This window comes from Pseudorhodobacter aquimaris, from assembly GCF_001202025.1.
Lineage (GTDB): Bacteria > Pseudomonadota > Alphaproteobacteria > Rhodobacterales > Rhodobacteraceae > Pseudorhodobacter > Pseudorhodobacter aquimaris.
On record NZ_LGHS01000010.1, the window covers coordinates 1 to 55148 of the forward strand.

The 55148-nt window shown below is 59.6% G+C and carries 61 protein-coding genes, 1 tRNA gene and 1 pseudogene (1 of these 63 running past the window's edge); 29 read left to right on the forward strand and 34 right to left on the reverse strand.

The annotated features are described in order from the left end of the window. From AKU94_RS18840 to AKU94_RS01195, 5 genes and pseudogenes are all read right to left on the reverse strand, one after another. Positions 1-656, reverse strand: a pseudogene (locus tag AKU94_RS18840) (transposase); the annotation flags it as partial. A gap of 77 nt (positions 657-733) precedes the next feature. Beyond that, positions 734-1141 (reverse strand): hypothetical protein, encoded by a 408-nt coding sequence (locus AKU94_RS01180; protein ID WP_050525531.1) that lies wholly within the window; start codon positions 1139-1141, stop codon positions 734-736. Beyond that, positions 1138-1551 carry a phage holin family protein gene (locus tag AKU94_RS01185; protein WP_083444873.1) on the reverse strand — a complete coding sequence of 138 codons (414 nt, stop codon included), beginning with the start codon at positions 1549-1551 and terminating at the stop codon, positions 1138-1140. The genes AKU94_RS01180 and AKU94_RS01185 overlap by 4 nt, the downstream gene beginning before the upstream one ends. Continuing rightward, positions 1548-1916 carry a hypothetical protein gene (locus AKU94_RS01190; protein WP_050525533.1) on the reverse strand — a complete coding sequence of 123 codons (369 nt, stop codon included), beginning with the start codon at positions 1914-1916 and terminating at the stop codon, positions 1548-1550. Before AKU94_RS01190 ends, AKU94_RS01185 begins: the two co-directional genes overlap by 4 nt. A 57-nt stretch (positions 1917-1973) precedes the next feature. After that, positions 1974-2171, reverse strand: a complete 198-nt coding sequence (locus tag AKU94_RS01195) for a PLD nuclease N-terminal domain-containing protein (protein WP_232295642.1) — start codon at positions 2169-2171, stop codon at positions 1974-1976. Between the two features lie 168 nt (positions 2172-2339). Between AKU94_RS01195 and AKU94_RS18845 the strand changes: the two genes are divergently transcribed. Beyond that, the gene (locus AKU94_RS18845) at positions 2340-2513 is read left to right on the forward strand and encodes a DUF1328 domain-containing protein (RefSeq protein WP_083444874.1); all 174 of its coding nucleotides are present in this window, start codon (positions 2340-2342) and stop codon (positions 2511-2513) included. Between the two features lie 148 nt (positions 2514-2661). Further along, positions 2662-3975, forward strand: coding sequence for a DUF2793 domain-containing protein (locus AKU94_RS01200; protein WP_050525535.1), 1314 nt, complete (start codon positions 2662-2664; stop codon positions 3973-3975). Between the two features lie 95 nt (positions 3976-4070). On the opposite strand, the gene AKU94_RS01205 is transcribed toward AKU94_RS01200, so the two are convergent. Next, a complete protein-coding gene (locus AKU94_RS01205) occupies positions 4071-6965 on the reverse strand; it encodes a hypothetical protein (RefSeq protein WP_050525536.1) in 2895 nt (964 codons plus the stop codon). Positions 6966-7159: 194 nt separating this feature from the next. Here AKU94_RS01205 and AKU94_RS01210 point away from each other — a divergent pair, with 194 nt between their 5' ends. Then, on the forward strand, positions 7160-7879 hold the full coding sequence (locus AKU94_RS01210; protein ID WP_050525537.1) for an SIMPL domain-containing protein: 720 nt from the start codon (positions 7160-7162) through the stop codon (positions 7877-7879). Positions 7880-7943: 64 nt separating this feature from the next. Here the strand turns inward: AKU94_RS01210 and AKU94_RS01215 are convergent, their stop codons facing one another. Further along, positions 7944-9230, reverse strand: a complete 1287-nt coding sequence (locus AKU94_RS01215; protein WP_050525538.1) for an O-acetylhomoserine aminocarboxypropyltransferase/cysteine synthase family protein — start codon at positions 9228-9230, stop codon at positions 7944-7946. A 190-nt stretch (positions 9231-9420) separates the two neighbouring features. Between AKU94_RS01215 and AKU94_RS01220 the strand changes: the two genes are divergently transcribed. From AKU94_RS01220 to hisH, 3 genes are all read left to right on the forward strand, one after another. After that, the gene (locus tag AKU94_RS01220; protein WP_050525539.1) at positions 9421-9885 is read left to right on the forward strand and encodes a lytic transglycosylase domain-containing protein; all 465 of its coding nucleotides are present in this window, start codon (positions 9421-9423) and stop codon (positions 9883-9885) included. Between the two features lie 69 nt (positions 9886-9954). Further along, positions 9955-10542, forward strand: a complete 588-nt coding sequence (gene hisB / locus AKU94_RS01225) for an imidazoleglycerol-phosphate dehydratase HisB (RefSeq protein ID WP_050525540.1) — start codon at positions 9955-9957, stop codon at positions 10540-10542. Beyond that, positions 10543-11181 (forward strand): imidazole glycerol phosphate synthase subunit HisH, encoded by a 639-nt coding sequence (gene hisH, locus AKU94_RS01230; RefSeq protein WP_050525541.1) that lies wholly within the window; start codon positions 10543-10545, stop codon positions 11179-11181. Here hisH and AKU94_RS01235 read toward each other — a convergent pair. After that, positions 11153-12079 carry a DMT family transporter gene (locus AKU94_RS01235; protein WP_050525542.1) on the reverse strand — a complete coding sequence of 309 codons (927 nt, stop codon included), beginning with the start codon at positions 12077-12079 and terminating at the stop codon, positions 11153-11155. The two genes, hisH and AKU94_RS01235, sit on opposite strands and share 29 nt — an antisense overlap. A 62-nt stretch (positions 12080-12141) precedes the next feature. Continuing rightward, complete coding sequence (locus AKU94_RS01240; RefSeq protein WP_050525543.1) at positions 12142-12522, reverse strand: DUF2147 domain-containing protein; 381 nt, start codon at positions 12520-12522, stop codon at positions 12142-12144. A gap of 152 nt (positions 12523-12674) precedes the next feature. On the opposite strand from AKU94_RS01240, the gene hisA reads away from it, so the two are divergent. From hisA to AKU94_RS01255, 3 genes are read left to right on the forward strand one after another with little or no spacing between them, the layout of a single operon-like run. After that, complete coding sequence (gene hisA / locus AKU94_RS01245; RefSeq protein WP_050525544.1) at positions 12675-13394, forward strand: 1-(5-phosphoribosyl)-5-[(5-phosphoribosylamino)methylideneamino]imidazole-4-carboxamide isomerase; 720 nt, start codon at positions 12675-12677, stop codon at positions 13392-13394. Positions 13395-13413: 19 nt separating this feature from the next. Continuing rightward, a complete protein-coding gene (hisF, locus tag AKU94_RS01250) occupies positions 13414-14175 on the forward strand; it encodes an imidazole glycerol phosphate synthase subunit HisF (RefSeq protein ID WP_050525545.1) in 762 nt (253 codons plus the stop codon). 13 nt (positions 14176-14188) lie between these two features. Beyond that, a complete protein-coding gene (locus AKU94_RS01255; protein ID WP_050525546.1) occupies positions 14189-14497 on the forward strand; it encodes a phosphoribosyl-ATP diphosphatase in 309 nt (102 codons plus the stop codon). On the opposite strand, the gene AKU94_RS01260 is transcribed toward AKU94_RS01255, so the two are convergent. Then, the gene (locus AKU94_RS01260) at positions 14494-14916 is read right to left on the reverse strand and encodes a CoA-binding protein (RefSeq protein WP_050525547.1); all 423 of its coding nucleotides are present in this window, start codon (positions 14914-14916) and stop codon (positions 14494-14496) included. The genes AKU94_RS01255 and AKU94_RS01260 overlap by 4 nt on opposite strands. Positions 14917-15075: 159 nt before the next feature. After that, positions 15076-15864 (reverse strand): 23S rRNA (guanosine(2251)-2'-O)-methyltransferase RlmB, encoded by a 789-nt coding sequence (gene rlmB, locus AKU94_RS01265; RefSeq protein ID WP_050525548.1) that lies wholly within the window; start codon positions 15862-15864, stop codon positions 15076-15078. A gap of 161 nt (positions 15865-16025) precedes the next feature. On the opposite strand from rlmB, the gene AKU94_RS01270 reads away from it, so the two are divergent. From AKU94_RS01270 to AKU94_RS01290, 5 genes are all read left to right on the forward strand, one after another. Next, positions 16026-16109 (forward strand) — tRNA-Tyr (locus AKU94_RS01270). Between the two features lie 194 nt (positions 16110-16303). Continuing rightward, a complete protein-coding gene (locus AKU94_RS01275; protein ID WP_050525628.1) occupies positions 16304-17416 on the forward strand; it encodes an S-(hydroxymethyl)glutathione dehydrogenase/class III alcohol dehydrogenase in 1113 nt (370 codons plus the stop codon). Positions 17417-17459: 43 nt separating this feature from the next. Further along, positions 17460-18839 carry an oligosaccharide flippase family protein gene (locus AKU94_RS01280; RefSeq protein WP_050525549.1) on the forward strand — a complete coding sequence of 460 codons (1380 nt, stop codon included), beginning with the start codon at positions 17460-17462 and terminating at the stop codon, positions 18837-18839. Between the two features lie 88 nt (positions 18840-18927). Then, on the forward strand, positions 18928-19572 hold the full coding sequence (locus tag AKU94_RS01285) for a GntR family transcriptional regulator (RefSeq protein ID WP_232295643.1): 645 nt from the start codon (positions 18928-18930) through the stop codon (positions 19570-19572). Between the two features lie 93 nt (positions 19573-19665). Next, the gene (locus AKU94_RS01290) at positions 19666-21063 is read left to right on the forward strand and encodes an aspartate aminotransferase family protein (protein ID WP_050525629.1); all 1398 of its coding nucleotides are present in this window, start codon (positions 19666-19668) and stop codon (positions 21061-21063) included. Positions 21064-21540: 477 nt separating this feature from the next. Here AKU94_RS01290 and AKU94_RS01295 read toward each other — a convergent pair whose 3' ends face one another. The 4 genes from AKU94_RS01295 to AKU94_RS19455 all read right to left on the reverse strand — a co-directional run bounded on the left by AKU94_RS01295 (position 21541) and on the right by AKU94_RS19455 (position 23455). Then, positions 21541-21765, reverse strand: coding sequence for a hypothetical protein (locus AKU94_RS01295; protein WP_050525551.1), 225 nt, complete (start codon positions 21763-21765; stop codon positions 21541-21543). A gap of 61 nt (positions 21766-21826) precedes the next feature. Then, positions 21827-22246 carry a hypothetical protein gene (locus tag AKU94_RS01300; RefSeq protein WP_050525552.1) on the reverse strand — a complete coding sequence of 140 codons (420 nt, stop codon included), beginning with the start codon at positions 22244-22246 and terminating at the stop codon, positions 21827-21829. Positions 22247-22352: 106 nt separating this feature from the next. After that, positions 22353-22820 (reverse strand): hypothetical protein, encoded by a 468-nt coding sequence (locus AKU94_RS01305; RefSeq protein ID WP_050525553.1) that lies wholly within the window; start codon positions 22818-22820, stop codon positions 22353-22355. A gap of 476 nt (positions 22821-23296) precedes the next feature. Beyond that, positions 23297-23455, reverse strand: coding sequence for a hypothetical protein (locus AKU94_RS19455; protein WP_157056349.1), 159 nt, complete (start codon positions 23453-23455; stop codon positions 23297-23299). A 293-nt stretch (positions 23456-23748) separates the two neighbouring features. Here AKU94_RS19455 and rpe point away from each other — a divergent pair, with 293 nt between their 5' ends. From rpe to AKU94_RS01340, 6 genes are all read left to right on the forward strand, one after another. Beyond that, the gene (rpe, locus tag AKU94_RS01315) at positions 23749-24438 is read left to right on the forward strand and encodes a ribulose-phosphate 3-epimerase (RefSeq protein WP_050525555.1); all 690 of its coding nucleotides are present in this window, start codon (positions 23749-23751) and stop codon (positions 24436-24438) included. Further along, positions 24435-25091, forward strand: a complete 657-nt coding sequence (gene gph / locus AKU94_RS01320) for a phosphoglycolate phosphatase (protein WP_050525556.1) — start codon at positions 24435-24437, stop codon at positions 25089-25091. Before rpe ends, gph begins: the two co-directional genes overlap by 4 nt. Positions 25092-25169: 78 nt before the next feature. After that, entirely contained in the window at positions 25170-25973 is an 804-nt protein-coding gene (gene proC, locus AKU94_RS01325) for a pyrroline-5-carboxylate reductase (RefSeq protein WP_050525557.1), read from the forward strand. Further along, positions 25970-26302, forward strand: coding sequence for a tRNA-binding protein (locus tag AKU94_RS01330; protein WP_050525558.1), 333 nt, complete (start codon positions 25970-25972; stop codon positions 26300-26302). Before proC ends, AKU94_RS01330 begins: the two co-directional genes overlap by 4 nt. A 26-nt stretch (positions 26303-26328) precedes the next feature. Further along, the gene (locus AKU94_RS01335; RefSeq protein ID WP_050525630.1) at positions 26329-27252 is read left to right on the forward strand and encodes a 2-hydroxyacid dehydrogenase; all 924 of its coding nucleotides are present in this window, start codon (positions 26329-26331) and stop codon (positions 27250-27252) included. Between the two features lie 22 nt (positions 27253-27274). Continuing rightward, entirely contained in the window at positions 27275-27946 is a 672-nt protein-coding gene (locus AKU94_RS01340) for a sulfotransferase family protein (RefSeq protein ID WP_050525559.1), read from the forward strand. 22 nt (positions 27947-27968) lie between these two features. Here AKU94_RS01340 and AKU94_RS01345 read toward each other — a convergent pair whose 3' ends face one another. The 7 genes from AKU94_RS01345 to AKU94_RS01375 form a co-directional block, all read right to left on the reverse strand. Next, positions 27969-30170 (reverse strand): 3-hydroxyacyl-CoA dehydrogenase NAD-binding domain-containing protein, encoded by a 2202-nt coding sequence (locus AKU94_RS01345; protein WP_050525560.1) that lies wholly within the window; start codon positions 30168-30170, stop codon positions 27969-27971. A gap of 41 nt (positions 30171-30211) precedes the next feature. Beyond that, a complete protein-coding gene (locus AKU94_RS01350) occupies positions 30212-31423 on the reverse strand; it encodes an acetyl-CoA C-acetyltransferase (protein WP_050525561.1) in 1212 nt (403 codons plus the stop codon). 60 nt (positions 31424-31483) lie between these two features. Further along, positions 31484-32119 carry a glutathione S-transferase family protein gene (locus tag AKU94_RS01355; protein ID WP_050525562.1) on the reverse strand — a complete coding sequence of 212 codons (636 nt, stop codon included), beginning with the start codon at positions 32117-32119 and terminating at the stop codon, positions 31484-31486. Positions 32120-32191: 72 nt separating this feature from the next. Then, on the reverse strand, positions 32192-32404 hold the full coding sequence (locus AKU94_RS01360; RefSeq protein ID WP_050525563.1) for a hypothetical protein: 213 nt from the start codon (positions 32402-32404) through the stop codon (positions 32192-32194). A 69-nt stretch (positions 32405-32473) separates the two neighbouring features. Further along, entirely contained in the window at positions 32474-34249 is a 1776-nt protein-coding gene (locus AKU94_RS01365; RefSeq protein WP_050525564.1) for an acyl-CoA dehydrogenase C-terminal domain-containing protein, read from the reverse strand. Positions 34250-34275: 26 nt separating this feature from the next. Continuing rightward, a complete protein-coding gene (locus tag AKU94_RS01370; RefSeq protein ID WP_050525631.1) occupies positions 34276-34680 on the reverse strand; it encodes a MerR family transcriptional regulator in 405 nt (134 codons plus the stop codon). Between the two features lie 153 nt (positions 34681-34833). Continuing rightward, entirely contained in the window at positions 34834-35199 is a 366-nt protein-coding gene (locus tag AKU94_RS01375) for a MerR family transcriptional regulator (protein ID WP_050525565.1), read from the reverse strand. A gap of 115 nt (positions 35200-35314) precedes the next feature. Here AKU94_RS01375 and AKU94_RS01380 point away from each other — a divergent pair, with 115 nt between their 5' ends. The 4 genes from AKU94_RS01380 to AKU94_RS01395 all read left to right on the forward strand — a co-directional run bounded on the left by AKU94_RS01380 (position 35315) and on the right by AKU94_RS01395 (position 39357). Then, positions 35315-35749, forward strand: a complete 435-nt coding sequence (locus AKU94_RS01380; RefSeq protein WP_050525566.1) for a PaaI family thioesterase — start codon at positions 35315-35317, stop codon at positions 35747-35749. Then, on the forward strand, positions 35746-36261 hold the full coding sequence (locus tag AKU94_RS01385) for a PaaI family thioesterase (protein WP_050525567.1): 516 nt from the start codon (positions 35746-35748) through the stop codon (positions 36259-36261). The genes AKU94_RS01380 and AKU94_RS01385 overlap by 4 nt, the downstream gene beginning before the upstream one ends. A 5-nt stretch (positions 36262-36266) precedes the next feature. Beyond that, the gene (locus AKU94_RS01390) at positions 36267-37577 is read left to right on the forward strand and encodes an MATE family efflux transporter (RefSeq protein ID WP_050525568.1); all 1311 of its coding nucleotides are present in this window, start codon (positions 36267-36269) and stop codon (positions 37575-37577) included. Between the two features lie 121 nt (positions 37578-37698). Continuing rightward, positions 37699-39357 carry a BCCT family transporter gene (locus AKU94_RS01395; protein ID WP_050525569.1) on the forward strand — a complete coding sequence of 553 codons (1659 nt, stop codon included), beginning with the start codon at positions 37699-37701 and terminating at the stop codon, positions 39355-39357. A gap of 60 nt (positions 39358-39417) precedes the next feature. Here AKU94_RS01395 and AKU94_RS01400 read toward each other — a convergent pair whose 3' ends face one another. The 10 genes from AKU94_RS01400 to uraH all read right to left on the reverse strand — a co-directional run bounded on the left by AKU94_RS01400 (position 39418) and on the right by uraH (position 48152). Then, complete coding sequence (locus AKU94_RS01400) at positions 39418-40200, reverse strand: TIGR02186 family protein (RefSeq protein ID WP_050525570.1); 783 nt, start codon at positions 40198-40200, stop codon at positions 39418-39420. After that, on the reverse strand, positions 40197-41117 hold the full coding sequence (locus tag AKU94_RS01405; RefSeq protein WP_050525571.1) for a sulfite exporter TauE/SafE family protein: 921 nt from the start codon (positions 41115-41117) through the stop codon (positions 40197-40199). Before AKU94_RS01405 ends, AKU94_RS01400 begins: the two co-directional genes overlap by 4 nt. A gap of 171 nt (positions 41118-41288) precedes the next feature. Further along, positions 41289-42254, reverse strand: a complete 966-nt coding sequence (locus AKU94_RS01410) for an ABC transporter permease (RefSeq protein ID WP_050525572.1) — start codon at positions 42252-42254, stop codon at positions 41289-41291. Beyond that, the gene (locus AKU94_RS01415; RefSeq protein ID WP_050525573.1) at positions 42254-43348 is read right to left on the reverse strand and encodes an ABC transporter permease; all 1095 of its coding nucleotides are present in this window, start codon (positions 43346-43348) and stop codon (positions 42254-42256) included. The genes AKU94_RS01410 and AKU94_RS01415 overlap by 1 nt, the downstream gene beginning before the upstream one ends. Then, positions 43345-44913, reverse strand: coding sequence for an ABC transporter ATP-binding protein (locus AKU94_RS01420; protein WP_050525574.1), 1569 nt, complete (start codon positions 44911-44913; stop codon positions 43345-43347). The genes AKU94_RS01415 and AKU94_RS01420 overlap by 4 nt, the downstream gene beginning before the upstream one ends. 2 nt (positions 44914-44915) lie before the next feature. Continuing rightward, the gene (locus AKU94_RS01425; protein ID WP_050525575.1) at positions 44916-45911 is read right to left on the reverse strand and encodes a BMP family lipoprotein; all 996 of its coding nucleotides are present in this window, start codon (positions 45909-45911) and stop codon (positions 44916-44918) included. Between the two features lie 169 nt (positions 45912-46080). Next, positions 46081-46500 (reverse strand): GNAT family N-acetyltransferase, encoded by a 420-nt coding sequence (locus AKU94_RS01430; protein ID WP_050525576.1) that lies wholly within the window; start codon positions 46498-46500, stop codon positions 46081-46083. Further along, complete coding sequence (gene tsaB / locus AKU94_RS01435) at positions 46501-47148, reverse strand: tRNA (adenosine(37)-N6)-threonylcarbamoyltransferase complex dimerization subunit type 1 TsaB (RefSeq protein WP_050525577.1); 648 nt, start codon at positions 47146-47148, stop codon at positions 46501-46503. After that, positions 47138-47698, reverse strand: a complete 561-nt coding sequence (locus AKU94_RS01440; RefSeq protein WP_050525578.1) for a NifU family protein — start codon at positions 47696-47698, stop codon at positions 47138-47140. The genes tsaB and AKU94_RS01440 overlap by 11 nt, the downstream gene beginning before the upstream one ends. Before the next feature lie 94 nt (positions 47699-47792). Beyond that, on the reverse strand, positions 47793-48152 hold the full coding sequence (gene uraH, locus AKU94_RS01445) for a hydroxyisourate hydrolase (RefSeq protein ID WP_050525579.1): 360 nt from the start codon (positions 48150-48152) through the stop codon (positions 47793-47795). Between the two features lie 156 nt (positions 48153-48308). Between uraH and puuE the strand changes: the two genes are divergently transcribed. The 4 genes from puuE to AKU94_RS01465 all read left to right on the forward strand — a co-directional run bounded on the left by puuE (position 48309) and on the right by AKU94_RS01465 (position 52700). Beyond that, positions 48309-49724 carry an allantoinase PuuE gene (puuE, locus tag AKU94_RS01450; protein ID WP_050525632.1) on the forward strand — a complete coding sequence of 472 codons (1416 nt, stop codon included), beginning with the start codon at positions 48309-48311 and terminating at the stop codon, positions 49722-49724. Further along, positions 49721-50554, forward strand: a complete 834-nt coding sequence (locus AKU94_RS01455; protein WP_050525580.1) for a bifunctional allantoicase/(S)-ureidoglycine aminohydrolase — start codon at positions 49721-49723, stop codon at positions 50552-50554. The genes puuE and AKU94_RS01455 overlap by 4 nt, the downstream gene beginning before the upstream one ends. A 58-nt stretch (positions 50555-50612) precedes the next feature. Next, a complete protein-coding gene (locus tag AKU94_RS01460; protein ID WP_050525581.1) occupies positions 50613-51122 on the forward strand; it encodes an ureidoglycolate lyase in 510 nt (169 codons plus the stop codon). A gap of 90 nt (positions 51123-51212) precedes the next feature. Continuing rightward, a complete protein-coding gene (locus AKU94_RS01465; protein WP_050525582.1) occupies positions 51213-52700 on the forward strand; it encodes a nucleobase:cation symporter-2 family protein in 1488 nt (495 codons plus the stop codon). A 152-nt stretch (positions 52701-52852) separates the two neighbouring features. Here AKU94_RS01465 and AKU94_RS01470 read toward each other — a convergent pair whose 3' ends face one another. Together AKU94_RS01470 and AKU94_RS01475 are read right to left on the reverse strand one after the other, a co-directional pair. Further along, positions 52853-53950: a TRAP transporter substrate-binding protein gene (locus AKU94_RS01470; protein WP_050525583.1), complete on the reverse strand. Its 1098-nt coding sequence runs from the start codon at positions 53948-53950 to the stop codon at positions 52853-52855. A 159-nt stretch (positions 53951-54109) separates the two neighbouring features. After that, positions 54110-54322, reverse strand: coding sequence for a DUF1127 domain-containing protein (locus tag AKU94_RS01475; protein ID WP_050525584.1), 213 nt, complete (start codon positions 54320-54322; stop codon positions 54110-54112). A 90-nt stretch (positions 54323-54412) separates the two neighbouring features. Here AKU94_RS01475 and AKU94_RS01480 point away from each other — a divergent pair, with 90 nt between their 5' ends. Then, positions 54413-55148 carry the 5' portion of an aminotransferase-like domain-containing protein gene (locus AKU94_RS01480; RefSeq protein ID WP_050525585.1) on the forward strand. The gene runs 668 nt beyond the window's last position, so 736 of the gene's 1404 nt are visible here — the first part of the coding sequence; its start codon is at positions 54413-54415; the stop codon falls past the right edge of the window.

Sequence of the window (55148 nt, forward strand, 5' to 3'; positions counted from 1 at the left end):
TCTGCGAGCTGATCAGCCATGAAATCCATCGGCCATGTCTCATTGGGTCTGTCAGGCACAGCCAATGGCTCGGGTTTATCACGCTTCAGGCGCTTCTTTGGCTTGATCCGCAGGTTCAGCTCCAGTTCACAGTAGATCCGGTAAACGCGTTTGTGGTTCCAGCCATAGCCTTGGACGTTGCGCAGATACAAAAAACATAGGCCAAAGCCCAGGTTCGCTTATTCTCGGTCAACCGTTCCAGCCAAGCGGCGATCTCCTCGTTCTCGTCGCTCAGGATTGGGCGTACCGGTAGCACGTCTCGCTGATCTCAAACGCACGGCAAGCCAACGCAATGCTGACCCCGTTCTGCGCGACCGCATTCATGGCCATCTCCCGCCTTCGAGATGGCTTCAGCGCTTTTTTCCAAGGGCTTCCTTCAGCAAGTCGTTTTGCATGCTCATTTCGGCATACATGCGCTTCAGGCGGCGGTTCTCCTCCGCCATATCCTTCATCTCTGAAATCAATGACGCATCCATGCCGCCGAACTTCGCCCGCCATTTATAAAAACTTGCGCTGCTCATTCCATGCTCCCGGCAAAGCTCAGAAACCGGAACACCGCCCTCCGCTTGCTTCAACACCGCCATGATCTGCGCGTCGCTGTATCGTCCATTCTTCATCGTAAATCTCCTCAGATATCTTGCCGAGAAAATTCTACTTTTGAACACCACTAATTTTAGGGGGGATTACCCGATGGTCAGTCGGGTTTTGGCGGATTTTCTTTTTGGGCGGGTGCCGTCTTTGCCAGATAGTCATCCAGTGCTTTGGTGCCAAATTGGCGCAGCGCCTCCCCGGCCAGAACCACAGCCACAGTGGAGAGTTCCGAAGACAAGCTGTGTTTGGATGCGGGGGCGGGCTGGGGCGCGGGCTTTTGCGACTTGGGCTTTTTTAAGAAGCCCCAGAACAGGATTGCCGCAACACCGGCGCCGATGGCTGCCATGGTTTTGGGACGTGAAGTTAGCTTTGCAGCGCCCTCTTTGGACTTGGCAACCACATCCGTATCCAGCAGCTGTTGCGGGATCAGTCTTGCGGACAGGGTAGAGATGGTCCTGCCAAGCGCTTGGGTTTCTGATGTGCGCAGTGCCTCCAGTTGATCGCGGCTCATGGCGTATCCTTTGATTTGGCGGCCTGTGTTACGGTGTCGATATCTTCACGTAGACGGGCAAAGATGCGTGCAGGCAGGCCGGTTACATGCCGCACCATGGCCTGCGCCCGCAAAAGCGCCACCAAGCCGAGAACCAAAAGCAGGGCGCCCGCAACAAATTGCGCCACCCAAGGCGGCAACCCCAAGGCGATCAGCGCGCTGGCAAAGGACATTCCCAACAACAGAAGGGATACCAAGGCCAAAAGAACCGCCAGACAGCAGAAAACGGCGGCCATGACCGCCGCCCTTTTCGCGGACTGGATATCCATGCGCAGCAAGCCTGTCTCGGCCGCGAAGATGCGGCCAAGGTGATCTTTGGCCTGACCGAGCAACTTACCGACCGGCGGCGTATTTTCGTCAGGCGTCATCATTCAGCCTTTGAATCAGCACCGTCGGTTTTGGCTTCGCTGCGCAGCACGCGGGTCAGGGCATAACCTGCCAGTGCAACACCCGTCACAAAGAGGGCGGGGTGGTCCTTGGCAAAGGTCTTGGTGCGCGCGGCAATGTCGCTGAACGAGGTTTCGCGCAGGGCCGCAGTGGCTTGCTCTACGTTTTCGGCCAAGACGGCGCGGGCTTGGTCAACATGGCTTTGCGCCTCGGCGGCACCGGCCTCGGCCATAGCCTTGGCTTTTTCGGTGGCGGACTCCACGGCGGCTTTGCCCTGTGCGGCGACCTCTTCGGCTGTGGCCTTACCACTGTTGATTATATCGGATGCATTTTGATTGTGCTTTGTCATTTCAGTCTCCATTGTTGATGTTGTGCTCAGGGCAGGGGTTTGAACACGTCTGCGACCCTATTTCCGCGCCCGTGGCCCGAAAAAGAACCAGATGATAAAGCCCAGAATCGGCGCAAAGATAACCAAGAGCGCCCATAGCACCTTGCGGCCCATAGACGCGTTTGATCCTGCGATGGCCATCAATGCCCAGATGTCCAGCACCAAGACAATCAATCCGCCGATGCCGGAAAATTCAAACATGTTCAACTCTGTCATTCGGATCTCCTGTAGGATTTCACGGGACAAACGCCTATATCGCCTCTTGGTTCCCGCGTTGGCGGGCATAATTTATCGGGAACCGCCGAAACAGGCGCCGCGTTGTTACCCTATCTGAAGAAGCAATATCTGAAGACGCAATGGTTTTGCACATGAAGGAGATGACACATGCTAGGCTGGGCCCTTACTTTTCTGGTTGTCGCGCTTATTGCGGCGGCCCTTGGATTTGGTGGTATCGCGGGCGCTTCCGCAGGGATCGCCAAGATTCTGTTCTTTATCTTTATCGTTTTGTTCGTGGTGGCGATGGTCGCCCGTGCACTCAAAGGCCGACCGCCAATGTGACGGCTAAACATAGCTGGGAACCAAAGTATATGCGCCCCGATCCGTGTGATCGGGGCGTTCGTATTTGGAGCAGCGTACGGATGGTTTCAAATATATTAACGGAACCGGCACAGGTTGTCGTGCAAACCTTATGACCGGAGCATTGCCCATGTCTGACCAATCCGCACGCTTGTCACTACCCTATCTGGCCCCCTCGCAGGCGCAAAAGCACGTCACCCATAACGAGGCCCTGAAAATTCTGGATCTGTTGGTGCAGCCGACCGTTCAGGCCTTTGGCGCGGTTACGCCGCCTGTCTCCCCGTTGGTGGGGCAGGTGTGGTCATTGGGTGCGGGACCGACCGGGGACTGGGCTGATCAGCCAGAGATGCTCGCAGCCTGGAATGGTGATGCGTGGCTGTTCTTGGCCCCGCAGGAAGGCTGGCAGTTTCTTGATGTCTCTGATGGCAGTCTCTGGCGCTTTGGCGTGTCCGGCTGGGCGCGACTTGCCCCGACAGAGTTGGAGAACCTGACGGGGGTCGGTATCAACACCGGTTCCGATCCAACAAACCGGCTTTCGGTTGCCTCGGCGGCCACGCTTTTGACGCATGAAGGGGCGGGGCATCAGCTTAAGATCAATAAATCGGATGCATTGGATACTGCCAGTCTGTTGTTTCAAACCGATTGGTTTGGACGGGCCGAGATGGGCACGGCAGGGAGTGATGATTTTTCAATCAAGGTCAGCCCGGATGGCGCAAGCTGGATCAATGCGCTGAGCATTGGCGCCAGCACCGGCCTGCTGACCGGTGCAGCAATCACCGAAACGCAAACCGATGCCCGCGCAGGCCGCCTGCTAACGGTCGGAAGTTTCGGGCTTGGGTCCGTCAGCCTGCCGATTGTTGTGGATGCTGATGTCGCGTCCACGCCAAGCGGAACCTATGGCACCAATGGCACCACCGTCGGCACATTGCCTGCGGGCGGTCCTGACGGTATTTTGCACCATACGACGCTTGCGGTGGGCACCTCTATGCAACGTTGGCAAAGCGCGTTGAGCGATACGATGTATCACCGCAGTTATCGCAGCGGCGCCTGGACGGTTTGGGCCAAGATTCATGATGCGACCAATACAACCGTGGATAGCAACGGGTTCATCAAGGCCGCCTCACCGATCTTGCGTTTGTATGATGATCATATCGAGGACCCCGTAGAGCCGGTGCCAGCCATATTCACCCGTGTGGGCAGGGGGCATTACAAGCTTGTGGGGGTACAAGAGCTTGCTGATCAGGGCTGGCAGATCGAGGTGCCGCAGGATGAAAACGGCAACCGGCTGGTTTTTGTGCAGACAAGCTATGACGCGGCGGCGCGAACCCTTGAGGTCAATACCAGCACAGTGGACTGGAAGTCGGGCTGGGTGGCTGGCAAGCCGGTGGATATTCCACAAGGCAGGTGGATCGATCTACGTTTTGCTTATGGTCCGGCTGACTAAGGCCCATGACTTAGGAAACCCGCCCTGGCAGAAAACGCCGGGCGGGGAAGGTCCACTTGGAGGAGTGGTTCCGTGCAACGCCGCAAGGTTGAGGGTCAGCCGTTGGGCATCGCAAGGCTTAGCATACGGCCACTTTTCTTATAGCGGACCTCGGTGGTCGTGATGGCGGCAACCGTGCCGCCATCCAGACGGTCGCCAACCCGAACCTTTTGATAGCGACCCGAAGACGTACGGATCAAGGCATAACGCGCTTTGCTAGAGCCATAGATCCCGATCAGATTGGTCTTTGACAGGTTGATCGCATTCTTGAACGTGGCCTGCTGGGCAACACTTGCGCGTGTCGGAATGCGGGGGGCAGCAGAGGCTTTCACCTCTGGCTCATCCTGTTCCTCGGGGTCGGCGCTGCGTTGCAGTGCGGCTTGGCTGGTTTCGCGCGCGGCGGAAGAAACGGCAGCCGCTATCGCCTCAGAAAAATCACTTGGCCTTGCTGCGGGGCGGGGCGACATGGCGACCCTTAGCAGGTTATCTTGGGGCGCGGCGCTGCTGGCGGTAAGGGATGCGCCAGCGGCGGAATTCCGTGCGATTTCGGCGGCGGTAAGGACCGGCTCAGGGCGCTCAGGCGGGCGGAGGGATGCGATTTGTGCAAGGCTCGGATCGCTTGCGGGGAGTGACGCATCGTCCTGTGGCGAGGCGGGATCGGCAGCAGGTACTGCATCAAGTGCGGCTGGACGGCTGCGCGGCTTGCGGCTCTCGACATCTTGGTCTGGCCGGAATGTGCCGTCAGCGGGTGGCTGTTCCGTGCCCGATGCGCTTGCGGTTGTGGCCGCGTCACTGGCGGCGGCAGGTTCTGGTGTCGCGCGGGCGGGGGGAACAACAGGTGGGCGCGCTGCAATCAGCCAGAATCCTTCGGGCATGATCACCCCATTCGGAGTGGCAATGATATCACCGTTCTCATCAAAGGTATATTCGGTGCCAAAGGGGGGCGGTGGCATGGCAGGATCGGGTGCGCCATCCGGGCGTGCCCGAGGGAGCGGTTTGGCAACCGGGTCAAAGGCCGGGGGGCGCAGGTCGGTGCCTGCCAGCATGATTTCGTCTTGCGGGCCTGCCACCGGTCCTTCGGTTTGCGCCTCGACCTCACTTGTGGCGGTGATTTCCGGGGCGGGCTCGGGAGGGTCGTCTGATGGTGGGGCTGTCTCGACAATGCGGTCCTCGACGGGGGGCTCCTCAACAGTAGCCTCCTCGACAGGGGCTTGGGGTTCGGACGCCTCGGCAATCTGGGTTTGCTCTGCTTGGGGGGTATCGCGCGATAGATAGACCGAGGACCACGCCGCGACCGAGGCCAGCACGGCCAGCAGAACCAATGTCAGAATCAACCCGAGAAATCGCGGTTTGCCACGGCGCATTGCAAGCTTGGCACCCATTTCGCCCATGCCATTATCACCGGCGGCTGCGGTATTTTGCGTATTGGCTGCGTCTTCGGAAACCTTGGACTTGAAGCGGGACAATGCCTCTGCCTTGCTGGGTACGCTTGCAACCTTGGTTGTCGCAGCGGGCTTTTTGCCAGAGGTTGCTGTTGGCAGCTGCGGCTTGGCGCCCTGTGCAAAAGGAGAGGTTCCGTTCAGCGGCTTTGGCGCTGTTTTAGGGGCATCGGATGCTGTGGTGACTTTTGGCGCATCCACCTTTGGGGGTGTTTCTGGGGGAACCGGTGCCGCAGGTCCAATAGCTGCTGGCAGCTGTTTGATTTCGGCAGTTTGCGCCGTTGCGGGTGCCTCTGGCCCCTGAACCGGCCGGGGGGCTTGCTGTGAGGGTGCTTCGGTCGCGGGTTTGGGATCGGGCGCAGGACCTGCCTTTGTGGCGTCCGGCTTGGTCTGATCGGATTCAGGCACAGGCGGCTTGGCTGCCTCTGGCGGTTTTGGTTCGGCTTTGATCACATCCGACTTGGGCTTGTTAGACGGGGCTTTGTCGGGATGAGGTTGGCCGGGTTTGGCCTGATCCTTTGTCTTTGGCTTGGTGGCAGGGGCGCTCTTTGCCACAAGCGGTGGTTCGGCCGCGGCAACCGGTTCAACTGTCTGGCTTGGCGCGGGGGATGTGGCGGGGGCATCCGCCTTAACCGGTGACGTCTCTGCTGTCGGGGCAGGGTCTGGCGCTGGCTTGGGCTCTGTTGCCTGTGGTGGCGTGTCAGGCTCTGGTTTGCTGTCTGCCGCCGCCTTTTGCGCAATCGGGGCAGCGGCCGCCGCGGCGATGGCGCGCTGACGGTCTGCCTCGGCCTGTGCGGCGAGGGCTTTTTCGCGATCCTTATGTGCCAGCTTGGCCTTTTCCGCCTCTTCGACCAGACGCTTTGCCTCGGCCTGCGCCAGTTGTTGTGCACGCAATTCGCGTTCGGCCTTGGCGGCTTCGATCTTGCGCAGAGCCTCTTCGTCGGCTTTGAGTGTGGCATCCGAAACGCTGTCGGTGACAGAAACCGGGTTCTGATCGCGCTCCACGTTTTCGCCTTCGGGCAAAAGCGCCGCAGAGAGAGCGGTCGGGCCGAACCAAGGCTCTCCGTTGAACTGGCCTGCGCCGGGGATAGTGACGAATGACACGGGATTAAGCCGGTGGGCTGTGGCAAAGGACTCGGCCTCATCCAGCGTTTCACGTGCGACGACGGCGACCTGAACCTCGGGGCCGGTGCCGGACCAGTCGAATACCAGATCGTCCACATCATAGGGTGTCAGCCCCTCAAGCCCCATGCGGATCTGGGCCTTGCGCGCGGCATCATCAGGGCCGGGGGCTTCGATCAAGGTGTAGAGGATCTGTGATGGCGGCAAGACCAGTTTTGTTGTGATCCCATGCGGGGCAAGCCCCACAGCCGAAGATCGCAGATAGCCGATCGCCCCCCCAAGATCAGAGGTCTCAAAGTCAACGGACCCCACCTCCATCCAGCCGCGTGCAGTGCGGTGCAGCAGGCTTGCGGCATCATCGGTAATGTTCAGGGCAAAATTTGGTTTCATTGCACGGATCTAGCACAAAAGGAAAAGCTGCGGGTAGCCCCGCCTCTAGGTTACCCCTTTGTTACAGCAGGTTTCTGCTGAGTGAAAGAAAAAGCCCCCGGATTTGATATTAAATAAGCCCAAATCCGCCTAGAATTCGCATATTGGTTATGTAATCAGTTCAATGTTTGGCACAAACTCTTGGAGAATCCGCAATGCGAACCCACAACATTCTGACCTTTGCCGCGCTTTTGGCTTTCGCTGTGCCTGCGGTGTCGGCACCGCTGTGCGCGCAAGAGATTTCGGCAGGGCACATGGCGCAAATTTCGGTCACAGGCGAAGGTGTGGTGATGGCTGCACCCGATATGGCGACTGTGACCCTTGGCGTGACAAGCTCGGATAAAACCGCAAAACTGGCGATGGATGCGAATAGTGCGGCTCTTGCCGAGGTGTTAAAAGACCTCAAAGCGGCGGGAATTAAGTCGGCAGATATACAAACCTCGGGGCTGTCACTTCAGCCCGAATGGGATAGCAATAGTGCAGGCAATGGCAGAACCATTGGGGGGTACACCGCGCGTAACCGGCTGACGGTACAGGTGCGCGCGCTTGATAATCTGGGTGCCGTGCTGGATGCAGCGGTCAAGGACGGGGCGAATACGTTGGACGGTGTAGAGTTCGGCGTGGCAGAGCCGGGCCCGCTGCTTGATGCCGCCCGCGTGCGTGCGGTCGGGAACGCCCGCAAGCGTGCCGAGGTGATCACAAGCGCCGCCGGTGTGCGCCTTGGCCAGATCTCCTCGATCACCGAAGGGGGGGGGGATTATCAGCCTCCGCGCGGTGCCATGTTTGCCCGCGCCGAGATGGACAGCGTTCCGGTCGAGGCCGGACAGATCAGCTTTGCCATCAATGTCAATATTTCGTGGCATCTGGCCCAGTAAAACGGTGCCGATAACGGGTGAATGATCCCCCTGCCGCGTAAATCTGCGACAGGGGGATGACAGCTTAGCCCTTGGCCAATGCCTGTTCCAGATCGGCGATGATATCGGCCGGATCCTCAATCCCGATGGACAGGCGCAGGGTATCAGGCGATGCCCCTGCCGCGACCAGTTGTTCTGGTGAAAGCTGGCGGTGCGTGGTCGATGCCGGATGGATAACAAGGCTGCGCGTGTCGCCCAGGTTTGCGACATGGCTGAACAGTTCCAGATCGGAAACCAGCTTGACGCAGGCCTCATATCCCGCCTTCAGCGATACGGTAAACAGGCCGCCTGCGCCCTTGGGGCAAACACTTGCCACCCGCGCCTTGTAGGGGGAGCTGTCAAGCCCGGCATAGGTGACCTTGGAGACCTTGGGGTGCTTTTCTAGCCATTCCGCGACTTTTTGTGCGTTCTCCACATGGCGGGCCATGCGCAGGGACAGGGTCTCGATCCCCATCAGCGTGTAATGCGCCGCTTGGGGGTTCATCGTCATGCCCAGATCACGCAGACCGATGGCGATGGAGTGGAAGGTGAAGGCCATGCCGCCCAACGCCTCATGAAAGTTCAGACCATGATAGGCGGGTTCCGGCTCTGACAGGCTGGGGAATTTGCCTGATGCGGACCAGTCGAAATTGCCGCTGTCGACGACGCAGCCACCCATAACGGTGCCATTGCCGGTCAGGTATTTCGTGGTGGAATGGACAACCAGCGTCGCCCCCAGTGCGATCGGATTGCACAGATATGGCGTGGCGGTGGTGTTATCGACGATCAGGGGAAGGCCGACCTTATTGGCCAAGGCCGCCACCGCAGGGATATCAGTGATATAGCCGCCGGGGTTGGCAATGCTCTCACAGAAAATGGCGCGGGTGTTTTCGTCGACGGCGGCCTCTACGGCTTCCAGATCATCGAAATCGACGAATTTCGCGGACCAGCCGAATTTGCGGATGGTATTGGTGAACTGCTGGATCGTGCCGCCATAAAGCCGGGTCGAGGCAACAACATTGGAGCCGGGCTGCATCAGCGGAAAAAGTGCCATCAACTGTGCCGCATGACCCGAAGAGCAGCAAACAGCCCCCACACCGCCCTCAAGCGCCGCGATACGTTCCGCGAGGGCAGAAACCGTCGGGTTGGTCAGGCGCGAATAGATGTTGCCAACCTCGGACAGGTTGAAAAGCGCCGCCGCATGATCGGCATCACGAAACACATAGGCGGTGGTTTGATAGATCGGGATCTGGCGCGCTCCCGTTGCCGGATCAGGCCGCGCGCCTGCGTGGATCTGCAAGGTATCAAAGCCGAGTTTAGGTGCGTCTGTCATTATCTTTTCCCGTTTCAATTGTCCCAAAGGGTTCGCGCGACGTTATGCCAAAGTGATGGACGGCACAATTACGGGTTTTTCTTGCATCAGCAACCTTGAACCGGCGGGAAAGAGCCTGCCCGAAAACCAATGTTTGCCAGGTTTTCGAGCGGTCGCTAATCAGGTGCAATCGAAGAAATAGGAGAATCCCATGCACCGCCGCGCTGTTTGCCTCGGGCTTGTTGCCTTGTTGTCCGCCTGTGGTGAGGGGCGTAGTGCGCCGGATATGGGTAACTTCACCCCCCCACTGCATGCGAACGAGACGCCGGAACTGCGGCGTTTGATCAACAAATATGCCGACCTCTATGAGGTGCCGCGCGGCCTTGTACACCGCGTTATCATCCGCGAGAGCCATCACCGTCCGGCTGCGCGCAACGGCCCCTATTACGGTTTGATGCAGATCTTGCCGCAAACCGCCCGTGGCATGGGATATAAAGGGGCGGATCAAGGGTTGCTCGATGCCGAAACCAACCTGAAATATGCGGTGAAATACCTTCGCGGCGCGTGGCTTTTGGCGGATGGGAGTCAGGATACAGCGATGAAATGGTATGCGCGTGGCTATTACTATGAGGCCAAGCGCCGGGGCATGTTGGTCGAAACCGGTCTGCGCAGCTAGGCCCCTTCCCAATTTCACCCAAGCACCCTATAACGCGGGCAATCAAAACGCCAGTATCGGAGCGTCCCTATGCGTAAGGCCAGCCTGACCCGCGACACCAATGAAACCAAGATTAAAGTGGCGATCAATCTGGATGGAACCGGGCAATCCGATATCCAGACCGGCGTCGGCTTTTTTGACCATATGCTGGACCAGCTTGCCCGCCATTCGATGATTGATATCACGGTTCTGGCCTCGGGTGATCTGCATATCGATGATCACCACACGGTTGAGGATTGCGGCATTGCGCTGGGCCAGGCCCTTGTGCAGGCGCTGGGCAACAAGCGTGGCATCCGGCGCTACGGGCATTTTGCGCTGGCGATGGATGATACGCAGGTTCGCTGCGCGCTTGACCTTTCGGCACGGCCGTTTCTGGTTTGGAACATGCCGTTTCCGACCGACAAGATCGGCACATTTGATACCGAGCTGGTGCGGGAGTTCTTTCAGGCGCTGTCCACCCATGGCGGCATCACCCTGCATGTCGATCTGGTTCACGGGTTCAACAGCCATCACATCGCCGAGGCAGGCTTCAAGGCTGTGGCCCGCGCGCTGCGTGATGCGGTCGAACCTGACCCGCGTCGCGCCGATATGATCCCCTCGACCAAAGGGTTGTTGTAAATGCTGACGGTTCTTGTCGATTACGATTCCGGGAACCTTCATTCCGCAGAAAAAGCCTTTCAGCGCATGGCGCGTGAGCTGGATGCGGGGGAGGTTCTGGTGTCCTCGCGGGCCGAGGATGTCGCCCGCGCAGACCGGATCGTGCTGCCGGGGGACGGGGCCTTTCCGGCCTGTCGCCGCGCCTTGGACAGCTATGAGGGCCTCTTTGACGCGATTGAGGAAGGGGTGACCCGCCGCGCCGTGCCTTTCCTCGGCATTTGCGTGGGCATGCAGATGATGGCAACCACGGGCCGCGAATATGAGGATACCGCCGGTTTTGACTGGATCGGTGGTGAGGTGGTGCCGATCACCCCCGATGATCCCGCGCTCAAAGTGCCGCATATGGGCTGGAACGACCTGATCGTGAACCAGCCGCATCCGGTGCTGGAAGGGGTGCAAACGGGGGATCACGCCTATTTCGTGCATTCCTACCATTTCCGCGTCGCCAACCCCGCGCACCGTTTGGCGCATGTCGACTACGGTGGCGAGATTACGGCCATCATCGGGCGCGACAATATGGTCGGCATGCAGTTTCATCCTGAAAAGAGCCAGGCCAACGGGCTGCGCCTGATCAGCAATTTCCTGCGCTGGGTGCCTTAGCCCGCCGCAAGCGCCCGTCAAGCACCAGCAGCCCCAGCGCGATCAACCCCATGCCGACCATATGGCGCGGGGCCAGCGTCTCACCCAGCACCAAGACCGCCAGCCCGATCGCGCTGACCGGGATCAGGAAGGTTACAAGCGCAAGGTTCACCGCCCCCGCGCTTGCCAACAGCCGGAAGTAAATCTGATAGGCCAGCGCCGTGGACAAAAGCGCCAACCCCAAGATCGCCGCAAGCGGAACCGCGCCGGGCAGGGGCAGCGTCCAGGGGCGGTCCAACAGCAACACCAAGGGCAGCATCATCAGGCTGGAGGCCGTGAGCATCCCGAAAGCGGTTGCTAGCGGCGGCACACCCAAGCGCTTGAACCTGCGCCCCCATACGCTTGCCAGCGCATAGCAAAGCGCGGCTCCAAGACAGGCCATTTGTGCCAGCACCGTGGCCGAGCCTGCCGTGAGGGCCGCCCCGCCCATCATCACCAGAACGCCGGCAAAGCCAAGCGCCAGCCCCAGCAATTTGGCCGGGCTTAGCCGCTCGTCCGAGGTCCAGATATGCGCCACAACCAGCGTAAACAGCGGCGTGGTGGCGTTCAGCACGGCGGCAAGGGCGCTGCCGATTTGCCCCTGTGCCAGCACGAAAAACGTAAAGGGCAGCGCATTATTCACCGCCCCCATGACCAAAAGCGCGCGCCACACCGGCCAGCCCTTGGGAAAGGCGGTGCCAGTTACCAACAGCACGCCCCCCAAGGCCACGGCGGCCAGCGACACCCGCAACAGCACAATCGTAAAGGCAGGCAGATGCCCCACGGCAAGCTGCACAAAAAAGAACGATCCACCCCAAAGCAGGGAAAGGGCGGCCAGCAGCAGCCAGTCAAAGCCGCTCATCTTCATCGCTTGGGTCATTTACGCACCTCCGGCCCCCAGCTAGCAGCAAAGGCGCTGCGCTAGCGACCCGTTTCTTGCGCCTATTTCACCCGCGCCCAGACCTGCTTTTTGCAAATCGGCCCGAAACAGCCCGCGACGTTCAATATATCGCCTGCAAGCGTCATCTTGGATTTGTACTCCTTGCCCGTTGACGGCTGCCAGATCCGCCCGCCGCTATAGGCCCCGCCGCCGTTGGGCGACATATCCCAAAGCAGCCGCTTGCCGATATTGGGGGATTTATATTCTCCCTTGTCGGTAAAGGTTCTGGTGATGACACCGCAAAGCTTGGTCCCGCAAGTGGCAATCTTGACATGGGCAAAGGCCCCCTCATCCGCTTGGGTTTTCCAGATACCCAAGACAGGGTCGGCTTGGGCCATACCTGCACCGCATATCAAGGCGGCGGCCAATATCAGCTGTTTCATGCTATTTCCCTCCCAAAGATAATCGCAGCTTTGCGAAAATTCGCGCAGCGATCAACTGTGACGCTGTGTCCTGCTCAATCGGGCCGCCGCATCTTGGCAAGCGCGCGTCCCTGTGCCAAACACCCGCTAACCTTAAAACACCGGAGCGCGTGATGATCCTTTACCCCGCAATCGACCTCAAAGATGGCCAATGTGTGCGCCTTCTGCGCGGCGAAATGGAGGCGGCGACCGTATTTGGCGATGATCCCGCAGCCCAGGCCAAAGCTTTTGAGGATGCCGGCTGTGAATGGCTGCACCTTGTGGACCTGAACGGCGCCTTTGCGGGCGAACCCGTCAATGGTGCCGCGGTTGAGGCGATTTTGGCGGCCGTCAGCGTGCCGTGCCAGCTTGGCGGCGGTATCCGCGATATGGCCACGATTGAGTCGTGGCTGTCCAAAGGGCTTGCACGGGTGATCCTTGGCACCGTGGCGGTCGAGAACCCGAGCCTTGTGCGCGAGGCGGCACTGGCCTTTCCCGGTCGGGTTGCCGTGGGGATCGATGCGCGCAATGGCCGTGTGGCGACCAAGGGCTGGGCGAATGAGACGGATGTGATGGTGACCGACCTTGCGCGCAGCTTTGAAGATGCGGGCGTGGCGGCGATCATCTATACCGACATCGACCGTGACGGCGCGATGCAAGGCCCGAATGTTCAGGCGACAGAGGCGCTTTCGCGTGCGATCAACATTCCGGTGATTGCCTCGGGGGGCGTGTCCTCGATGGCGGATCTGACGGCTTTGCGCGATACGCAGGTGATTTCGGGCGCTATTTCGGGCCGTGCGCTTTATGATGGCGCGATTGACCTTGCAACGGCGCTTGAAACGCTGAAACTTTAGACCCGAAGGCGAAGAACAGATGCTGAAAACCCGCATTATCCCCTGTCTCGATGTCGCGGATGGTCGCGTGGTCAAAGGCGTGAACTTTGTCGGGCTGCGTGATGCGGGCGATCCGGTCGCGGCGGCGCGCGCCTATGATGCGGCCGGCGCGGATGAGCTGTGCTTTCTGGATATCCACGCCACCCATGAAAACCGTGGCACGATGTTCGATCTGGTGACGCGTACGGCAGAGCAATGTTTCATGCCGCTGACGGTGGGCGGCGGGGTGCGCACGCATCAGGATGTGCGCGCGCTGTTGTTGGCGGGTGCGGATAAGGTCTCGTTCAACTCGGCTGCGGTGGCCAATCCCGATGTGGTGGCCGAGGCGGCGGACCGCTTTGGCGCGCAATGTATCGTGGTGGCGATTGATGCCAAAACTGTATCCCCCGGCAAATGGGAGATTTTCACCCATGGCGGGCGCAAACCCACCGGCATTGACGCGGTGGAATTCGCGCGTACCGTTGCGGCCAAGGGCGCGGGGGAGATCCTGCTGACCTCGATGGACCGGGACGGCACGCGGGCGGGGTTCAACCTGCCCCTGACGCGCGCAATCTCGGATGCGGTTTCGGTGCCGGTGATTGCCAGTGGAGGGGTGGGCACCCTTGACCACCTTGTCGAAGGGGTGACCCAAGGCGGGGCCTCGGCGGTGCTGGCCGCCTCGATCTTTCACTTTGGTGAATATACGATCGGAGAGGCCAAGGCTCATATGGCCGCCGCCGGCATTCCCATGCGTTTGACCTGACAGGAGCCTGTACATGACCGCGTTGAACCGCCTTTCCGACACCATCGCCGCCCGCAAGGGGGCCGATCCCGAAAGCTCCTGGACGGCCAAGCTGTTGGCCAAAGGCCCCGAGAAATGCGCCGAGAAATTCGGCGAGGAAGCCGTCGAGGCGATCATCGAGGCGGTCAAGGGCGACCGCGCGCGGCTGACCTCAGAGGCGGCGGATGTGATCTATCACCTGCTGGTCATGCTGGCGGCCCGCGATGTCACCCTGGCCGATGTCGAGGCAGAGCTGGCCCGCCGTGAGGGCACATCCGGCATTGCCGAAAAGGCAGCGCGCTAAAGCCCCAGTCGCGGCCATTCAATCGCAGGGCAGCGGTTCTGCACCATAAAGGCATTGGCCGCGCGCGCCAGTTCTGCCCCCTTGTCACTGTACACGCCCAGTTGCAGCCAGACGGTGCGCAGATGCGGCAGATGGGCCACGGCCTCGGTCACCACGGCTTCGACGGCATCGGATTTGCGAAACACATCCACCATATCCACCGCCGCGCTGGCCGGGATATCGGCAAGGCTGGCATAGACCCGCTGACCCAAAAGCTCTTTACCCGCATGGCCGGGATTGACGGGGATCACCCGTTTGCCCTTTGACAGCAAGAACTGCATCACATGGTGGCTGGGGCGGTCGGGGTTCATCGAGGCGCCGACCATGGCAATCACGCGGGCTTCTTGCAATATCTGTCGCAGCTGTGCATCCGATGGCATGTCCATCTCCCTTATGTCAAAAAAAGCGCCCGTACCAAAAGGCCGGGCGCAAGTCGTGGAACGAGGGACAGTAAAACCGCATCAGGTGTTCCGGCCTGTTGCTCTGATACTGATATGGGTGCCCTCGCCGCGAAAAGAAGCCCGCTCGCGGTTTCGTGACTATGCGCCGCGATTGCCCGCCGCATAGAGCGCCACCGCCGCCGCATTGGATACATTCAGGGATCCAAACCCGCCCGCCGCAGGGATGCGCACCAGAATATCGCAGGTTTCACGGGTTTTCTGGCGCAGGCCCGGCCCTTCGGCACCCAGAACCAGGGCCACGGGGCGGCTGCCCGCTTGGGTCAGCCCTGCGGCAAGTTCTGTCTCGGTCTCTCCTGCCAGACCGATGAGGAAATAGCCCATTGCGCGCAGCTCTTCCATTGCGTCGGAAAGGTTTCCGATGCGCAAATAGGGCTGACGTTCCAACGCGCCACTGGCGGTCTTGGCCAGCGCACCGGTTTCGGGGGCGGAGTGGCGGTGCGGCGCAATCACCGCCCGCGCGCCGAACACCTCGGCAGAGCGCAGAACCGCGCCAACGTTATGCGGGTCCGTCACCCGGTCCAGAACCACCACCAGCGGTGCCCCTTGCCCCGAGATGGCGATATCGGCCAGATTGCCCCAGTTCAGCGGTTTGGCCTGCAACGCGGCCCCCTGGTGAACCGAGCCTTCGTCAATCGGCACGCTGAATTTACGCGGATCGACGATTTCCGGCGTGATTCCGCCCTTGTCGATCGCCTCGGCCAGCTTGTCCGCCGCGTTCTTGGTCAGGACCAGCCGCAGCTTTTCGCGCGCAGGGTTCATCAGCGCATCACGCACGGCATGCAGGCCAAACAGCCAGACGGTTTCATTCGCCGCCTGCCGCTTGGCGCGTTCCTTGTCGATGACCCAATCGGGTTTTTGCGTTGCCATGTGATTTAACCTCTGCGCGCGTATCTGGCGCCAAGAATGGGCATTGGGGCGCGGCGGCGCAAGGGGAAAACCGGGCTTGGGTTGCTTTGCATGATTTGGCAGAAAAATGGTCGCTTTGCGCTTGACGCCCCCAAGGCGGGGCATTATTGACCCCGCTTAGTGGGCGATAGGCCGCAAGGTGTGGCAGGGGACTGTAACTCCCTCGAGGCGACTCACGCCAGGTTCGATTCCTGGATCGCCCACCATCTTTCCGACTGGGAAGGGTGACATGAAAAAAGGCCGACGGTTAATTCCGTCGGCCTTTTTCTTTGTGCCTATGTGATGATGCGCGCTCTTTGGGGTCTGATGTGGAAAGCAGGGGTTTGGCCTTGCGGGGGGCTGTGCCTCTGTGCAAGATGCGGTCAAGCAAAGACCCACTGCAAAAAGGATGATCCCGATGATGCGCACCCGTGCTGCTGTTGCCTTGGCCCCCGGAAAACCGTTAGAGGTGATGGAGGTCAATCTGGAAGGACCAAAAGCCGGTGAGGTTCTGGTTGAAATCAAAGCCACGGGCCTGTGCCATACCGATGAGTTCACCCGCTCGGGCGATGACCCCGAGGGTATTTTCCCGGCGATTCTGGGCCATGAGGGCGCGGGCATCGTGCTGGAGGTGGGCGAGGGCGTGACGACGCTGGAAGTGGGCGATCACGTTATCCCGCTTTACACGCCCGAATGCCGCGAGTGCGAATATTGCCTGTCGGGCAAGACCAACCTGTGCCAAAAAATCCGCATCACCCAAGGGCGGGGCCAATTGCCCGATGGGACCACGCGGTTCTCGATGCTGGATGGGACGCCGATCCACCACTATATGGGCTGCTCGACCTTTGCCAATCACACGGTCATCCCCGAAATCGCGCTGGCCAAAGTGCGCAAGGACGCGCCGTTTGACAAGATTTGCTACATTGGCTGCGGTGTGACCACGGGTATCGGTGCGGTGATCAACACCGCCAAGGTCGAGATCGGCGCGCGCTGTGTGGTCTTTGGGCTTGGCGGGATCGGGCTGAACGTGATCCAGGGCCTGCGGATGGCAGGGGCGGATCAGATCGTCGGCGTTGATCTGAACGACAGTAAGGAAGAGGTTGGCCGCTATTTCGGCATGACCGATTTTGTCAATCCGACCAAGGTCGAGGGCGATATGGTCGCGCATCTGGTGGAGCTGACCAAGGGCGGCGCCGATTACACATTCGATGCCACTGGCAATACAACCGTGATGCGCACAGCCCTTGAGGCCGCGCATAAGGGATGGGGCGAAAGCATCATCATCGGCGTGGCCGCAGCAGGGGCAGAAATCTCTACCCGTCCGTTCCAGCTGGTTACGGGGCGCGTCTGGCGCGGAACCGCCTTTGGCGGGGCCAAAGGGCGCACGGATGTGCCCAAGATCGTCGACTGGTATATGAACGGCAAGATCGAGATCGACCCGATGATCACCCATAAGCTGACGCTGGACCAGATTAACGAAGGTTTCGAGCTGATGCACAAAGGGGATTGTATCCGCGCTGTGGTGGAGTTCTAAGCGGCGCCGGATGCGTGTGGGTATGTTTGGGATAGTGTGACGGATGAGTAACGCTGGTTTGGCGGGCAAGACGACGGGCATCTGGGGCCGTGCGGCGCGTGGTTCGGCATGGATAGCGATGTCCTTTGTTGCGGCGCAAGGGTTCCGGCTGCTGTCGAACCTGATCCTGACCCGGCTGCTGTTCCCTGAGGCCTTCGGGATCATGGCGCTGGTGACGGTGTTGCTGGTCGGGCTGATGCTGTTTTCCGACATGGGCGTTGGCCCCGCGATCATGCAAAGCGATCGCGGCGACGAGGCCGATTTCCTGAATACCGCCTGGACGGTCCAGATCTTGCGGGGGGGGATCCTATGGGTTCTGGCCTGCTGCTTGGCCTATCCGGCGGCGCTGTTTTATGACCAGCCGCTGATCGGGCAGATCCTGCCGGTGGCAAGCCTGGCGCTGGTCTTTGCGGGGTTTGAGCCGACACGCATCCATACCGCCAACCGTCATTTGCTCTTGGGGCGGGTGACGGTTCTGGATCTGCTCTCGACCCTGCTGGGCATCGCGGTGATGCTGGTGCTGGCCTATGTCACGCGCTCTGTCTGGTCGTTGGCCTTGGGCAGCGTGGCAACAGCGGCCCTGCGGCTGGTGTTGATGACCGCCTTTTTGCCGGGGGATCGCAACCGCCTGCGCTGGGAAAAATCCGCCGGATCAGAGCTGTTGCACTTTGGGTTCTGGATCTTTTTGTCCTCGGTCTGCGGCTTTTTGGTGTCGCAGGGGGATAAGGCGGTTTTGGGAAAATTTCTGTCAATCGATGGGCTTGGAATTTACAATATCGGGGCGTTTCTGGCGATGTTCCCGATCATGCTCGGGTCCACCGTTACGGCGCGCGTATTGATCCCGATCTACCGCGAGCATACGCAGGTTGATGATGTCGCCCGCGCGCGGCTTGTGCGATTGCGCCGGATTGTAACGGCCGGCTTGATCCTGTGTCTTGCCGGTCTGGCGGTGCTGGGGCCGTTTATCGTCAACCTGCTCTATGATGCGCGCTATAGTGCTGCGGGCGGTGTGATGGTGGCGATTTGTTCGGTGCAGATGATTGTGGTGATCTTCCTGACCTATGATCAGGCGGCGCTGGCGCGGGGCGACAGCCGCGGGTTCTTTGTTGTCAGCGCGGCCAAGGCGGGGTTGCAGACGGCGGGCTTTGTTATTGGCGCGCTTTACTTTGGCCTGGCCGGGGCGATGCTGGGGCAGGCCGTGGCTATGCTGATCTATATGCCCGTGATCGCGCGGCTGGCATGGCGGCACGGGGTTTGGGATGGGCTGCATGATGCGGGTTTTCTGGTGCTGGCGCTGTTGTTGGGCGCCTTTGCGGTCTGGTTGAACTGGCCACAGGTGGAATTGCTGTTCCCCGGTTCGCCTGCCGGTTTTTATGAATCCTGACCTGCGCGCAAATATGATCATAAAAACAGGCTGACTTGGGGCTGCGTATTTGCTAGATTACAGGCGATTGCGCTGCGGAGGAAATCTGTTGGAAAAACTGCCGGCCCATGAGGTCACCTATCGCCGTATTCGCGATATGGTTTTGTTTGGTGAATTGGCTCCGGGCCAGCCGGTCACGATCCAAGGGCTGGTCGAGGGGCTTGAAACCGGCATCACCCCCGTGCGTGAGGCGATCCGCCGCCTGACAGCCGAAGGTGCATTGGAGTTCAAGGGAAACCGCCGGGTCAGTGTGCCAGAACTGACGGCAGGGCATCTGGCAGAGCTGGCCTTTGCCCGCGCCGCGTTGGAGCCGCATCTGGCCGGATTGGCCACGAAAAACATGATCCAGGCCGATATCGATGCGCTAGAGGTCATGGATGAGGCCGTCAATCAAGCCATTCAACGGGGCGATATCCGCAGCTATCTGGAGCAAAACTACAGATTCCACACCGCCCTTTATGCGCATTCCGGGGCGGGGATTCTTTGCGCGATGGTGCAGGGCCTTTGGCTGCGCGTTGGCCCGTCCTTGCGGATTGTTTGCGGGCGGCACGGCACGTTGAACCTGCCCGATAAACACGCCGAGGCGATCTTTGCCCTGCGTCAGGGCCTGCCTGACAAGGTCGCCCATGCCATTCACGACGACATCATCCAAGGGCACGACCAGATCGCTGCCGCACTTGTCAAAGGCGCGTAACCGGCTTTGAAATTTATTGACTATCGAAAATATGATCATATTATGCGGTAATCAATAATGACCCATCCCGCGCCCTTTTGTAAGGAGTTTGCAATGCCTGCGATCACAAACCACATGCCAACGAAAGAGCTTCAGACGCTGGATGCGGCCCATCATATTCACCCTTTTTCCGATGCGAATGAACTGGCAGAGGCCGGTGCCCGCATCATCACCCGCGCACAAGGCGTGACCATAACCGATAGCGAAGGGAATGACATTCTGGACGCGATGTCGGGCCTTTGGTGCGTCAATATCGGCTATGGCCGTCAGGAATTGGTTGATGCCGCAGCACGCCAGATGCAGGAACTGCCGTTCTACAACACCTTCTTTATGACCAGCCATGTGCCTGTGATCGCGCTAAGCGCCAAGCTGGCAGAGCTGGCGCCCGGCACGCTCAACCATGTGTTCTACAGCAGCTCGGGTTCTGAGGCCAATGACACCAATATCCGCATCGTGCGGCATTATTGGGCCTCTAAGGGCAAACCCAAAAAGACGGTGATGATCGCGCGCAAGAACGGCTATCACGGGTCAACTCTTGGTGGCGGCAGCCTTGGCGGCATGGCCCCGATGCACAGTCAGGGTGTGCCGGTCATCCCCGGCATCACCCATATTGACCAGCCGCATTGGTGGGCCGAGGGCGGCGATATGACGCCAGAGGAATTTGGTCTGGAACGCGCGCGCCAGCTGGAAACGAAAATCCTTGAGCTGGGCGAAGAAAATGTCGCGGCCTTCATCGGGGAACCTGTTCAGGGTGCGGGCGGCGTTATCATCCCGCCCAGCACCTATTGGCCGGAAATCCAGCGGATCTGTGACAAATATGAGATCCTGCTGATCGCCGACGAGGTGATCTGTGGTTTCGGCCGGACGGGAAACTGGTTCGGGTCACAAACCATGGGTATTCGTCCTGATATCATGACAATCGCCAAGGGGCTGACCTCGGGCTATATGCCAATGGGGGCGTCATTGGTCAGCGATGAAATTGCCAATACTCTGGCCGCAGCGGGGGATTTCAACCACGGCTATACCTATTCCGGCCATCCGGTTGCGGCGGCTGTGGCGCTTGAAAACCTGCGGATCATCGAAGAAGAAAAGCTGGTGGACAAAGTCCGCGATGATGCGGCGCCATATCTGGCCAAGCAATGGGCGACATTGCTGGATCATCCATTGGTTGGAGAGGCCAATTCCGTCGGGCTGATGGCGACACTGGCACTGACGCCGGATAAGGAGAAACGCGCCAAATTCGCGGGCAAGGAAGGCGAAGTCGGCCTGCGGTGCCGGACGCGGTGCTTTGCGAACGGTTTGGTGATGCGCCATGTTGGCGACCGGATGATCATCGCGCCGCCTTTGGTGATCACCCATGATGAGATTGACACTCTGGTCGCGCGGGCGCGCAAGTCGCTGGATGAAACATATGAGGGCTTGATCAAGGACGGGCTGTTCAAAGCGGCCTGAGGAACGGCAACCGCTATGATAAAAGCCCTGGCAGTGATTGGGAGCCATTCCAAGCTGTAGGACACGGGCGACAGAAAACTGTCGCCCGTTTTTCCATTTCAGCTCGTCATCGTCCTCGGGTTTCATCCACATCAGCATGCCGTGGAAAAGCCAAGATTGGTAGGGAATCCTGGCGAGGACGGGCAGGTAAGGACGGTCGTCCCGTCGGCGACCTCGCTTCTTTTGGTTGTTTCCAGCCGAGGGTTCCGCTTCCGTGGCACCGTCCGTTTCCTGCCCCGAGCGTTTCGGTTGCGACGGCTGACCAACCCCCATCCGCATCGCCGGGTTCGTCCGCACAACTTTGCTGGTGCGCCTTTTTGGAACAAAGATCACTTTGTCCGTGCCCGACACGGCGAGGCATCTTAGGTTCTCCCCAAGGACGGTCGTTGAGCCTGTCCGAGGCGATGCATTTTCCTTTAGCGACGTTCTGTAAGGCCTTCAGTCGAAGAAGCTGTAGTGCACGCGCCATATGTTCATCAGTGTGATCGCAGCGCGGAGTTCTGGATCGTCGATCTGGTCGTCGACGCCAGGCCTTGGGTAGGCGGCGCGGTAGTGCTGCGACAAGGTCGGGAAGCCCACGAGCTTGTCAATTTCGTCGGCCGTTTGGATGGGGCTATTGCCCCACAAACGCAGGAATGCAGCCGACGCAAGGTTCGGGCCCACCAGCGAGCTTTTCGACTGGTTGATCGGGGCGGTGCGGTCGAGGGCTCAGGTTCGCGGAAGTTCAGCTCTGTAATGCCTCCCAAGGCGCTTGGTGGGGATGCATCTTGCGCCACGTCGCGAGGCTCTCTGAAAACACCGCCTGTTTCTGCCGAATACGGTCGATCGTCGCATCCTTCTTGAACCCGATGACTGCCCAATCGAACCTGTCCGCGAGGGTATCTTCACGGAAGATGTGCGGCACGACCCGAGCCATCTGCCCCTCCTTCTCGCCGACGAGGGTGAGCGCGCCGCAGGCGCTTTTCCGAAGCTGAGAAGAGCGCCGACTCGTCGAACCGCGCTGTCGGCCACTGGAAATGAGTAGGGGCGCGGTAAAGGTGCCGTTCGAGTTCCGGTAATACTTGCGAAGGGAGGAGTCCCGCGCGACGCCGAAATAGGCGTCCTCGATGACTTCCCATGGGTCGATGGTTGGATCGAAATCCACATCGCAGCGGAAAACATGGCCCGACCGGATATCTGCACTGACCGAGCAGTTCAGCTGCGTGATCTTGCGGTCGATCTTAGCCTACCAATTCACGCCAACGGCGATGTCATCGTGGGTGATGCGGGTGTGTGTATGGCTTGCCGCCCTTAATGCGTAGCCGTTTGACTCGCTTTCGCCATTCCGCGAGCTGGGCCTTTTCGTAGGCCAAGAGCGTTCGCTCCAGCCAGAAGATGCGATTATTGTCGCGCCTGGACATCCCCGGCTCAGTCTCGCCTCTCGGGGTGCGCAGAATGCGGCGGATGTCGTGAAGACTGGTGCCGTTGGCCAGCAGCGATAAGATCTCGATGTTCTTGTCGTGCTTCTTCTGGCGACAATGTTCGCTTAAAACCGTGAAGCGAGCACCAGGCAGTCCCTTGCAGGGTTTGTGGATCACCCGGACGGAGCGCGCACGAGGCACAGATCCCTTCTTGTGGCCGACCTTCCGCGATGGCTGGCCGTTGGCACCATTGAAGATGAATTCTTCGGGTTTTTCCAGGTAGGCCGTGCCGCAGTTGCCACAGAAGGGACCCTCCAACGCGCCGTTCTGGATCCATAGTCGATGTCGCTCTTCCTCATCGGCCTCATTCGAAATCAGCCTGGTCCGAACACCGCATCCTTAGTTGCCTCGGAGGTGCTGACAGATCAGGACACGACCGTCATTCCAAGCGCGCGGATCGAGCGATACGCGCGAATATACGCGCGCGAGCATAAGGTTCTCTAGGCTCTTCACCTTGTTCGGTTCTTTCGTCCGGTTCTGGGTCAAGAGCTCGCGCACCTCCAAGATTGGCCGGTCTGGCCGATGACGAAACCAAGCGAGCAAAAATTGCGCGCGCCGAGGGAAGTTTGAACTTCCCGCCGTTATGCCCCTGATGGCGAAGAAATCAGGCGAAATTATATCTTAAAAACAAAAGCCTGCCGACCTCTCGATCGGCAGGCAGGTGGGGCGCGAGTCCTACCGTGCGGAATGGCTCCCAGTGATGCCCGGGCTTTTATAAGTGGTGATCGACAAGATCAGAAGCTGTAGTGACGGCCTGCGTTTGCGACAATAATGCTTTGCTTGCCCAGCCAGATATCGCGGTGCTCAATCAGTGCGGCGCGGTCTTTGGCCGAGAGGTTATTGCTTGCTTTGAACCAGTTCAGGATGCGGCGAAAGAGGGATGTGGTGATCATGTCAAAATTTTCCAGTATCGGAAAAGCGATGCTCTTCCGGTTGCAGGACCTATAGCCCGTGTTGATGAAATCCGTGGCCGGGTTACGATGTTCTGACCCGTTTTGCCGTTGCGTATCTTCTAACAGATGTGCCGGCAGGCAGGGAGAGAGATTATCGCAAGGCCGCAATGCGCGGCCTGCATGGCTGGGCGCCCCAATCTGGTTCAATCATGAAGAAAGGGGCCGCAGGGTGGTTTACCTATGATGGTGTTGCGCAGTAGATAAAGGGACAACTGGCCCAAGGAGTGCTGTCCATGACATTCACGCGCAAGATCAAGATCGCGCCGTCCATCCTCTCTGCTGATTTTGCCAATTTCGGCGCGGAATGTCGCGCAATAGAAGCGGAGGGCGCGGATTGGGTGCATGTCGATGTGATGGACGGGCATTTTGTCCCCAATATCACCTTCGGCCCTGCGACCTGTGCCGCGATTCGTCCGCATATCAAAGGGGTGATGGATGTTCACCTGATGATCGCGCCGGTCGACAGCTATATTGACGCCTTTGCCGGTGCCGGTGCCGATGTGATTTCCGCGCATCTGGAGGCGGGTCCGCATATCCACCGCACCTTGCAGGCCATCCGCGGTGCAGGGGCCAAGGCGGGTCTGGCGATCAACCCCGGCACGCCGATCGAGGCGGTGGAATATCTGCTCGATATGGTGGATCTGGTCTGTGTGATGACCGTGAACCCCGGTTTCGGTGGCCAGAAATTCATTCACAGCCAGATTGACAAGGTTGCACGGCTGCGTGCCATGATCGGCGACAGACCCATTCATATCGAAATCGACGGCGGTGTGACGCCTGAAACGGCACCTTTGGTCGCTGCTGCGGGCGCCGATGTGTTGGTCGCAGGCTCGGCCGTGTTCAAGGGCGGCTCGGTGGAAAACCCAAGCCCTTACGGGGCAAATATCGCAGCCATTCGCGCCGCTGCTGAGGCCGCATTGTGACCGCTGTCATCTTTGATCTGGATGGCACGCTGATCGACAGCGCGCCTGACATCGTGGCCAATGCCAATGTGGTTTTACAAGAGATGGGCTTTGCGCCCTTGCCGCCCACCCAGATCAAAGGGTTCATCGGCAGGGGTGTGGGGCATTTGCTGCGCTCTGTGCTGGAGGCTTCGGGGCAGGTGCCGGATGGCCCGCTGCTGGAGCCAATGCAGACGCGCTTCAATGAGCGGTATGAGACTGCCTTTGATATGACGGTGATCTATCCCGGAGTGATCAAAACGCTGGATCAATTGGTAGGGATGGGCTGTGCTTTGGGGATTTGTACCAATAAGCCGATTGCGCCCGCCCATGCGGTTTTGCGCCATCTTGGCTTGGCCGATTATTTCCCCGTGGTCTACGGCGGTGACAGCTTTGCCGTGCGCAAGCCCGATCCGACACCGCTTTTGGCCGCAGTCAAGGATCTGGGCCACGAGGCTGTGATTTATGTCGGCGACAGCGAGGTTGATGCGGCAACGGCGGTGGCGGCCAAGCTGCCTTTTCTGATCTATACCGAAGGCTATTGCAAAACGCCGGTGCATGATCTGCCCCATAATGCGGCCTTTAATGATTTTCGCCAACTGCCGGGCTTGGTGGCGGCGCTGGCAAAGGGCTAGCCGCGAAATACAATGAAAATACAGGCTACAGCTTTGGTTTTCTTCGGGTTAGGCTGGGGCAAATCATAGGGGGCCAGTATGGATTTATCAGAGGTAAACGCGCGCGGGTTGGTGCTGCTCGGATGCGGCAAGATGGGCTCTGCGATGCTGGAAGGCTGGCTCGCGCAGGGCGTGCGTGCCGCATGCGCTTGGGTTCAGGACCCGCACCCGAGCGCATGGCTGCAAGGCACAGGCGTGCAGTTGAACGCGGTTCTGCCGGCCGATCCGGCGATCGTTCTGGTGGCGGTCAAGCCGCAGATGATGGCGGATGCGTTGCCCAGCCTTGCGGCTTTGGGCAATGGCAGCACCCTTTTTGTTTCGGTCGCGGCGGGCACGACCATCGGCTATTATGAGCAGGTCTTGGGCGCGCAAACCCCGATCATCCGCGCGATGCCCAACACACCGGCCGCCGTGGCGCGCGGGATCACGGCGATCTGCGGCAATGCGGCGGCGACACCCGCGCATCTGGATCTGGCCGAAGCCTTGTTGCAGGTCGTGGGCAAGGTGGTGCGGCTGGAGAATGAGCAACAGATTGATGCCGTCACGGGCCTGTCGGGGTCTGGCCCCGCCTATGTTTTCCACATGATTGAGGCAATGGCCAAAGCGGGCGAGGGCGTGGGCCTTGCGCCCGATCTGGCGATGGAGCTGGCGCGGGCCACGGTTTGCGGTGCCGGAGAGCTGGCCTATCAATCGCCCGAGACCGCTGAACAATTGCGGGTGAATGTGACCTCGCCCAATGGGACCACGGCGGCGGGGCTGGAGGTGTTGATGGCCCAACTGCCCGACCTGATGGCGCGCACCGTCAAGGCCGCCACCACCCGCGCGCAGGAGCTGGGCAAATGATCACCTTTGACGATTTCGCCAAACTCGATATCCGCAGCGGCACGATCACCCGCGCCGAACCCTACCCCGAGGCGCGCAAGCCCGCGATCAAGCTTTGGGTCGATTTCGGCGGCGATCTGGGCGAGAAGCGCTCTTCGGCACAGTTGACGGCGCATTACACGCCCGAAGGTTTGGTCGGACGTCAGGTGATGGCCGTGGTCAATTTTCCGCCGCGCCAGATTGGCAAGGTCATGTCCGAGGTGCTTGTCCTAGGGGTGCCAGATGAAAACGGTGAGGTGGTCTTGGTCACCCCCGATCACGACGTACCAAACGGAGGGAGACTGTTTTGAAACCTGAGATCCTGATAACCCGCCCCATGCCCGGCAAGGTCGTGGCCGAAGCGCTGCGCTATTTCTCACTGACGATCCGTGAGGATGTGACGCCGATGACGCATCAGGCCTGTGTCGATAGCCTGCACCAATATGATGCCGTGCTGGCCACTTTAGGCGACCCCTATAATGCGCAGGTTTTCGATGAAAACCACGCGCCCCGTTGCCGTATTCTGGCGAATTTCGGTGTGGGCTATAACCATATCGATGTGGAGGCGGCCAAGCGGGCAGGGGTGGTTGTCACCAACACCCCCGGCGCTGTGACCGATGCGACCGCCGATATTGCGCTGACCTTGATGCTGATGACGGCCCGCCGCGCCGGAGAGGCCGAACGGATGCTGCGCGCGGGCCAATGGGAGGGCTGGCACCCGACGCAGCTTTTGGGCGCGCATATGTCGGGCAAAACCTTGGGACTGATCGGGATGGGACGTATCGGCAAGGCCGTTGCCAAACGCGCGCATTACGGTTTTGGCATGGAGGTGCGTTTCTTTAACCGCTCGCCCGTGGCCAACCCCGGCGTGCCGTCCGAGCAGGTGGATATGGAAGAGGCGCTTGCGGCGGATTTCGTGGTCATTGCCGTGCCTGGCGGGCCGGAAACGCGGCATCTGATCAATGCAGAGGCCCTGTCCCAGATGAAGCCGCATGCATTCCTGATCAATATCGCGCGCGGGGATATCGTCGATGAGGCCGCTTTGATCGATGCCTTGCAAAACGAGGTGATCGCGGGCGCGGGTCTTGATGTCTATGAGCATGAGCCGGTGGTCCCGCCTGCTTTGATGTTGATGGAAAACGTGACCCTGCTGCCGCATCTTGGCACCGCCGCCCTTGAGGTCCGAGAGGCGATGGGGCTGATGGCCGTCGAAAACCTGCATGCGTTTTTCGAAGGTAAACCCCTGCCCAATCAGGTCTAGCAATGGTTTCGAGCGTGCGGCCATGATCATTTCGCGTGGACGGGGGTATGTCTTTGTGCATATCCCCAAAACGGGTGGCACGGCCCTGACCATGGCGCTGGAAGATCGCGCGATGAAGGATGATATCCTGATCGGCGATACGCCCAAGGCACGGCGGCGCAGGGGGCGGCTGAAGGGGCTTTCGCCTAAGGGGCGGTTGTGGAAACATGCGACCCTGGCCGATATTGACGGCGTGGTTTCGGCGGCAGAGCTGGCCGCGCTTTTTACCCTGACCCTTGTGCGTAACCCTTGGGACAGGGTGGTCAGCTATTACCATTGGCTCCAAGATCAACGCTTTGACCACCCTGCGATTACCCTTGCCCAAACACTTGATTTCAGGGGGTTTCTAAATCAGCCGCAAACCATTTCTGCCTTTCGCAACTGGCCCGCAAGCGCCTATATGCGTGATGCCTCGGGGCAGGAACACTGTCGCCTCTACATGCGGTTGGAGCATCTGGATCAGGATATCGCGCCCTTTGAGGCCCATCTGGGGTTTTCGCTGACGCCGTTGGCGCGTGAAAATACGTCACAGCGGGCGCGCGATTGGCGGGGGTATTATTCGGATGCCGATGCGGCCCTTGTGGCCGATTGCTGTGCCGAGGATATCCGACGTTTCGGATACAGCTTTGATGATGCGAGAGGGCGCGCGGGGTAAGGCGCGCGCCCCATTATTGGCGTCAGGCCGCGCTTTTCTGTGGTGCGAAACGGCTATAGAAGCTCTCTCCCTTCGCTGCCATGTCACGCAGCAAATCAGGCGCCTTGAAACGATCGCCGAAACGCGTGGTTAGATCGTCGCAAATCTCCACCGCGCGGGGCGCACCGATCATATCGAGCCAGGACAGCGGCCCCCCCGACCAAGGCGCAAAGCCCCAGCCCAGGATCGCGCCGACATCGCCTTCGCGGATGTCCATCAGCACGCCATCCTCCAATGCGCGCACGGCCTCGAGCACCTGCGCCATCAGCAAACGATTTTGCACCTCGGTCAGCTCTGGCTGCGCATCGGCCACGGGATAGGCACCTGCCAGACCGTCCCAAAGGCCGGTGCGCTTGCCCTTTTCGTCATAGGCGTAAAAGCCCGCACCCGCCTTTTTGCCCAGTCGTCCCTCATCTGCCATGGCAAACAAAACCGCATCGACCGCGCCGTCAGGATAAGCATCGCCCATGGCCAGTTTGGTGGCCTTGGCGATTTTCACCCCCAGATCAATCGAGGTTTCATCGACCAGTTGCAGCGGCCCCAAAGGCATCCCCACCAGTTTCGCGGCGTTTTCAACCAGCACCGGTTCCACCCCTTCGGCAACCATGCGGATGCCCTCGTTGATATAGGGGATGATGCAGCGGTTGGCATAAAAGAAGCGCGCATCATTGACCACAATCGGCGTTTTGCGGATCTGGCGCACGAAATCCAGCGCCTTGGCAACGGCACGGTCACCGGTGGCCTTGCCGCGAATGATCTCTACCAAGAGCATCTTGTCGACGGGCGAAAAGAAGTGGATGCCGATGAATTGTTCCGGCCGCGCGCTGGCATGGGCCAGTTCGGTGATCGGCAGGGTGGAGGTATTGGTGGCAAAGATGCAATCCGCGCCCACGACCGCCTCGACCTTTTTGGTGACCTCGGCCTTGACCTTCATGTCCTCAAACACCGCCTCGACGATCAGGTCACAGCCGGCAAGGGCCTCGTAATCGGTGGTGGCAGTGATGCGCCCCAGAACCTCGGCCTTTTTCTCTTCGGTCACCTTCTTGCGTGAGATCCCCTTGTCGAGGATGCCCTCGGAATAGGATTTGCCGCGGTCGGCGGCCGATTGATCCGCGTCGATCAGAACCACCTCGATCCCCGCATTGGCCGAGACATAGGCGATCCCCGCGCCCATCATGCCCGCACCGATGATGCCGACTTTTTGCACCCTCTGGTCGGGCTCGGCCGGGCGATTGGCCCCTTTTTCCAGCGCTTCCTTGTTGATGAACAGGCTGCGGATCATCGCGGATGACGACGGGTTCATCAGCACATTGGTGAACCAGCGCGCCTCGATCTTTAGCGCGGTGTCAAAGGGCACCAGCGCGCCCTCATAAACCGCCGAGAGTAGCGCCTTGGCAGCGGGGTACACCCCCATGGTTTTGCCATGCACCATGGCCGAGGCCCCGACAAAGGTCATGAACCCCGCCGGATGATAGGGCGCGCCGCCGGGCATCTTATAGCCCTTGGCATCCCATGGTTTCACCAGATCGGCGTCCTTGGCCCCCAGCACCCATTCCTTGGCGCGGGTCAAAAGATCCTCTGCCGCGACGACCTCATCGACGATGCCAGCCGCCTTGGCCGCTTTGGGGTTCGAGAGCTTCCCCTCAAGCAGGAACGGCGCGGCCATCATCGCGCCCATCTTGCGCACAAGCCGCGTGGTGCCGCCTGCGCCGGGGAAAATACCGACCATGATCTCGGGCAGGCCTATCTTGGCCTTGGGGTTATCGGCGGCGATGATGCGGTGACAGGCCAGCGGCAGCTCCAGCCCGATGCCAAGCGCCGTGCCGGGCAGGGCGGCCACAATCGGCTTGCCGCCCTTCAGGGTCTTGGGGTCCATGCCCGCGCGTTCAATCTTGCGCAGGATGCTATGCATGCCCATCACGCCCTCAAACACCGCCTTGGCAGGGTTGTCGCCGCCGTCTTCCTTCATCTTGGCGATGGCGTTCAGGTCCATCCCGCCGGCGAAATCCTTTTTCGCGCTGGTGATGATGATGCCTTTTACATCGGCATCGGCAAGGGCGGTATCGACCATATCATTCAATGTCATAAACGCCTCTTGCGTCATGACATTCATGGATTTTCCAACAGTGTCCCATGTGATGGTGGCCACAGCATCCGCATCAACGGCATAGGTAAAATCGGTCATCTCAATGATCCTTCTTTCAGGAATATTCTGCTAAGCAAGGTCTAGACCCGCTCGATAATCGTGGCGACACCCATGCCGGAGGCGATGCAGAGCGTGGCAAGGCCGACCTGTTTGTCCTGCCGCTCCAACTCATCCAAGAGGGTGCCGATGATGATCGCGCCGGTGGCCCCCAGCGGGTGACCCATGGCGATGGAGCCGCCGTTGACGTTGACCACACCCGGATCCACATCAAACGCCTGCTGGAACCGTAAGACAACGGCGGCAAAGGCCTCATTCACCTCGAAAAGGTCAATATCGCCGATGGTCATCCCGTGATCGGCAAGGATCTTTTGCGTCACGGGCACCGGCCCTGTCAGCATGATCGTCGGATCGGTGCCGATCTTGGCGGTGGCACGAATGCGGGCGCGGGGTTTGAGGCCATGCGCGCGGCCAAACTCGGCATTGCCGATCAGCACCGCCGCCGCCCCGTCCACGATCCCCGACGAGTTGCCCGCATGGTGGATATGGTTCACCCGCTCCAGATGCGGGTATTTCATCATCGCGATCTTGTCGAAACCGGGCATCACCTCACCCATATCCTTGAAGGCGGGTTTAAGGGCCGAGAGCGTGGCCATATCGGTGCCGGGGCGTATATATTCATCTTGGTCAAGGATGATCAACCCGTTCTGATCGGTCACCGCCACGATGGATTTATCGAACCGCCCTTCTTTCCATGCTTGCGTGGCGCGTCGTTGGCTTTCCACGGCCAAGGCATCGGCCGCCTCACGGGTGAAACCGTATTCGGTGGCGATGATATCGGCGGAAATCCCTTGCGGCACGAAATAGGTTTTCATCGCAAGGCTCGGGTCCACGGCAATCGCCGCCCCGTCCGAGCCCATGGCAACACGGCCCATCATCTCTACCCCGCCGGCGATATAGGCCTGACCCGCACCGCCTTTGATCTGGTTGGCGGCAAGGTTCACCGCCTCCATCCCCGAGGCGCAAAAACGGTTGATCGCAAGGCCGGGGATGGCCTCATCCAGATCAGAGGCCAGCACGGCAGAGCGCGCAAGACAGCCGCCCTGTTCGCCCACCTGGGTCACATTACCCCAGATCACATCCTCGACCGCTTGGCCCTCCAGCCCGTTGCGCGCTTTTACCGCGTTCAGCATTTTGGCCGAGAGCGCGACAGAGGTCACCTCGTGCAGGCTACCATCTTTGCGGCCCTTCCCACGAGGAGAGCGGATTGCGTCATAGATATAAGCTTCGGTCATGTTTTTTCTCCGAATGGTCGAAAGGCAGCATCAAAATGGTGCGGCCGGATAAGAGAGGTCTTAGGCCCGATCCGACGGGTTGCCGGGCATCAGGTCATAGGGGGCCTTCCAGCCGGGCAGGGCGGCGATCCGGTCCAGCCAGCGGTCGATATGGGGCCAGTCCTTGCGGTCAAAGCCGAAGGGCTCGGGGTAAAAAAGAAAGCCACAGCAGGACAGATCGGCGATTGTAACCTGATCCCCGACCATCCACGCGGCCCCGGCAAGGTGCTTGTCCAGCACAGCATAAGCCGATTTTAGCCGCGCTTGCTGAAAGGAGATCACCGCCTCGGGGCGCTTTTCAGGCGGTATGAAGTTTAGCAAAAACCGGGTGGAGCCAATGACGCCGGATAATTTGTGATTGTCCCAGAACATCCAGCGCAAGATCTCGCGCCGTTCCGCCGCCGAGCGCCCGCCCAGCTTGCCGGTTTTGGAGCTGATATAATCGAGGATCACACCCGATTGGGTCAGCGTCACATCCCCGTCCGCCAATACCGGCACTTCTCCCATTTCGTTGATCTCGTGAAACTCGGGGGTGCGGGCCTCACCGTTGAAGAAATCGACGTAAACCGGTTCCCAGTCCATCTCTGCAAATGTGAGGGCGAGCGCGGCCTTATAGGCGGGCCCGCTTTCCCCGAAGCAATAGAGTTTGGCATTCATGACGTCCGGCTCCTGTTGATTGGCAAGGCGGAGGCTTTCCGGCTGCCCGTATTGGGTGGATCAGGTGGTGCGCTACTTCTTGCGCGCTTCCAGCTCTGAGTTGAACAGCCGCAAACGGTGGGTCAGATTGTCCTCATCGATCACCGAGGTGAAGTTCTCGAACAAAAACGACAGCGCCTCGCCCTCATCCAGCCCCGCCTCATTCGCGAATTTCCGCAGGCGGCGGTAACCGTCCTCGGTCATGGCGCAGGGAAAGCGACGGGTGAGGCGAAAGCGCTTGGGCATTATGGTCTCCGGTCGTTGCAAGGGTGGCGCGGGCCAAGTGGCCCACCGCCGTTTTCGCGGTATCTTACCCTAGAACGCATCCGCCGCCAGCGCCATCACAGGATCGGCCCCGCTTTCGATCCGGGCCAGATGCATGCCGGTGGCGGGCAAATGGCGGGCCATATAGTAACGCCCCGTGGCGATTTTGGTTTCCAGAAATGCCGTGTCGCCGCGGCCTGCGGCCAGCCCGTCCAGTGCGGCCTTACCCATCCGCGCCCACATCAGGCCAAGGCAGACATGGCCCATCATATGCATGAAATCATAAGATCCGGCCAAGGCATTATTGGGATTCTTGACGCCGTTTTGCATGAAATACATCGCCGCCGCCTGCAAATCCTTGGAGGCCGCCTTCAGCGGATCGGTGAAGGGTTTCATCTGCTCATCGTCCTGATGCTCTTTGATGAAAGTTTTCACGATTTCAAAGAAGGCCATGACATGTTTGCCACCGTCCTGCGCCAGTTTGCGGCCGACAAGGTCCAGCGCCTGAATGCCGTTTGCGCCCTCATAGATCTGGGCAATACGGGCATCGCGGACAAACTGGCTCATGCCGTTTTCCTCGATATAGCCATGCCCCCCCCAGATTTGCTGGGCTTGTACCGCCATCTCAAAGCCCTTGTCGGTCTGGAAGCCTTTGATGACCGGGGTCATCAAGGAGATCAGCCCCTCGGCATCGGCATCACCCATGCGCACCGAACGGTCAATCAGATGCGCCCCCCAGAAGGTAAAGGCGCGGGCCCCTTCGACAAAGGATTTCTGGTCCATCAGGGCGCGGCGGATATCGGGATGCACGATCAACGGGTCGGCAGGGCCATCGGGGTTTTTCGCACCCGTCACATCACGGCCCTGAAGCCGCTCACGGGCATAGACCACCGCATTTTGATAGGCGGCCTCGGCCACGGCATATCCTTGCAGGCCCACACCCAGACGCGCCTCGTTCATCATGGTGAACATGGCCTTCATGCCCTTGTGCAGATCGCCCAAAAGCCAGCCCTTTGCACCGTCGTAATTCATCACACAGGTCGCATTGGCGTGAATGCCCATCTTATGCTCGATTGATCCAACCGAAACCCCGTTGCGATCACCCAAAGAGCCGTCCTCATTGACTAGAAACTTCGGTACGATGAACAGGCTGATGCCCTTGGTGCCATCACCGCCGCCGGGGGCCTTGGCCAGCACCAGATGGATAATGTTATCGGCCAGATCATGTTCGCCTGCCGAAATGAAAATCTTTTGACCCGTAATCGCATAAGAGCCGTCGTCCTGCGGTTCGGCCTTGGTGCGCATCATGCCCAGATCGGTGCCTGCATGCGGCTCGGTCAGGTTCATGGTGCCGGTCCATTCACAGCTGACCATCTTGGGCAGATACATCGCCTTTTGCGCATCGGTCCCATGGGTGTGGATCGCGGAATAGGCACCATGGGTCAGTCCCTGATACATATTGAAGGCCATATTGGCGGCGACAAAAATCTCGCCCACCGCGGTGCCCATCAGATAGGGCAGGCCCTGACCACCGTATTCGGGATCACAATCCAGCGCGGTCCAGCCGCCATCCTTCATCGCGGCAAAAGCGGCGTCAAACCCTTTGGGTGTGCGCACGGTGCCATTTTCCAACACACAGCCCTCGGCATCGCCCGAGGCGTTCAGCGGGGCCAGCACATCACGCGCGACCTTGCCTGCCTCTTCCAGAACGGCAGAGGTGAAATCCGCCTCCAGTTCCTCATATCCGGGAACACCCGTGGCGGTGACGTTCAATACGTCTTGCAAAACGAACTGGATATCCTGAACGGGGGCGTTAAAGACGGGCATCGGATTTCTCCCTCAAAGTTTGGTGGTTAAGCGGCGGATTTCTTGTCGGCCGCGGCATAGACCGTGAACTGTTCTGCATTATCGGCCAGCTCGTTTTTCAACTCGGCTATGGCTTCGATCAACTCGTCGCGTTGCTGTTCCATCTGGGCAAGGCGATCTTGTGCCAGTGTATAGGTTTGCATGAATTGCGTGCGCTCTGATCCTTCGAGATCATACATGTCCAGCAATTGCCGGATATCTTCCAGACTGAAGCCAAATCGCTTGCCACGCAAGAGCAGTTTCAGGCGCACACAATCACGGCGCGAGTAGAGACGCTTGGTGCCTTCGCGTTTTGGAAAGATCAGCTCCTTGGTCTCATAAAAGCGCAAGGCGCGCGGTGTCACGCTAAAGGTGTCGCACATCTCGCGGATGGTCATCTGTGTATCGGTCATCATTCTTCTCTCATTGGCCTATAGGGATAGTGTTCTCTTTCCTTTAGGTCACATGGGCGGAGTTGAGAATACGTTACCACAGGAATTGACGTTAACGTCACCATAACGTGACGTCAAAAGCCGCGCTGACGTAATGTCAGCCGGTTTCCGCGCCTAGCCCGCAGAGGTGGCGGTATCGCGCAGGGCGCGTAGGTCGGCGATTGTCACGTCAAGCTCCTCGCGCTGGCGCTCAAGCGCCTCCAGTTGACGGTCGGCAAGGGCGACCCATGCTTCCATCTGCGGTTTGGTGCCCTGTTGGCGGTAGATCAGCAACCATTGGCGGATTTCCTCAAGGCTGAACCCGAAACGACGTCCGCGCAGAATTAATGTCATCCGCGCCACCTCGCGCGGGCCGTACCAACGGGCGCGGCCTTCCTTTTCAGGGGCAAGCAGTTCAATATATTCGTAATACCGCAAGGTGCGCGGCGTGACATCAAATTTGACGCACATTTCCTTGAAACTAAGATGAATGTCAGACATTGGCGCATTCCCCCCTGACGCGAAGTCTAGGCGTTAGCGGGGTGTGTTGCAATCACCGGGCTTGCAGCTTGTGCCACAATGGGGAACATGTAAAGCAGCGAGGGATAAGCCAAATATGACAGACAACAAGCAAAAGGTCCGCGATTTTATCGAGGGATTGCCACACCTCAAGGCGCTGGGGATGGAGTTGGAGGCGTTGGAGGACGGGGTGGCAACGGTCGCCTTGCCCTATGACACCCGCCTGATCGGGGATCCGGCAACGGGGGTTATCCACGGGGGGGCAGTTTCCACCCTGATGGATACGGCCTCGGGGGCGTCGGTGATGTGCCATGCCAGTCAGCCCGCCTCTACGGCGACGATTGATCTGCGGATTGACTACATGCGCCCTGCTACTGCCGGTCAGCGCATTACAGCGCGGGCGGAATGCTATCACGTCACCCGCTCGGTCGCATTTGTGCGGGTTATCGCCACGGATGAGGATAAATCCCGTCCCGTAGCCACCGCCACCGGGGCCTTTACGATCGAACCTGCGCAGGGAGATGCCAAATGAAAAGCAAACCTACGCCCGAGCCGGTGCAAGTCGTCAAAGGCCGTCGCGATGCCGCCTTGGGCCGTTTGGTGGACGGTGTGCCCTATATCCAGTTTCTGGGCATTCAGTTCGACCGGCGCGGGGATGAGCTGACGGCGGTGCTGCCCTATTCCGAAATGCTGATCGGCAACCCTTTGTTGCCTGCCATCCACGGCGGGGTTACGGCCGCCTTTCTGGAGGTTGCTGCCATCATCGAGCTAAGCTGGTCCAGCCAATGGGAGCAGATGGAGGATGGAACGCTGGACCCGGCGGCAGGAGGGTTGATGGCATTGCCCAAGACCATTGATTTCTCGGTCGATTATCTGCGTTCGGGGTTGCCGCGGGATGCCTATGCCCGCGCGCGGATCAACCGTTGCGGTCGGCGTTATGCCTCGGTTCATGTCGAGGCGTGGCAGGACAATCGCAGCCGTTTGTTCGCGCAGGCGACGGGACATTTCCTGATGCCGCTGCGCGCTGACAAGATGCAAGGCTAGCGAGGATGCGGCCCATAACCCACGCCCGCGTCATGCGGGTTGCCGTGCCGATTGTGCTGGCCAATATCACCGTGCCGCTGCTGGGGGCGGTGGATACGGCTGTGGTCGGGCAGATCGGACTTCCGGCCCCCATCGGGGCGGTGGGGCTGGGGGCGGTCATCCTGTCGTCGGTCTACTGGATTTTCGGCTTTTTGCGGATGGGCACCACGGGGCTGACCTCACAAGCGCTTGGGGCGGGCAACGGGGCCGAGGTGACGGCGATCCTCTTGCGCGCGCTGATGATCGGGGCGGCTGCGGGGGTATTTTTCATCCTTGTGCAATGGCCATTGTTTCACGGCGCACTATGGCTCTCTCCCGGCAGTGTTGAGGTGGAAAGCCTGACGCAGGGCTATTTGCAACTGCGGATCTGGGGGGCACCGGCCACGATCGGGCTTTATGCCGTCACAGGGTGGCTGATCGCGACCGAGCGGACGCGGGCGGTGCTGATCCTTCAGATCTGGATCAACGGGGTGAATATCGCGCTGGACCTGTGGTTTGTGCTGGGGCTGGGCTGGGGCGTGGAGGGGGTGGCGATTGCCACGCTGATTGCGGAGTGGACGGGGATCACCTTTGGCCTTTGGCTGTGCCGGAGTGCATTTGGCGCGGCTCTGGCCTCCGCGATGGCGCGGCTGCGTGACAGGGCGGCCCTGCGGCATATGGCGATGGTGAACGGCGATATTATGATCCGTTCGGTCCTCTTGCAGATCAGCTTTACCAGCTTTCTGTTTCTGGGCGCGGGCCTTGGCGATGTGACCTTGGCGGCGAATCAGGTGCTGATGCAATTCCTGACGATTGCGGCCTTTTTCCTCGACGGCTTTGCCTTTGCCGCCGAGGCGCTGGTGGGACAGGCTGTTGGTGCGCGTTCGGTCAAGGGCGCGCGGCGGGCGTCATTGGTCAGCGCGCAATGGGCGGTGGGATCTGTTCTGGCGTTGTCGCTGGTCTATCTTGTGGCGGGCCCTGCGTTGATCGATGTGATGACAACGGCCCCCGAAGTGCACCTTGCCGCGCGGGAATTCCTGCCGTGGCTGGTGCTTGCCCCTGTTCTGGGGGTCGGCGCATGGATGCTGGACGGTGTCTTCATCGGGGCCACCCTGACGCGGGAAATGCGTCAGGCAATGCTGGTTTCGGTTGCGACATATGGGGTGGCATTGAGTGTATTGGTGCCGCTTTTGGGCAACCACGGGCTGTGGGCGGCGCTGATGGTGCTTAATCTGACGCGGGGCCTGACGATGTGGCGCAAATGGCCAATGGTCGAAGAAAAGGCCGCGAGGGGTTAAATTCCCTAGCGAAGCGTGTCAAAAGGCCGCAAAATGAAAAAGAGCAGTCGTATTTCGCCCGAACGCAACGGGGTGGGGCGTTCAAGCTGCCAGATGGAACGTTAATAAAAAGGAAGTTGCGATGACGTCGACACAAGACGACCAAGACAACAACCCCGAGATCGAACCGATTCCCGAACCGGAAGGCGTGACCGAAATTATCGAAACCGATTTTGAGATCGGTCAGGATAACGTTGTCGGGGAACGTTTTTTCGCATTTGATATTCACAATCCGGTTTTCCCGCTCTCGGCACTTGTGATTATCGTGTTCACAGTGGGCACGATTATCTTTCAGACCCAGCTGGAGCCGGTATTTACCGCGCTGCGCGATACGCTGACGACCAACCTTGATTGGTTCTTTATCGCGTCGGGCAATGTGTTTGTGCTGCTTTGCCTTTATTTGATTGTATCGCCTTTGGGTAAGGTCCGTCTGGGCGGTCCGCTGGCCACGCCGGATTACGGATATGCCGGCTGGTTTGCGATGCTGTTCGCGGCGGGCATGGGTATCGGCCTGATGTTTTACGGCGTGTCAGAGCCGATGTCGCATTACTCCAGCGCATTTGGCGGCATAAGCATCGGCGAGGATGGCCTGCGCACCGACTGGGCGCCGCTTGGCGCGGCCGAGGGCGATGTTGACGGCGCGCGCCGTCTGGGCATGGCAGCGACTATCTTTCACTGGGGGCTGCACCCTTGGGCGATCTATGCGGTTGTGGCGCTGGCGCTTTCGCTTTTTGCCTATAACAAGGGGCTTCCGCTGACCCTGCGCAGCTGTTTCTATCCGATTTTTGGCGAAAAGGTCTGGGGCTGGCCGGGGCATCTGGTGGATGTGCTTGCAGTTTTCGCAACCATCTTTGGACTTGCGACATCCTTGGGGATCGGCGCGCAGCAAGCGGCGGCGGGGCTTGATTTCCTCTTTGGGTTCGGCACCTCTAACGGGATGCTGATTGCGCTGATCGTCTTTATCACGCTGATCGCGATTGTCTCGATTGTGCGCGGGCTTGATGGCGGGGTGAAGGTGCTGTCAGAGCTGAACATCGGCCTTGCAGCCCTTTTGCTGCTTTTTGTCATCATCGTCGGCCCAACGGTGCAGATCCTCAAAGAGTTCTTTGGCAATCTGGGTGCGTATCTGCAATATCTACCCGCGCTTTCCAATCCGGTTGGCCGTGAGGACGCGAATTTCACGTCGGGCTGGACTGCGTTTTACTGGGCCTGGTGGATCAGCTGGTCACCTTTTGTGGGTATGTTTATCGCCCGCGTCAGCCGTGGCCGCACGGTGCGGGAATTCCTGATCGCCGTGTTGATCGTGCCAACCGTTCTGTCGGTCCTGTGGATGACGGCGCTTGGGGGGACGGGGATCTCGCAACTTGTAAACGACGGCTTTACCGGCGTACAGGATGCGGCGCTTGAGCTGAAGCTGTTCCAGATGCTGACGCAACTGCCGCTGACGGGGATTACCTCGGTTATCGGGATTGTTCTTGTGGTCGTGTTCTTTGTCACATCGTCGGATAGTGGCAGCCTTGTAATCGATACGATTGCCGCCGGGGGCAAAGTCAATGCACCCTTGCCGCAGCGTATTTTCTGGGGATCGTTTGAAGGGCTGGTTGCGATTGCATTGCTTGTTGGGGGTGGCCTTTCGGCGTTGCAGGCAATGGCGGTTTCGACCGGATTGCCGTTTACTTTCGTGCTTTTGGCCGCTTGTTATGCGATCGTAAAAGGCTTGCAGGCCGAAGTAAAAGCCTGACCCTTACGGATAAACCTAAAAAACGGCGCGGGGGATCCTCGCGCCGTTTTGCATGCGCAGTTAACGGCGCAGCAATCCAAAGGCGACAGAGGCCCCCCAGCCGGCAGCAACCGCCAGAACCAGCGACAAGAGCCCGTAAACCAGCGGCTGTTCATGGGCGAGGTTGTGGATCCACCGCTCAAATCCGTCCTTGTTGACGGTAATGATCTCTTCGTGCTTGTCGACGACATGCCCGTCACGGGTGATGAACAAACGCACCTTATATTCGCCCTCAACCAGATTGGCGGGCAGGGCTACATCGGCGCGAAACAGCGTGGATTGCAACAGATTGACAGAGCTTTCGGCTAGGCTGTAATCGTGGTTTTCCTTGCGGATACGGATCAGCGCATCCAGAAATACCGGCGCATCAGCGGCCTCGGCGGCGGTCCCAACGGCGCGGATCGCGCTGGGGATTGTGATCTGATGGCGCAAATCCTCGGTCGCGGAGAGGGCCTCGGACAGCGGGGCAGAAGAGGCGATGGCATAAAAGCTGGGCGCGCGGCCAATGGTAACTGAATCGACATTCATCCAGATGCCAAAGCGCCGCTCTTTGCGCCGCACGGTTAGCGGGCCTGAGGGGCCTTGCACCGTGGCAATCACCTGCAAGGGGGCACCGCTGGGAATAGGCGCCTCACGCCGTACCGCGCCATAGATCAAAATCTCGGAGCCGGTGAAATTGGCCGTGATCGCGACAAGGTTCTGGCTAAGTCCCGCGACAATCGTCTCGCCGGTGCCCACGGGGTCATCGGCGGCTTGAAGCGGCAGCGACATGGCAACGAGACACAAGAGCGCGCGCAGCTTCATGGGAACCTCCCCGGCGCGATGGAGTAAAGTTCATCCGGGGTCAGAAGCAGGCCAAGGGCGATGCGCAGGCACACGGCCAGCACCATCAGCGCCAGCAATATGCGCAGCTGTTCGGCGCGCAGCATCAAGCCGATCCGTGACCCGATCTGCGCGCCGACGACCCCGCCAAGGATCAGCAAAAGAGCCAGCACCATATCGACCGTCTGGCTGGTGACAGCGTGCATGACGGTGGTAAAGGCGGTCACAAAAAGAACCTGGAACAGCGAAGTGCCAACGACAACTTTGGTCGGCATACCCAGCAAGTAAATCATGGCCGGCACCATGATAAAGCCGCCACCGACCCCCATGATCGCCGACAAAAACCCGACTGCGGCACCGGCCATCAATGGAGGGATGACCGAAATATAAAGCCCCGAGGCCCGAAATTTCACTTTCAGCGGCAGCTTATGGACCGAATAATGCACATGAGCCCGCCGGATCGGGGCATTGGGTTTACGCGCACGCATCAAGGCGCCAAGGCTCTCCTTGAACATCATGGCACCAATCAGGCCCAAAAACAGCACATAGGAAAGCTGCACGAAAAGGTCGATCTGGCCCAAAGTCGTGAGCCATGCAAACACCCAAATCCCAAGCGCGGACCCTGCCAGACCACCTGCAAGCAGCACCAACCCCATGCGGAAATCCACGGCCTTGCGTTTCAACTGTGCCAAGACACCCGAAACAGAGGAGGCCACTACAAGGTTCGCCCCCGTCGCCACGGCAACCGCCGGCGGTATGCCCATGAAAAACAGCAAAGGCGTGATGATGAAACCGCCGCCCACCCCGAACATGCCTGACAACACCCCGACAATTCCGCCCAAGCCGAACAAGACCAGTGCGTTTACGGAAAGTTCTGCGATTGGCAGGTAAAGCTGCATGTCAGGCCCGGGCAGAGGTGAAAGAGGCGGCGTTAAGGGCGCGCGGCGAGGGGCGGGGCGGTGTTTTCCAAGGATTGCGCTGCTTGGGGGGAGATGTCAAACCCCAGCGCACAGGAATTGTCGCTTTGCCAAAGGCTATCGGATTTTTGCCATGAAAATGTAAAGATGGCTTCACCTCTCTTTGATGTAAGGCTCACCTCCGGCGCGGGGGGGCGTGGCCTTGCCGATGAATCCCGCAAGGATGACGACCGTCAGAACATAGGGCAGGGCTTGCATGAATTGTGCGGGTAGGGTGATCACACCAAAGTCGATGCTTGGGAAACGGTTGCCCACCGCCTCTAGAAACCCGAACAGCAAGGTCGCGCCCAAGGCATACCAAGGCCGCCATTTCGCAAAGATCAGCGCGGCCAAGGCGATAAACCCGCGCCCCGCCGTCATCTCTTTGCCAAAGCCCGCCGCCAACCCGAGCGCCAGATAGGCACCGGCCAAACCACACAACACACCGCAAATCGCCACGGCTGCATATCGGATCCCGGTGACCGAAATCCCCGCCGTATCCACCGCCGCCGGGTTTTCCCCTACGGCGCGCAGGCGCAGCCCAAAACGTGTACGGTAAAGCACCCAGGCCGAGGCGGGCACACAGGCGATGGCAATATAGACCAGCGCGCTGTGGCCGGAGATCATCTCGGCATAGATTGGGCCGATGAAAGGTATGGGCGCCACCGTATCGGCAAGGGGCAGGGTGATCGGACCAAAACGGGCATCGCCCGTCAGCGCGGGCGTTCGCCCCCCCAGCGCAAACCAGTTCTGCCCCAACAAAACCGTCAGCCCCGAGGCCAGAAAATTGATCGCAACGCCGGAAATCAACTGGTTGCCGCGAAAGGTGATCGCCGCCAGCCCGTGTATCCCCGCCATCAGCAGCGAGGCGAACACCCCCGCCAGCACGCCCAGCCAGACCGATCCGGTCACCGCCGCCACCGATCCCGACAGAAACGCGGCCGCCAGCATCTTGCCCTCTAGCCCGATGTCAAACACGCCCGCGCGTTCCGAAAACAGACCCGCAAGGCAGGCAAACAGCAAAGGAGTCGCCAGCCGGATAGAGCTGTCCAAAATCTGGATGAGGGTTGCGAAATCCATCACGCCTTCCCCTTTTTCATCAACAAGAACAGACCGGCCACCGGACGGCGCACCATATCATCCAATGCCCCCGTAAACAGGATCACCAGCGCCTGAATGACGATAATCAGCTCTCGCGGGATGCTGGTCCAAAGCGCAAGCTCGGCCCCGCCTTGATAGAGGAACCCGAACAAAAGCGCGGCCAAAAGCACGCCAACCGGGTGGCTGCGCCCCATCAAAGCCACGGCGATACCGATGAACCCAGCCCCCTCAACCGAGTTCAAAAGCAGCCGCCCCGCCTCGCCCATAACGGTGTTGATCGCCATCATTCCCGACAAGCCACCGGAAATCAGCATGGCATACATCGTCATGCGCACAGGGTTTATGCCCGCGTAAACGCTGGCTTTTTCCGATTTCCCAAAGGCGCGCAGCTGATAGCCGAGCCGCGTACGCCACATCAGCAACCAGACCCCCACACATGACGCCAGTGCGATCAGCAGGCTGATATTGGCGGGGTTGCGATTGTTGAAGGGGATGCCGACCAGCGCCAGAATATCGTTCAGCCGTGGCAGGCGCATCGCATCGCCAAAACGTGCCGAGGCGCTGTCAAGCGCGCCCTCGGGCCGCAGAACATTGACCAGCAGATAGACCAGCAAGGCCGAGGCGATGAAGTTGAACATGATGGTGGTGATCACCACATGGCTGCCGCGCTTGGCCTGCAAATAGGCAGGAATGGCCGCCCAGGCCGCGCCAAACAGTGCCGAGGCGAAAACCGCCGCAACCAGCGCCAACGACCAATGTGGCCAAGGGATGAACAGGCAGGCCATCGCCACGCCCAAACCGCCAAGGGTCGCCTGCCCCTCTCCGCCGATGTTGAACAACCCCGCCTGAAAGGCGACAGAGACAGCAAGCCCAGTAAAGATGAAATTGGTCGCGTAATAAAGCGTATAGCCCCAGCCATAGGTGGAGCCGAGCGCCCCCGTGACCATCAGCTTCATCGCGGCGATAGGGTCTTCGCCAATCGCAAGGATAACAAGACCGGAGATGAAAAAAGCAATCAGCAGGCTGATCAAGGGCACCAGAACGGCATCGGCCCATTTCGGCATTGCGGTCATTTTACTACTCCCGCCATCAACAGGCCCAATTCGCGTTCATTGGTGATCTTGGGGTCGCGTTCGCCCATAATCTTACCGTCAAACATCACGGCGATCCGGTCCGACAGGCTCATGATTTCGTCCAGTTCCACCGAGACCAGAAGCACCGCCTTGCCCGCATCGCGCAGGGCGACGATTTGCTTGTGGATAAATTCGATCGCGCCGATGTCGACGCCGCGTGTCGGTTGGCCGACAAGCAACAACTCGGGGTTGCGGTCCATTTCTCGGGCGACGACCAGCTTTTGCTGGTTCCCGCCGGAAAAGTTTTTCGCGGGCAGTGTCGGGATTGGCGGGCGCACGTCATAGCGTTCCATCTTGTCCACGGTATCGGTGCGGACCGCGTCATTATCCATCAGCAGCGCAGAGCGTTGATATTCCGGCGCGTGGTGATAGCCGAAGGCCACGTTTTCCCAAGCGGTGAAATCCATGATCAGGCCAAGGTGTTGGCGGTCCTCCGGCACATGGGCGATGCCACGCGCGCGCCGCGATTGCCCGTCGGCCGTGGCATTGAGTGCGACTTCCTGCCCGTTCAGCCGGACGGTGCCTTCACCCCGCGCGATGCCCGCCAGAAGCTCCAGAAGTTCCGATTGGCCGTTTCCCGCAACGCCCGCGATGCCCAAAATCTCTCCGGCGCGAATGTTGAAGGAAATACCCTTCAGCCGTTCCACCCCGGTCTCATCGCGCACCCGCAGGTTTTCTACCTCCAGCACCATGCCGCCGGGGGCGGCGGGCGTTTTTTCAACCGAAAGCAAGACCTTGCGCCCGACCATCAGTTCCGCCAATTCCTCGGGAGAGGTCTCGGCGGTTTTGACGGTGGCAGTCATCTGGCCGCGGCGCATGACGGACACCGTATCGGTGATCTCCATGATCTCGCGCAGTTTGTGGGTGATCAGGATCACGGTTTTACCCTGATCTTTCAATCCGTTGAGGATACGAAACAACTGGTCTGCCTCAGCCGGGGTCAAGACGCCGGTGGGCTCGTCCAAAATCAGGATGTCGGCCTGACGGTAAAGCGCCTTGAGGATTTCCACCCGCTGTTGGTGACCAACGGAAAGGTCCTCGACCACCGCATCGGGGTTGACCTCCAGCTCATATTCTCGTGCCAGATCGGACAGCGATTTGCGCGCCTTGGCCATGGCCCCGCGCAAGATTGCCCCACCCTCGGCCCCAAGGATCACATTTTCCAGAACAGTAAAATTCGGCACCAGTTTGAAGTGCTGGAACACCATCCCGATCCCTGCGCGAATGGCGCTTTGGCTGTCAGGGATCGGGGTCAGATTGCCCGAGATATAGATCTCTCCGGCGTCGGCCTTGTAGAAGCCGTAAAGGATGGACATCAGGGTTGATTTTCCGGCCCCGTTTTCCCCGATGATCCCGTGGATAGAGCCTTTTGCGACCTGGATCGAGATGTCCTTATTGGCCTGAACCGGGCCAAAAGCCTTGGATATCCCGCGCAGCTCGATCGCGAGCGGGTTCGAGGCTGAGGCGGCAGATTCCTGCCGCCTCGAGGTTTCCACTGCCGCCATCCTTAGAACGAAACGGCGGGGCAGGTGTTATCGGTGTAATAATCGTGGACAGCCAGTTCACCCGAAGCGATCTTGGCGGCCGCGGCATCCACGGCGGCTTTCATCTCTTCGGTGATCAGCGCCTCGTTGTTCTCATCCAGCGCATAGCCGACACCTTCGGCGGCGAGGTCCATATTCACATGGCCGGTTTCCACCGCCTCACCGGCCTTGAACGCCGCATAGACCGCGTTGTCGACCCGTTTGAGCATCGAGGTCAGAACCTTGCCGGGGTGCAGGTGGTTCTGGTTGCTGTCCACCCCGATAGAGAGGATGTCGGCATCTGCCGCCGCTTGCAAGACACCCATGCCGGTGCCGCCGGCCGCCGCAAAGATCACATCCGCGCCCTGGCTGATCTGCGACTTGGCCAATTCGCCGCCCTTTACCGGGTCATTCCATGCCGCCCCTGTGTTGCCGGTCATATTGGCAATGACCGTTGCATCCGGTGTGACGGCCTTGACGCCCTGCGCATAGCCGCAGCCGAACTGGCGGATCAGGGGGATATCCATGCCGCCGATAAAGCCCACGGTGTCGGATTTTGACGCCATAGCCGCGAGCATCCCGACCAGATAGGACCCTTCATGTTCGGCAAACATGACTGAACGGACGTTGGGTTGATCGACCACACCATCGATCAGAACGAATTTGGTATCGGGGAAATCAGGGGCAACGGTGTTCAAGGTCTCGATGTTCGAAAAAGACATGACGACGATCGGATTTGCGCCGGTTTCGGCCATGCGACGTACGAATTGTTCACGCTGCGCCTCGGACTGCATTTCCAGTTCTTTATAAGATCCACCGGTTTCCTTGGCCCAACGCTGTGCGCCCTCATAGGCGGACTCGTTAAAAGATTTGTCGAATTTGCCGCCAAGGTCAAAGATCAGGGCCGGGTCGGCCACAGCCGCGCCTGCAGTCAACGCGATACTCGCAGTGGCCGCGGCGAAATGTTTCATGAGGCTCATTTGTCGTCTCCCGTTTGGACTCCTTGCCATCCCCAGAATCCTTTGCGGACAGGTGGACGTGCTGTACCCAAATTTGGGCGTGTTTGGGGTAGGGGGTCAATAGGAATATGACGCGGACCCGTGCGAATTGGGTGCGCAGCCGGAATTCGATGTGCTTTGGTGGGCTGTGTCAGGCAGGTGGCCTAAGGGAAAGGTGCATCACAAGTGCATCGACGCGCAGTCCTTGGGGCGCTTCGAAGTAGCGCGGCCTGCGGCCCACTTCGGTGTAGCCGAGCGCGTGATAAAGCGCGATGGCGGCGTCGTTGTCTTGGGCCACTTCCAGAAAGGCGATGTCGGCAGCGGGACGGGCCGCATCGTGGAAGGCCGCCATCAAACGGCGGGCAAGGCCCTTGCGCCTGAAAGCAGGTGCGACGGCAAGCGTCAGGACCTCGGCCTCGCCCGCCACGGCGCGGCCAAGTACAAAACCGCGTGCATCACCGCGAATAAACGTGCCGGGGCTGTCGAGCAGTTCTGCAAAAGCCCGGGCAGACCACGGTGGCGGGGTGGTAAAGCTGCAGGCGTGAAGCGTAGCCAGATCGTCCGGGTTCATTCAGGCGTCCAGAATGACGGGCGGCGGATCGCTGGGCGGGGCGGCATCAGCGGCACGCAAGTAGAAAGGTGCCGGGGGTGGCGCGCCTGCCGCCAGTTTTTGCGCACCCACAAAGGCCATCGCACGGATGCGGGCGGCTGGATCTGGGCGCAAGATCTTGCGGCCTGTCTCGGGCCAGTCACCGACAAGGTCGAGATTGGTTTCAGGCCAGAAATCGGCATCATCGGGATTTGCCTCCCGGATTGGACCAAGGGGGGCGCCGCCCGCAAAATCCTGCACATAAAGGGCATTTCGTGCGGCCGGTGTTGCCACGCGGATACGTGCGGTCAGCCCATAGGCCAGCATTTCGGGGCCAGTTACCCCAACGGCTTGCACGCCCAAGCCAAGGGCCAGACCGCGCGCGGCGGCCACGGAAATACGGATGCCGGTGAAATTCCCCGGCCCGACGCCAACGGCTACACCGCCAACATCGCGCCAGCCCCGACCAACCGAGATAAGCATCTCCTCGATCAGGGGCATCAGACGTTCGGCCTGACCTTTGGCCATCGGCTCTCTCGCCTCGGCGATGATCTCACCGCGCCAAAGCAAAGCGGCCGCGCAATGCGCGACCGATGTATCAAAGGCCAGAATCGGTCGATCAGACGGCAACAGGCCGGACCTCCAACACCTCGGGGATATAGTGGCGCAGCAGGTTTTCGATGCCCATTTTCAACGTCAGGGTCGACGAGGGGCAGCCTGCGCAAGCGCCTTGCATGTGCAGGTAAACCACGCCGCGCTCAAACCCGTGAAAGGTGATGTCGCCGCCATCCTGTGCCACAGCAGGGCGCACCCGAGTGTCAAGCAACTCCTTGATCTGGGCCACGATATCGCCGTCTTCACCGCTATGCTCGGCATGGCCGGATGCGGCTTGTTCGCCCTCGATTACAGGTGCGCCGGACTGGTAATGTTCCATGATCGCGCCAAGGATGGCGGGCTTGATATGGTCCCAATCGGCCGCATCAGTCTTGGTCACAGTTACAAAGTCGTTGCCAAAAAAGACGCCGGCAATATCGCCCACCGTGAAAATACGGCGTGCCAGCGGGGACTTCTCGGCCGCCTCGGCCGATGGGAAGTCTGCGGTCCCCATATCCAGTACTGTTTGGCCGGGAAGGAATTTCAGGGTCGCCGGGTTCGGCGTGGATTCGGTCTGGATGAACATTTTATATCTCCGACAGTTCCCATCAGATATGCGCCCTTGGGCCGGGTAAGTCAAGGTTTAGAACGTTTCTAAAACTCCGGCGTGGCACCTGACCCTAGCTGCCGCGGTAAGTCGAATAGGCAAAAGGCGAAATCAGCAGCGGCACATGATAGTGGGCATCGGCATCAGGCACGCCAAAACGAATGGGGATCTCGTCCAGAAAGAGCACACCGTCCCCGGCCTGATCGCTGGCACGCAAATAGTCACCGGCACAGAATACCAGTTCATATTCCCCCACCGTCAGCGCGGCCCCCGCCAGCATTGGGGCATCGGTGCGCCCGTCCGCGTTGGTCACGGTTTCCGAAAGCTTTGCGTGCCCCTCTCCGGACACGCGATAAAGCGTGATCTTGACCCCTCCAGCCGGTTTTCCCAGGGCGGTATCGAGCACATGGGTGGTCAGTTTTCCTGCCGACATTGTTATCCTCCTTGAAAGTTGCCTCCGGATTGTGCCGCATCGCGGGGCCAGTTACGATCACTTATTTGCGTTAAAAGTCTTTCATCATTTTTTTGCAAATGCTGGCCGACTATTCGCTTTATACTAACATATGAAATAAATTGAATGAGGCGTTTTGTGAACAGATATCCGCGCGACATGACAGGTTACGGTGCCAATGCCCCGGATGCACGCTGGCCAAAGGGTGCGAAGATTGCTGTCTCCCTGGTGCTGAACTACGAAGAGGGTGGCGAGAATAACATCTTGCACGGCGATGCCGGGTCCGAGGCGTTTCTTTCCGACATTGGCGGGGCGGCCCCTTGGCCGGGCAAGCGTCACTGGAACATGGAATCGATCTATGATTACGGCGCGCGGGCCGGGTTCTGGCGGTTGCACCGTTTGTTCACGTCACGCGATATTCCTGTAACGGTCTACGGTGTGGCCACGGCCCTTGCGCGCAGTCCCGAACAGGTCGCCGCGATGAAAGCGGCCGATTGGGAGATCGCCTCGCACGGGTTGAAATGGGTCGAACATAAAGACATGCCCGAAGAGGAGGAGCGCGCCGCAATCGCCGAGGCCATTCGCCTGCACACCGAGGTGGTCGGTACCCGTCCGCGCGGTTGGTACACGGGGCGTTGCTCGGTCAATACCGTGCGTCTGGTTGCCGAAGAGGGTGGCTTTGACTGGATCGCGGACACTTATGACGACGACCTGCCACATTGGATGGAATTCGGCGAACGCGACCAGCTTATCATCCCCTATACGCTGGAGGCGAATGACATGCGTTTCGCCACGGCGCCGGGCTATATCGAGGGGCAGCAGTTCTTTCAGTACCTCAAGGACAGCTTCGACGTGCTTTACGCCGAGGGGGAGGCGGGGGCGGCCAAGATGTTTTCTATCGGGTTGCATTGCCGCTTGATCGGGCGTCCGGGCAAGATTGCAGGGCTGATGCGCTTCCTCGATTATGCCCAAGGGCATGAAGGGGTCTGGTTCGCGCGCCGTGCGGATATTGCCGACCATTGGGCCAAGACCCACCCGCATCAGCGCGTGGAACGCCCAAGCGAGATGGATGCGCAAAGCTTTGTTGCCAAATTCGGCTCCATCTTTGAGCATTCCCCTTGGATCGCCGAGCGTGCCCATGCATTGGAGCTTGGCCCCGCGCATGACAGCGCCATTGGCGTGCATAGCGCGCTGTGCCGGATGTTCCGATCCGCGTCGCATGAGGAACGTCTGGGCGTTTTGACCGCCCACCCTGACCTTGCGGGCAAGCTGGCCGCGGCCAAGCGGCTGACGGCTGAAAGCACCGCCGAACAGGCCAGCGCCGCGCTCGATTCGCTGACGGATGCGGAGCGCGAGACCTTTCAGGCCCTCAATACCGAATATGTCGCCAAACACGGCTTTCCTTTTATCATCGCCGTGCGTGACAATACCAAAGACAGCATCCTTGCCGCGTTCAAGACCCGTATCGGCCATGACACGCAAACCGAATTCAACACCGCCTGCGCTCAAGTCGAACGCATCGCGGAATTGCGCCTGAAGGACATCCTGCCATGACCGGATATTTTGCCCCCAAAGGTGGTTTGCCACCGCAGACCCAATTGATGACTGGCCGCGCGGCGTTCACCGATGCCTATGCCTTTATCCCGCAAGGCGTGTTTTCCGATATCGTCACCAGCTTCCTGCCGGGCTGGGAAAAAACGCGCCTCTGGATTATCGCGCGCCCGATGACCGGCTTTTCGGAAACCTTCAGCCAATATGTGATGGAGGTCGCCCCCGGCGGCGGTTCCGATGTGCCCGAAAATGACGATGCGGTGCAATCGGTCCTATTTATGACCGAAGGTGAAGCCGAGCTGACCGTTGAGGGCAAAACCCATGCGCTGACCTCGGGCAGCTATGCCTATATCCCCGCGGGCAGCAGATGGGCGTTGCACAACGAGGGCACCGGGAACGCCTGTTTCCACTGGATCCGCAAGATCTATGAGCCTGCACCGGGTGTTGAGAAGCCGGGTGTGCTGGTGCTGAACGACCGCGACATCACCCCCACACCCATGCCCGATACCGATGGAGCCTGGGCCACGACCCGCTTTGTCGACCCCAATGACCTGCGTCACGATATGCATGTGACCGTGGTCACATTTCAGCCCGGCGGTGTTATCCCCTTTGAGGAAACGCATGTCATGGAACACGGGCTTTATGTTCTGGAGGGCAAGGCGGTCTATAAGCTCAACCAAGACTGGGTAGAGGTCGAGGCCGGTGATTTCATGTGGTTGCGCGCCTTTTGCCCGCAGGCCTGTTACGCCGCCGGGCCGGGGCCGTTCCGCTACCTGCTCTATAAGGATGTGAACCGTCACGCCAATCTGCGGGGGCCGTTGAACCCGCGCTGATCTCATCGGTGCTATAAATCCATCCCTTTGGCTGATCCGTCAACATTCATAGGTCCATATGACAAGAACAATCCAGACAGAGCCCTTGACCGCCGCTGGTTTCGCGCCCTTCGGAGAGGTGCTCGAGGCCACAGGCGCGCCCGATAAGATCATCAACCAAGGCATGTGTGGCCGTTTCCATGACCGCGCGCGGCTTGATTTCGCAGACGCCCGCGCGGGCATTTCCATCTTTCACGCCCAACCGCGCAGTTTCCCCTATACGCTGGAACTGGTGGAACGTCATCCTGATGGGTCCCAAGCTTTTCTGCCGATGAGTGAGCACCCTTTTCTTGTGATCGTGGCGACCGGTCCCGAGGCCACCCCGCGCGCATTTTTGACCAACGGCGCTCAGGGGATAAACCTGCACCGAGGGGTCTGGCACGGGGTTTTGACCCCGCTTCACGCCCCCGGTCTTTTCGCGGTGGTGGACCGGATCGGGACCACGCCAAACCTCGAAGAGCATTATTTCGATGCGCCGTGGATCGTAACCGGTCCGGCATCATCTTCTTCGGTTGCGCCTGATCCCTGACGGCCTTGGCGCAACCTCAAGGCACGCGCGATATTGTCGGGGCGGTATCGTGCTTGAAATTATACCCCACACCTCAGGGAGAGTTTTTCAATGACAGATAAAGTGAAACCGGTAGATGAAATTCTACCAGCCCCCAAATTGTTTACATTGGGGTTGCAACATGTGTTGGTCATGTATGCGGGGGCGATTGCGGTCCCGCTTATCATCGGCCGTGTGCTTCAACTTGCGCCACAGGATGTCGCGTTTCTGATCTCTGCTGATTTGTTCGTTTGCGGGATCGTAACCATCATTCAATCTTTGGGCGTGACCCGCTATTTCGGCATCCAGATGCCCGTGATGATGGGTGTAACCTTTGCCTCGGTCGGGCCGATGATTGCGATCGGGGCGAATAATCCCGGTTATGCGGGGGCGCAGCTTATCTTTGGGTCGATCATCGGGGCGGGGGTGCTGGCCCTGCTGATCGCGCCGATTATTTCCAAGATGCTGCGGTTCTTTCCTCCGGTTGTGACGGGGACGATCATTCTGGTGATCGGCGTTACCCTGATGCGGGTGGGGATCAACTGGATTTTTGGCGTGCCGGTCGGCCCGACTGCGGTCAAAATCGTGAACCCCGAGCATGCCGCCTGGCTGAAAGAAGTGGGCGAGATGGCCGGGACTGCCGGATCTGCGGTGCCTGCGATCCCGCCAGGGCTTGGGTTGACGGCAACGGTCAATAACCCGGCCTATGCAAGCCTGCAAAACATGGGGGTTTCGGCCAGCGTCTTGCTGGCGATCCTGCTGATTGCAAAATACGGCAAGGGATTTGTGTCCAATATTGCGGTGCTCTTGGGGATTGTCGTTGGTGGCATCTTGGCGGCCGCCTTGGGGATGATGCATTTTGACGGTGTTGCCGAGGCAAAATGGTTTTCGCTGATCACCCCGTTCCATTTCGGGATGCCCGTTTTTGACCCGGTGATGATTATCACCATGACGCTGGTGATGATTGTGGTGATGATTGAATCCACTGGCATGTTCCTCGCGCTAGGGGATATGACTGGGCGAGAGATCACACAGCCGCGTTTGGCGGCAGGTTTGCGGGTTGACGGGTTGGGAACAATCCTTGGTGGGATTTTCAACACCTTCCCCTATACCAGCTTTTCGCAAAACGTCGGTCTGGTTGGTGTCACGGGCATCAAAAGCCGGTATATCTGCATCGCGGGCGGTGTGATCCTGATCGTTCTGGGCCTGATCCCCAAGATGGCGGTGATGGTTGAGGCGCTGCCGATTGCGGTTCTGGGCGGTGCTGGCATTGTGATGTTCGGGATGGTTGCGGCAACCGGCATCCGTATTCTTGCCGCCGGGGTCGATTTTGCGAACAACCGTTTCAACCTGTTTATCGTTGCCATATCGCTGGGCTTTGGCATGGTTCCATTGATCGCGCCGAATTTCATGATCTGGCTGCCGCATGAAATGCATCCGTTGATCGAAAGCGGTATCTTGCTTGCCTCAATATCGGCAGTGCTTTTGAACCTGTTCTTCAACGGGGCAAAGGGGACGACGGAAGAGGCGCGTCAGGCGGCATCGGTCGCCGATCACTAAGTAGCGATATTGCCAAAGACGTTTATGCAGGGGGCCTCGGCCCCCTGTTTGCTTTTTGTGATCCGGGGTGATCGTAAAAAGCCTGGCCCCGGAATGCGTTGGCTATGTACCGAGGCCAGAGAGCGGATCGGAATTATATTCGAAACTCCAGATCAATCATATTTCAGGAACTGCTGGCGCGCCCGGACATAGGGCGTGTCGATGTTCTCGGTCCGGGTCCGTACAAGGGTAAGCCCTTCGATAAAGCTTTCGGTGGCCTTTTTGACCAGCGGGTCATCACTGCTGCGCAGTTCTTCGATGACCTCAACCGATGCCTTTGCGCCGGCTTCCATGATGTCGTCCGGGAAGCTGCGTACGATCACGCCGTGATCATTGACCAATGTGCGCAATGCGCGCGGGTCGTTGGCGAGGAAGTCCGCCGAGACCTGATCATATTCCGCTTGTGAGATGTCGCGGATGATGGCCTGAAGGTCTGCGGGCAGCTCTTGGTATTTCTTCTTGTCGACGACCAGCTCGGTGGCAAGACCGGATTCAACAAAGGACGGCATGTAGTAGTTCTTAGCAACCTGATGAAAGCCGAGCGCCAGATCGTTATAGGGGCCAACAAATTCGGCCGCATCAAGCGTGCCCGACTGCAGCGCCTGAAAGATCTCGCCCGCGGCCATATTGGTGACCGTGGCGCCCAGTTTTTCCCAAACACGTCCACCAAGCCCCGGTGTGCGGAAGCGCACGCCTTTTACATCGTCGAGGCTGTTAAGCTCATCGCGGAACCAGCCGCCGGTCTGTGTGCCGGTGTTGCCGGACAAGAAGCCCTGCACGCCGAACTGGTCGTAGACCTCATCCCAGATTTCCTGACCGCCAAGGTAGCGGACCCAGGCAGTCAGCTCTGCTGTGGTCATGCCGTAAGGTACGCCGGTAAAGAACGACAGGGCAGGGGATTTGTTTTGCCAGTAATAGGCTGCGCCATGGCTCATCTCGGCGGTGCCATCAATGACGGCATCCAGCGATTGCAATGGTGGAACCAGTTCACCTGCCGAGAAGACCTGAACCGTCAGCCGTCCGCCCGAAGCAGCCGTGATACGATCGGCAAGACGCTGTGCGCCCACGCCCAGACCGGGGAAATTCTTGGGCCAGGTCGTGACCATGCGCCATGTGATATTGCCCTGCGCAACGGCTGGCGCGGCAAGTGTCGTTGCTGCAGCGCCCGCTCCCAGAGCTCCGGCGCTACGAATGAAAGAACGACGATCCATTTTGTACTCCCTAAGTCGAACTATGTCACGATAACGGCCTGACAAAACAGACACGTCCTCGGCGGCATTTAAGCGACGGTTATGGGAAATGTCCATTCATTTGCACAGCTTGGGGGCTGTGAAGGGGGCTTCATGTCGTCGTGGCGCTCGCTTAGGGTTTCAGTCCTGCCAAAACGCCTTGTTACCCTCATCCTTGGCTGTGGATGCAGACAGGCCGATGTCCTTGAGCATGTGACCCTCAAGGCGCGTGAGGGCGCGACGGCTGCGCTGGCGTTGTGCCAGTTTCAAAACGGTGCCGACCCAAGCAAAAACCACGGCTGCAACGCTTTGGTGCGGCTGGCCCGTGTGAATCGTCTGGTTTTGATAAGCCATGGCAGACCTCATGATTTGTAATGGTACAATCCGAATTGACTGGATGGGTACAATGTCGCAGAATGTGCCAAATTATGCCAGAGGAACATTGTGACCAATACAACATGGCTGCCCGATTTGACACAATTCCCCGGCCCCAAATATCTGGCGCTGGTTCGTGCGCTTCGGGATGCGATCCGCGCAGGCAGCTTGTCACCCGACAGCCAGCTGCCCACTGTGCGCGAATTGGCGTGGCAGTTGCAGATCACGCCTGGCACAGTGTCGCGGGCCTACCAGCTTGCCACGCAAGAGGGGCTTTTGGCAGCGACCGTAGGGCGCGGCACCTTTGTCGCCTCCGCCACGCCACGTTTTGGTCCGACTCAAAGCTTTTATGTGGAACGCGACCCGGCCCATCTGGCGGGGCGCATCGATATGCGATCGCCCAAGATGCCGGATGTCGGGCAGGCTGCCGCTTTTGAGGCCAGCTTTGCGGGCGGCGCGGCAGAGATGATGCGCGACTGGCTGGATTACCCCAGCACTTACACCGAGGGGCGTTTGCGTGAGGCGCTCGTCCATTGGTTTGACGGCCGGATACTAGGCGATGTCACTGCGGATGATATCGCACTTTGCTATGGCGGGCAAAATGCGGTCAACCTGATTTTCCAGTGCTGTTTGCGGGGGGATCGCCCGATGGTCCTGATTGAGGATCTGGCCTATGCGGGGTTTCGCCATGCCGCACGCCTGTCGCGCGCCGAGGTGCAGGCGCTGGAGGGCGATGCCGAAGGTCTGCGCCCGGATATGCTGGAGGCGGCCTGCCGGCGCCACAGCCCACAGATCCTTTGCCTGA

Bases quoted from the DNA above. Each gene is read 5' to 3' on its own strand.
- rpe (WP_050525555.1), top strand. From the start codon at position 23,749: ATGACATTCACGCGCAAGATCAAGATCGCGCCGTCCATCCTCTCTGCT.
- AKU94_RS01470 (WP_050525583.1), bottom strand. From the start codon at position 53,950: ATGGATCGTCGTTCTTTCATTCGTAGCGCCGGAGCTCTGGGAGCGGGC.
- AKU94_RS01345 (WP_050525560.1), bottom strand. From the start codon at position 30,170: ATGACCGATTTTACCTATGCCGTTGATGCGGATGCTGTGGCCACCATC.
- AKU94_RS01215 (WP_050525538.1), bottom strand. From the start codon at position 9,230: ATGACAGACGCACCTAAACTCGGCTTTGATACCTTGCAGATCCACGCA.
- AKU94_RS01360 (WP_050525563.1), bottom strand. From the start codon at position 32,404: ATGCCCAAGCGCTTTCGCCTCACCCGTCGCTTTCCCTGCGCCATGACC.
- AKU94_RS01355 (WP_050525562.1), bottom strand. From the start codon at position 32,119: ATGAATGCCAAACTCTATTGCTTCGGGGAAAGCGGGCCCGCCTATAAG.
- AKU94_RS01290 (WP_050525629.1), top strand. From the start codon at position 19,666: ATGCCTGCGATCACAAACCACATGCCAACGAAAGAGCTTCAGACGCTG.
- AKU94_RS01335 (WP_050525630.1), top strand. From the start codon at position 26,329: ATGCCCGGCAAGGTCGTGGCCGAAGCGCTGCGCTATTTCTCACTGACG.
- AKU94_RS01380 (WP_050525566.1), top strand. From the start codon at position 35,315: ATGACAGACAACAAGCAAAAGGTCCGCGATTTTATCGAGGGATTGCCA.
- AKU94_RS01235 (WP_050525542.1), bottom strand. From the start codon at position 12,079: ATGACCCAAGCGATGAAGATGAGCGGCTTTGACTGGCTGCTGCTGGCC.
- AKU94_RS01330 (WP_050525558.1), top strand. From the start codon at position 25,970: ATGATCACCTTTGACGATTTCGCCAAACTCGATATCCGCAGCGGCACG.
- AKU94_RS01220 (WP_050525539.1), top strand. From the start codon at position 9,421: ATGCACCGCCGCGCTGTTTGCCTCGGGCTTGTTGCCTTGTTGTCCGCC.
- AKU94_RS01350 (WP_050525561.1), bottom strand. From the start codon at position 31,423: ATGACCGAAGCTTATATCTATGACGCAATCCGCTCTCCTCGTGGGAAG.
- AKU94_RS01475 (WP_050525584.1), bottom strand. From the start codon at position 54,322: ATGGCTTATCAAAACCAGACGATTCACACGGGCCAGCCGCACCAAAGC.
- AKU94_RS01340 (WP_050525559.1), top strand. From the start codon at position 27,275: ATGATCATTTCGCGTGGACGGGGGTATGTCTTTGTGCATATCCCCAAA.
- AKU94_RS01205 (WP_050525536.1), bottom strand. From the start codon at position 6,965: ATGAAACCAAATTTTGCCCTGAACATTACCGATGATGCCGCAAGCCTG.
- AKU94_RS01280 (WP_050525549.1), top strand. From the start codon at position 17,460: ATGAGTAACGCTGGTTTGGCGGGCAAGACGACGGGCATCTGGGGCCGT.
- AKU94_RS01400 (WP_050525570.1), bottom strand. From the start codon at position 40,200: ATGAAGCTGCGCGCGCTCTTGTGTCTCGTTGCCATGTCGCTGCCGCTT.
- AKU94_RS01440 (WP_050525578.1), bottom strand. From the start codon at position 47,698: ATGTTCATCCAGACCGAATCCACGCCGAACCCGGCGACCCTGAAATTC.
- uraH (WP_050525579.1), bottom strand. From the start codon at position 48,152: ATGTCGGCAGGAAAACTGACCACCCATGTGCTCGATACCGCCCTGGGA.
- AKU94_RS01395 (WP_050525569.1), top strand. From the start codon at position 37,699: ATGACGTCGACACAAGACGACCAAGACAACAACCCCGAGATCGAACCG.
- AKU94_RS19455 (WP_157056349.1), bottom strand. From the start codon at position 23,455: ATGATCACCACATCCCTCTTTCGCCGCATCCTGAACTGGTTCAAAGCA.
- AKU94_RS01420 (WP_050525574.1), bottom strand. From the start codon at position 44,913: ATGGCGGCAGTGGAAACCTCGAGGCGGCAGGAATCTGCCGCCTCAGCC.
- AKU94_RS01425 (WP_050525575.1), bottom strand. From the start codon at position 45,911: ATGAGCCTCATGAAACATTTCGCCGCGGCCACTGCGAGTATCGCGTTG.
- AKU94_RS01200 (WP_050525535.1), top strand. From the start codon at position 2,662: ATGTCTGACCAATCCGCACGCTTGTCACTACCCTATCTGGCCCCCTCG.
- AKU94_RS01405 (WP_050525571.1), bottom strand. From the start codon at position 41,117: ATGCAGCTTTACCTGCCAATCGCAGAACTTTCCGTAAACGCACTGGTC.
- AKU94_RS01375 (WP_050525565.1), bottom strand. From the start codon at position 35,199: ATGTCTGACATTCATCTTAGTTTCAAGGAAATGTGCGTCAAATTTGAT.
- AKU94_RS01260 (WP_050525547.1), bottom strand. From the start codon at position 14,916: ATGCCATCGGATGCACAGCTGCGACAGATATTGCAAGAAGCCCGCGTG.
- AKU94_RS01210 (WP_050525537.1), top strand. From the start codon at position 7,160: ATGCGAACCCACAACATTCTGACCTTTGCCGCGCTTTTGGCTTTCGCT.
- AKU94_RS01195 (WP_232295642.1), bottom strand. From the start codon at position 2,171: ATGACAGAGTTGAACATGTTTGAATTTTCCGGCATCGGCGGATTGATT.
- AKU94_RS18845 (WP_083444874.1), top strand. From the start codon at position 2,340: ATGCTAGGCTGGGCCCTTACTTTTCTGGTTGTCGCGCTTATTGCGGCG.
- AKU94_RS01180 (WP_050525531.1), bottom strand. From the start codon at position 1,141: ATGAGCCGCGATCAACTGGAGGCACTGCGCACATCAGAAACCCAAGCG.
- AKU94_RS01185 (WP_083444873.1), bottom strand. From the start codon at position 1,551: ATGATGACGCCTGACGAAAATACGCCGCCGGTCGGTAAGTTGCTCGGT.
- hisF (WP_050525545.1), top strand. From the start codon at position 13,414: ATGCTGAAAACCCGCATTATCCCCTGTCTCGATGTCGCGGATGGTCGC.
- hisH (WP_050525541.1), top strand. From the start codon at position 10,543: ATGCTGACGGTTCTTGTCGATTACGATTCCGGGAACCTTCATTCCGCA.
- AKU94_RS01385 (WP_050525567.1), top strand. From the start codon at position 35,746: ATGAAAAGCAAACCTACGCCCGAGCCGGTGCAAGTCGTCAAAGGCCGT.
- rlmB (WP_050525548.1), bottom strand. From the start codon at position 15,864: ATGGCAACGCAAAAACCCGATTGGGTCATCGACAAGGAACGCGCCAAG.
- proC (WP_050525557.1), top strand. From the start codon at position 25,170: ATGGATTTATCAGAGGTAAACGCGCGCGGGTTGGTGCTGCTCGGATGC.
- AKU94_RS01370 (WP_050525631.1), bottom strand. From the start codon at position 34,680: ATGACCGATACACAGATGACCATCCGCGAGATGTGCGACACCTTTAGC.
- AKU94_RS01430 (WP_050525576.1), bottom strand. From the start codon at position 46,500: ATGAACCCGGACGATCTGGCTACGCTTCACGCCTGCAGCTTTACCACC.
- AKU94_RS01460 (WP_050525581.1), top strand. From the start codon at position 50,613: ATGACAAGAACAATCCAGACAGAGCCCTTGACCGCCGCTGGTTTCGCG.
- AKU94_RS01415 (WP_050525573.1), bottom strand. From the start codon at position 43,348: ATGACCGCAATGCCGAAATGGGCCGATGCCGTTCTGGTGCCCTTGATC.
- AKU94_RS01275 (WP_050525628.1), top strand. From the start codon at position 16,304: ATGCGCACCCGTGCTGCTGTTGCCTTGGCCCCCGGAAAACCGTTAGAG.
- AKU94_RS01190 (WP_050525533.1), bottom strand. From the start codon at position 1,916: ATGACAAAGCACAATCAAAATGCATCCGATATAATCAACAGTGGTAAG.
- hisA (WP_050525544.1), top strand. From the start codon at position 12,675: ATGATCCTTTACCCCGCAATCGACCTCAAAGATGGCCAATGTGTGCGC.
- AKU94_RS01465 (WP_050525582.1), top strand. From the start codon at position 51,213: ATGACAGATAAAGTGAAACCGGTAGATGAAATTCTACCAGCCCCCAAA.
- AKU94_RS01365 (WP_050525564.1), bottom strand. From the start codon at position 34,249: ATGCCCGTCTTTAACGCCCCCGTTCAGGATATCCAGTTCGTTTTGCAA.
- AKU94_RS01240 (WP_050525543.1), bottom strand. From the start codon at position 12,522: ATGAAACAGCTGATATTGGCCGCCGCCTTGATATGCGGTGCAGGTATG.
- AKU94_RS01255 (WP_050525546.1), top strand. From the start codon at position 14,189: ATGACCGCGTTGAACCGCCTTTCCGACACCATCGCCGCCCGCAAGGGG.
- hisB (WP_050525540.1), top strand. From the start codon at position 9,955: ATGCGTAAGGCCAGCCTGACCCGCGACACCAATGAAACCAAGATTAAA.
- AKU94_RS01390 (WP_050525568.1), top strand. From the start codon at position 36,267: ATGCGGCCCATAACCCACGCCCGCGTCATGCGGGTTGCCGTGCCGATT.
- AKU94_RS01455 (WP_050525580.1), top strand. From the start codon at position 49,721: ATGACCGGATATTTTGCCCCCAAAGGTGGTTTGCCACCGCAGACCCAA.
- AKU94_RS01410 (WP_050525572.1), bottom strand. From the start codon at position 42,254: ATGGATTTCGCAACCCTCATCCAGATTTTGGACAGCTCTATCCGGCTG.